Below are 54,906 nucleotides of genomic sequence, written 5' to 3'. Positions count from 1 at the left end.
TTCAAAACCCTCAGGAACATGATGATAAGCATGACTGTTCCTAAGGTTACGTGCATACCGTGGAACCCGGTGAGCATATAAAAGGTGTTGCCGTAAATGCCGGAATCCAGCGTTAAATTTAAGTCCTGATAGGCATGCACATACTCGGCACCTTGCAAATAGAGGAAGATGCAACCCAGAATAATCGTAATGCCAAGCATTGCGGTTAGCTGTTTACGTTTATTTTGTTCCAGACCTGTGTGAGCAAAGTGACAGGTAACTGAACTGGCCAACAAAATAAGCGTGTTGATAGCCGGCAGACCATACCAACCCATAGCCTGGGTTTCAGTGCCACCTGGTGTTTTTACCAACGGCCATTGGGCGACAAACTCTGGCCACAGAACTTCATTGGTCATAGCATTGTTACTGTCTCCCCCCAGCCACTGAACGGCAATAACGCGGGCGTAGAAAAGGGCACCAAAAAAAGCAGCGAAGAACATGACTTCGGAAAAAATAAACCAGCTCATGCCTTGTTTGTAGGAGTCGCCTAGTTGGTTACTGTATTTACCGCTCATGGATTCGTTGATTTGGTCACGAAACCAACCAAAGAGCATGACGGCTATAACGATTAAGCCAATGGTCAATACAGTACTGCCATAACCATCCTGCTCTTTGCTCATATCGATAACAGTGTGTCCTGCACCCCAGGCAATTAAGCCTAACCCAACTGCACCAACAATTGGCCAGGGACTGGAAGCAGGAACATAATAACTTTGTTGTTCTGCCATAACGTCGTTTCCTTATTCTGTTTTTAACAGCTGAGCAATTGCTTCAGCCGACGTATTGGCTGTCATATCGTACAGCGTGTATGACAGGGTAAATGTCGTAATATGATCGGGAATGTCCGGGTCCAGATAAAATTGCATTGGCATTTCTGTTTCAGCGCCGGCGGCCAGCGGTTGCTGGTTGAAGCAAAAGCACTCTACTTTGTTCAGGTAAAGAGAAGCTTCAGCGGGCGCTACAGACGGAATAGCCTGAGCGATCATGTTCGAGGAAGTGGGGTTTCCTGCTAAAAAATTGACCACTTTAACTTCACCCGGATGAATCTTGACTTGCTTGATCGATGGTTCAAACTTCCACGGAATACCTTTGGCATTGCGTGTCAGGAATTGCACCGTGACCGTGCGTGATTCATCTACTTCAACCTGTTGATAAACCGCCGCTTCGTTACTGGTACGACCGTTAAAGCCCGTCACTTCACAAAATACGTCGTAAAGTGGCACCAGCGCGAAGCCGAATGCGAACATTCCGGCGACTGTCAGTAACAGTCGCTTAACCAGAATGCTGTTGTCGGGACGCTGTTCAGACATGATTTATCACTCCACTTTGGGCGGTTTTTCAAAGGTGTGATAAGGCGCTGGTGACGGAACTGTCCACTCCAGTCCTTCCGCGCCTTCCCATGGCTTAGCCGCTGCTTTTTCGCCGCCTTTAACGCACTTAATAGCCACCCAAAGGAAAATAAGCTGTGATAACCCAAAGGCAAAACCGCCGATACTTGCTATCTGGTTAATATCAGCAAACTGCGTGGCGTAATCTGGAATACGTCTTGGCATACCGGCAAGGCCTGCAAAGTGCATAGGGAAGAACAGCACGTTTACGGAAATAAGCGATGTCCAGAAGTGAGTTTTCGCCAGCGTACTGTCGTACATATGCCCGGTCCACTTGGGTAGCCAGTAATAAGCCGCTGCCATAATTGAGAAAATGGCACCTGTGACCAAAACATAGTGGAAGTGGGCGACGACGAAGTACGTGTCGTGATACTGGAAGTCTGCGGGAGTTATAGCCAGCATTAAGCCGGAGAAACCACCTATGGTAAACAGGATCACAAACGCCAGGGCGAAAAGCATCGGCGTTTCAAACGTCATAGAACCACGCCACATAGTGGCCACCCAGTTAAATATTTTAACCCCGGTGGGAACGGCTATGAGCATAGTGCAATACATAAAGAACAATTCAGCAAACACCGGCATACCGGTGGTAAACATGTGGTGCGCCCAGACCAGGAACGACAATAATGCTATGGCCGCTGTTGCGTAAACCATTGAGGAGTAACCAAACAGTCGCTTACGGGCAAAGGCTGGAATAATTGCTGAAATGATACCGAAGGACGGTAAAATCATGATGTAAACTTCCGGATGCCCGAAGAACCAGAATATATGCTGGTACATAACTGGGTCACCACCGCCAGCCGCATCAAAGAAACTGGTACCGAAGTATTTGTCGGTCAGCAACATGGTAACCGCGCCCGCCAGTACCGGCATTACGGCAATAAGCAGAAAAGCCGTAATAAACCAGGTCCAGACGAACAATGGCATTTTCATGTAATTCATGCCCGGTGCGCGCATGTTCATAATAGTCACGATGACGTTGATAGCGCCCATAATGGATGAAATACCCATAATGTGTACTGAAAATACGAACAATGCCGTTGAATCGGAGCTGTAAGTTGTGGAAAGCGGTGCGTAAGCTGTCCAGCCAAATGCCGGGCCGCCACCTTCCATAAACAAAGAGCCCAACAAAATCATGAAAGCAAAAGGTAAAATCCAGAAGCTCCAGTTATTCATCCGGGGCAGCGCCATATCTGGTGCGCCAATCATCATGGGGATCATCCAGTTAGCCAAGCCCGTAAAAGCAGGCATAACGGCACCAAAAATCATAACCAGACCATGCACCGTGGTCATTTGGTTAAAAAACTGGGGTTCAACAAGTTGTAATCCGGGTTGGAACAGTTCCGCGCGAATGATCATTGCCATAGCGCCGCCCACCAGGAACATGGTGAAGCTAAACCATAAATACATCGAACCAATATCTTTATGGTTCGTTGTAAATAGCCAGCGACCAATACCAGACGGCTTATGATCGTGGTGTGTATCGTGATGTGTCTCTTCCACTACAGTGCTCATCACCGTCTCCTTATTGATTCATGACTTCGTTAATATCGGCGGCCTGAATCAGGTCTCCGGTATCGTTACCCCAGGCATTACGCTCGTAGGTGATAACTGCGGCTAACTCGCGCATTGAAAGCTGACTTCCGAACGCTTGCATAGCCGTGCCGGTAACGCCGTTAACGACAATGTCTATGTGTTTGCTTTTGGCTTCAGGGTCTGCCGCAACGCCGGAACCAGCAAGTGCCGGGAACACGCCGTTTACGCCTTGACCGTTTGCCTGGTGACAAGCTGCACAAGTACTGTTGTATACTTTCTCACCGAGATCCATGAGTTCGTCTTCTGACATTTCCATAGCGAGCAGTTCTTGTTCACGCTCCCGTGCTTTGCGTTGCTCTTCTTCTTTCTCGGTAATCCATTTTTCGTATTCAGCGGGCTCTTTAGCTATAACAACAATGGGCATGAAACCATGGTCTTTGCCACACAACTCGGCACATTGACCACGATAAATTCCGGGCTCTTCTACCCTAGTCCAGGTTTCATTAATAAAACCGGGGTTCGCGTCTTTTTTAATGGCGAAGTCAGGAACCCACCAGCTGTGAATAACGTCATCTGAGGTAACCAGAAAACGCACTTTCTTATTGGTTGGAATAACTAACGGACGGTCCACTTCCAATAGATAGTTTTCGCCTTTCTCAAACTCATTATCAATTTGTTCTTGCTGAGTGGCTAAACGGCTGAAGTATTCGACCTCATTTTCAAAGTATTTGTAGTGCCATTTCCATTGCGATCCGGTGACTTGCACCGTTACATCTGCATCTGAAGTGTCTTCCATGGCTATTAGTGTCGTGGTCGCCGGCACTGCCATACCTGCAAGTATCAGCAGCGGCACTATAGTCCAGGCTATTTCTACTTTGACGTTTTCATGGAAATTGGAGGGGGTTGGGTTCTTCGACTTCCGGTGTCGGATCATCGAAATAAACATGAGACCAAATACAATCACGCCAATCACACAGCAGATGTAGAAAATCGTCATGTGGAGATCGTAAACCCGGTTACTCACTTCAGTGACACCTTGGGTCATATTGAGACGCGACTGAGCAGCAGCCGGTAGACTCGTTAGCGCCAATAGTGCCCACAAAGGCTTCATTTTCACGTGGCTTCTCCTCTTATTCTTCAATGAGACAGCAAAGCAAGTTTTGCTAGCCTGAATTAGAAGAACAAAGAGGTAAGCAGAAAAAGGTACAGCTTCTCCCCAGAAATCGCTTTCTCTACTGACTCTTTGTTGTAGTTATCGTTGTTATATTATTTTTATATTCGGGTACTGCATTTATTAACGAATTTACAACGAAAGATCCAGATCAAATCACACGAACGAACAAAAAATAAGCGGATCTGTTAAAAAAAGGCTGCAAAAGCAGCCTTGGGGAAGAAAACACACTAACAAAGGTGGGGTTAGTGCAGGTGGGATGTCAGTGTGTTTTTATCAAACAGAAAATATTGTGTTTCACTTAATTTACTGGCCATTTTTGCACGCTGCCAGGTACGGCTGGAAACAGAGTCGAGATAACCAATAACCATACTACTGGTACCAGCCAGTAAAGCCTGCTCCAGCGCCCACTCACAGCGTTCGGTGGAGTGACTGCGTAACCAGCGAATTTGAGATTCAGCTACGCCACAGGCTATCAGTTGCTGAATAACGTTTTTATCGCCACCAATAACCGTTATCCACTGGCTAGGTTTTTGCTGCAACGCGCGCTGCACAACGGGGGACAGACTATCGACGTCAAATGAATCCTGACTGCTTTTCGCATCCACTGGGAAAGGTGACACCGCAGTTTCGGCAGTCCACAGACCCGGGTGGTGTAATTTTTGCTGATATTGAGTTTTCATAAGGTCGCTCCGTTTCTGATCACACCTACCGCAAGCCCTTCAATGGCAAAAACTTGCTCGGCAAGGTTGACAGTAATGGTAGAGAAATCTTCATTTTCTGGATGAAGCAAAATAGTTTTTCCGCGCTGTTCAAAACGCTTTACAGTGACTTCGTCTTCTACTCGCGCAACGACTATTTGGCCGTTACGAGCTTGTTCGGTTTTATGTACAGCTAGCAAGTCACCGTCTAAAATTCCAATGTCTCTCATGCTCATACCGTTTACTTTAAGTAAGAAACTGGCGGCAGGATGAAACAGTGATTCGTCAATTTTGTAATGACCTTCAACATGTTGTTCAGCCAATAAAGGTTCGCCTGCTGCAACCTGGCCTATTAACGGCAGGCCATCGGCGATATCGTAGTCATCGCCGACAAGGCGAATGCCGCGGGACATGCCGGGCAGTATTTCGATAACGCCTTTACGGGCCAGCGCTTTCAGGTGCTCCTCTGCGGAGTTAGCAGAGCGAAAACCCAGCTTATGGGCAATTTCGGCACGAGTCGGCGGCATACCGGTTGCGTGCAGATTATCCTTAATAAGCTCAAGAATTTCAGATTGTCTTGGTGTTAACGGGCGCATAATGTACCTGTTTATTTGTACAGTGATACTGTGAGTATATACAGGTAAATTGATTTCGCAAGTAATTTCTTGAACGACATTTTTACACGAAGTTGGTATCCTGTATTTCTGTTTAAAACAGAGGTCTCTATATGAAAGGAATAAGCCGCTTTTTCCCAATTTTTAAATACCCGTTACGCTGGTTAACGCGCTTTCAGGAAATTTGGGATGGCACTGAAGAAGAGCATTCAGCAACTGTTGGCAAGCCAATTGTCTATGTAATGCGTTCAACCTCTAAAGCGGATCTATCCATTTTACAGCGGGCGGCGCAGAAGCGCGGCTTGCCAGACCCTGTCGACCCTCTTGTGGTTAATGGTAAAACCTACAACCGAATCATGTACCTGGAAGAACTGGCGAATGATGTATCGGATCAAACGGTATCTGAGTTTCATCAGCTATTAACCCTGCATAAAGACCAGCCGGAGCTGGATGTGCAGCTGATACCCGCGGGCGTATTCTGGGGCCGCCAGGCCGGAGAAGAGGCACATGCCGGTAACACCATGACCGGTGACTTAGATAATCCTGGGCATTGGCGTAAATTCTGGCTGGTAATTTTTTCCGGTCGACAAGTGTTGCTGCGTTTTTCGCGCTCAGTCAGTCTGGGCACGATGGCGCGTGACCATGGCACAGATATGCGTATCGCGCACAAATTGGCGCGAGTAGCGCGAGTTCACTTCGTGCGTATGCGCCATGCGGTTGCCGGCCCTAAACTGAGTCAGCGTAAAGAGTTGATGTCAGCACTCATTAACACTCCGGCGTTAAAAAAGGCGGTATCGGATGAAGCCCGAGGCAAAAAGATTAGTGAAGAAGCAGCCCGCAAGCGCGCTTTATCCTATATCGATGAAATCGCCGCCAACTATAACTCGACGCTTATCCGGGTGTTAGACCGTTTTATGACCTGGATGTGGAACCGGATTTACAACGGCATTCATGTAAAAGGCGGGGATACGATTCGCCGATTAGCGCAACAAGGACATGAAGTTATCTATGTGCCTTGTCACCGCAGTCACATGGATTATCTGTTGCTCAGCTATGTTATTTATAAAGAGGGCCTTGTACCGCCGCATATAGCGGCTGGCGTGAACCTTAACTTTTTCCCAGTCGGCGGCATTTTCCGCCGTGGTGGGGCGTTCTTTATTCGCCGCAGTTTCCGGGGTAATAAACTGTATTCAGCGGTTTTTCGTGAATACTTGTGCTGGTTGTTCCAAAAAGGCTACCCGGTGGAATACTTCAGTGAAGGCGGCCGCTCCAGAACCGGCCGCTTATTACCGCCTAAAACCGGTATGCTGGCAATGACTGTACAAGGCATGCTTCGCGACCAGCAACGACCGGTATCGCTGGTGCCTGTGTACCTTGGTTACGAGCATATTATGGAAGTGGCTACTTACCTGAAAGAGCTTAAAGGTAAGGACAAAGAAAAAGAGTCGGTTTTTCAAATTCTGAAAACCGTTGCCAAGCTGCGAAACTTTGGTCAGGGTTTTGTCACTTTCGGTCAGCCTATTAATTTAAAGCACCATTTGGACAAAGTGGCACCTAACTGGCATGAGTCGGTCACCCGTGGGGCACAGGAACCTGAACGTCCGGGCTGGTTGAATCCGGTGGTAGGTGGCTTAGCCGAGCAAGTTATGCAGGGCATTAACGATTCGGCCGCGGCAAACAGTGTTAACCTTACCGCATTGGCGTTACTGAGTTCAGAGCATCACGCACTGATGAAAGAGGAATTGTTGGCTCAGTTGGAGGTTTATCTGGGCGTGCTTCGCGAAGTACCATACAGCAATATGATGAGCGTGCCAGACGAGACACCGGAAGAGCTTTGGCAGCAGGCATTGCGTACTGACAAATTTACTGTCAATAGCGATACCATGGGTGAAGTCGTCTCGCTGGAGCACATGACAGCCATAGCCATGACTTACTATCGGAATAATATTCTTCACTTGATGGTGGTTCCCGGCATTGTTGCGTCAATTATCATGGCGAAGAAAACAGTCAGCGTGGCTGAAATTGCTGCGCGGACACAGGCAATTTATCCGTCGTTAAAAGCTGAACTTTATTTGAGTCATAATGTTGAAGACCTACCGCTCTGGACAGAAGCTCTTGCCGAAGAGTTGGCACGCCAGCAGTTAATTACTCTGGAAGACGGTGTTTGCACCATTGCACAACGGGAAAGTGCGCAGTGGTATCGGTTACGGCTATTGGCCAACAGTGCCAGTGAAACCTTGCAGCGTTACTGTATAGTACTTGAGTTGCTGCAACAGGCGCAGCCCATCATGCGCGCGGATCTCGAAAAGCAGTCTATTACCCTGGCCGAACGTTTAAGTTCTATTCACGGCATTGATGCGCCGGAATTTTACGATAAGAAAGTCATGTCGACGCTGATAGCCAGTTTAAAACAGCAAGGTCTGGTAGAAATTAATGACGAAGGCCAGCAAATTGCTGCAGAGCCAGTGGGCGAGCTCAGCGACCAGGTCGATGAGCTCATTGACGGACCCGTGCTGCAAACCATTCGTCAGTCGGTGGAGCAGTTCGTTCAGCAGCTAAAAGAGCCGGCCGAACGTGAACCGAGGGAAGAGCAAAAACCGACTGAGAGTGATCAGAACCAGTAATGCACGGCTAAGCCAATAGCGAATACCATACCAATATAATGGTTATGCAGAAAAGCCTGGAAGCACTTTCCGGGCTCTCTGTGCCGTATTAGCCAGTGCTGGTAAGCAAACAACAGAAAGACAGCCGCTAATGCCAGCCACACCCAAAGTTCGACGGTAATTAAGTGCAATACCCAGCCCAATAAGGCCAGAGTAGCCAACTGCATCAGGCCAATAGCCAGACGATCGAAGCGACCAAACAAAATTGCCGTGCTCTGCAGGCCTATTTTTAAGTCGTCCTCGCGGTCTGCCATGGCGTATTCAGTATCGTAGGCAACCGTCCAGAGAATATTGGCAAGGAACAACAAGCCAGCAATAAACCATTGGTCAGATTCTAGTGCGGTAAAGGCCATGAGAATGCCGAAACTAAAGGCAATACCCAATACAATTTGTGGCAAATGCGTCCAGCGTTTACAAAACGGGTAAAGCGCAGCTACGCCGGCCGCGAAAAAGCTGAGCATGACAGTTTCTGTGTTCAGTTGCATAACCAACCCGAAGGCAATGGCTAACAGAGCGATAAAACCTATCATTGCCTCAGTTGCCGATATTCTTCCCGCCGGAATAGGACGTTGGCGGGTTCGGCGCACGTGACCGTCATAATTACGGTCGGCAAAGTCGTTAATAACACAACCGGCAGAGCGCATGACAAAAGTACCGAGCAGAAATATAACAACGATACGCAGGGGCGGCTCGCCGGCTCCGGCTATCATGAGTGCCCAGATGGTCGGCCAGGCAAGTAGATAGGTACCAATGGGTCTGTCTGCACGCATTAACTGCCAAAAAGCGATTAACTTTTGCATACTAACTCCTTTTATTCGGCGACGAGTAAAGTGACGACGGCTGCAGAAAAATTTCACTGACTAACAGTTGCTCACCACTCGTTGAAAACATTCTGCGTCTGCCCAGCAGCCTCTGGTTTTGCCCAAACCACTGCTGATTAAGCTGAGCTACCGGGTGCGTTAAAACAACCTCTGCCACTTCTATATGCCCGCAGTGTAAGTCGCTACGGGCAAATAAAGACTCACCCAGTGACTGATTTCCCAGTTTTTGTAAATTCAGTGTATTGGCGTTTTCGGCGCTGGGTGAAAATAGACTGCGCGCAAAAACCCAAGGCTTTTCATCACAGTATAGTAGAACTTCGCGGATAACGGCCTGGTCTTTACCTTTTAACCTTCGTTTTTCTTCAGTGTTAGGGGCAAGCAACTGCTGGCCGAGTAACTTAACGGAGAAATGCTGACCTACCTGCTTCAGACGTTCTGTAAGCGAACCTTCGTATAGCAGCCAGTCGGCCTGTGTTGGGGTTAATTCAAGTTGTTCGGGCGGTGTCCATTGCAGCGCTTTGCTAACTGGAAAAGCCGGGGTAGCATAAAACTCTGTTGTCATTTGTGTTGGCGTTATTAAGCTCTGTCGCTATGATAGCAGAGAGAACTTAATTGAACAGCAATCGGGCCGGGTAGGGCTATGAAACTTCTGATAACAGTATTCGCCAGTATTTTTCTTTGGTTCAGCAGTGTAACAGTGGCGTCGGCAGACGACGTTTCGTACTACGGCTTTGAGCCTGATATCACCACCAATTACCTGAAAGAGGGTAATGATTACCGGTTGGGCTTTATTCGGGTTGCTATTGAAGTGATGGTGCCGGACCCCAGTTACGTTAGTGTGGTAGAACACCATGCGCCTTTATTGCGTAATGCCTTCGTGTCAATTTTAAGTACCGCGACTGAACGCCAGGTTCGCACCATGACGGGACGCGATCAACTTCGCTTAAAATGTATAGAAAGAGCAAAAGAACTGATGCTGCAGGAAACCGGTAATCCGGTTATCCGCGACGTGCTTTTTACCAAGTACATTTATCAGTGAAGCTGCCGCATTTTAGGGTTTAACCAACGCACTACAAAACCTGCGAAACAGCCGGAAAGCAACCCGGCCAGATGAGCCTCGTTAGCAACATTTATCCAAAGCATGTCGGTGTAGCCAATTACTAACCACAGCAGCATGAAGATAATGAGCCCTGGTGGCAGGTACAAAGGCGTTGGGCGATTGAAGCTGTATATCCAGCAGAAACCAAGCAAGCCATAGACCACACCGGACAACCCGCCAAAGTTAGGGCCATTGAACAGGTACTGAATAACGTTTGCAGCAATACCGCAGAATAACAGCAGAGCCAGTAACCAGGATATACCCAGAGAACGTTCAATACGGCCGCCCAAATACCACCACCAGAAAATATTAAATATCAGGTGAAGGAGCGTAAAGTGCATCAGTACCGGGGTAATAAAGCGCCAGGGTTGATCATAGGGAAGCGCCGAAAAATATTGGCTGATCCTCAGTGTCTCCAGTACGGTTTCGGGGTACATTTGTACCATTCCGAATACCAGCAACGCCAGAACTGCGACAATTCGGGTTAGCCAGCCGCTTTGCTGCAGCAAACTAAAAGACAAGGACGATGAGCCTCTTTCCGAAGTCCGCTTTGCTTGAACGGGCGCAGCGGCAAGCTCTGGGTTATCTTTAAACTGTTGAATCAGTGTTTTAGCGGCAGCTTCATAACTGCTCTGATGTAACCATAATTCCAATTGCTCACCGCGTTCGGTAACGCTGACTGGCATGCCTTGCTGACGTAAATACTGATACAGCTTGTGCATCCAGTCTGAGTCGCGGCTGCTGAGCAATCGTCGCATGGTTTACTCCCTTTCGGTATGTTCAGGAAAAGACATGGACCAGGCCGTGTAACCGCCATCCATGCTGTGTACATCAGTGAAGCCGTTGCCTGCTATGTAATCAGCAGCACCCTGACTGCTAATGCCATGGTAGCAAACCACAATCACTTTTTGGTTTTTATCAACCGAACTCAGGAACTGCGGCAGGTTGCTGTTATCCAGGTGTTGAGAGCCCGGAATGTGACCCGCAGCAAATGACTGCGGGTCACGGATATCAACAAAAACCGCATCGCCATTTTGCCAATGCTCAACGGCGATGGGTAATTCCATTAGCTGATGATTGCTCATTTACGCGTTAATCCCAGTTCAGTATGACTTTGCCGGACTGGCCTGAAATCATGGTTTCAAAGCCTTTCTCAAAATCATCAATAGGCATTTCGTGCGTTAAAATAGGCGAAATATCCAGCCCCGACTGCAGCAAGCTGGCCATTTTGTACCAGGTTTCGAACATCTCACGACCGTAAATGCCCTTAATGACTAAGCCTTTGAAAATAACCTGGTTCCAGTCTATAGCGATGTTTTCTGGCGGAATGCCCAGCATGGCAATTTTGCCGCCATGGTTCATAGTTTCCAGCATTTGTGAAAACGCAGATGGAACACCGGACATTTCCAGGCCCACGTCGAAGCCTTCTTTCATGCCGAGCTCAGTCATTACGTCGGACAGTTTCTCTTTGCTAACGTCAACCGCGCGGGTCACCCCCATTTTACGAGCTAAGTCGAGGCGGTATTCGTTTACGTCGGTAATCACCACGTGGCGTGCGCCAACATGACGGGCAACGGCTGCAGCCATAATACCAATAGGGCCCGCACCGGTAATCAGCACGTCTTCGCCTACCAGGTCAAAAGCCAGCGCGGTGTGAACCGCATTACCAAACGGGTCAAATACGGCTGCCATTTCGTCTGTGACATCGTCTGGCAGTTTAAAGGCGTTTTCAGCTGGCAGTGCTAAGTATTCTGCAAAAGCACCCGGACGATTCACACCCACACCGTAGGTATTGCGGCACAAGTGGCGACGGCCGGCGCGGCAGTTACGACAGTGACCACAAGTAATGTGGCCTTCGCCAGATACGCGGTCACCAATTTCAAAGCCGCGAACACCGTCGCCCATAGCGGCAACTTCACCCACGTATTCGTGTCCTACCACCATAGGCACAGGAATGGTTTTCTGCGACCAGTCGTCCCATTTATAAATGTGAACATCGGTACCGCAAATGGCGGTTTTCTTAATTTTAATCAGCAAATCGTTGTAGCCGCACTCCGGCTTTTCAACGTCCGTCATCCAAATGCCGGGTTTTGCGTGCAGTTTTGATAAAGCTTTCATTTTTTACTCCTTAAATCACACCCAGCTCTTTACCAATGCGGGTAAAAGCTTCAATGGTGCGATCCAGTTGTTCACGTGTGTGTGCCGCAGACATCTGCGTGCGGATACGAGCTTTGCCTTTAGGAACGACAGGGAAGGAAAAGCCGATCACATAAATATCTTCTTCTAACAGGCGGTCTGACATTTCAGAGGCCAGTTTGGCGTCGCCGACCATCACCGGAATAATGGCGTGGTCTGCGCCACTTAAGGTGAAGCCTGCTTTAGTCATTTGCTCACGGAAGTAGCTGGCGTTTTCCCACAGTTGACTGCGCAACTTGCCGCCTTCTGCCAGCATATCCAGTACACGAATAGACGCCTGCACAATGGCCGGTGCTACTGAGTTAGAGAACAGGTAAGGGCGTGAACGCTGGCGTAACCAATCAATGACTTCTTTTTTTCCTGAAGTATAGCCACCAGAAGCACCACCCAGCGCTTTACCTAAGGTTCCGGTGATAATATCAACACGGCCAATAACATCGCAGTATTCATGTGTACCTTTACCATTTTCACCTAAGAAACCGGTGGCATGGCAGTCGTCCATCATGACTAACGCGTCGTATTTGTCGGCCAGGTCGCAAATGCCTTTTAAGTTGGCAATAACGCCGTCCATTGAGAACACACCGTCGGTTGCTATTAACTTGTGGCGTGCGCCGTCTGCGTCAGCTTGTTTCAGCTGTGCTTCTAAGTCTTCCAGATTGTTGTTTTTGTAGCGGTAGCGTTTCGCTTTACTTAAGCGAATACCGTCAATAATGCTGGCGTGGTTGAGTTCGTCACTAATAATGGCGTCTTCCGGGCCCATTAGGGTTTCGAACAAACCGCCGTTGGCGTCAAAGCATGATGAATATAAAATGGTGTCTTCAGTACCTAAAAACTCGCTCAGTTTTTGCTCCAGCGTTTTGTGAATGTCCTGAGTGCCACAAATAAAACGCACTGAAGCCGTACCAAAACCGTGTTCGTCCAGGCCTTGTTTAGCGGCTTTAATTAGGTCCGGGTGGTTGGCCAGACCCAGATAGTTGTTCGCGCAGAAGTTGAGTACCTTGCGGTTATTCACCGTAATTTCAGAGCTTTGGTCGGAACTGATAATACGTTCTTTCTTGTACAGGCCTTCGGCTTTGGTTTCGGCCAGTTGGTCGGCCAGTTGCTGATAAAAGGCTGAGCTCATTTTTTACTCCACTATTTGAAAACGTAAGTTACCCTCTAGTTTACTGATGTTAGTCGCAACTCGCATCCTTAATTTGAATATCGGGCTTTTGTTTAGTGTGCACTTGCGTGTACTCTTTAGGCCAAATGAAAAGCGTGCAAATAAAGTGCTTGCACAAATAACGGTTTAGGAGACTCTATGCACCGTCGAGCAATTTATCCGGGAACCTTTGATCCTATTACAAATGGCCACGCCGACTTAATTGAACGAGCCGCCAACTTGTTCAGTGAAATTGTTGTAGGTATTGCAGAAAGCCCCAGTAAAAAGCCGCTGTTTAGTCTGGAAGAGCGGGTTTTGCTGGCACAGCAAGTGACTGAAAACCTCGATAATGTCACTGTTGTTGGCTTTTCCGGGCTGTTGGTGAACTTTGCCAAAGAGTACGAAGCAACAGTGCTTATTCGCGGGTTACGTGCGGTGTCTGATTTTGAATACGAATTTCAGCTAGCCAATATGAACCGACGTTTGGCGCCCAATCTGGAAAGCGTGTTTCTGACGCCGGCCGAGGAAAACTCGTTTATTTCTTCTTCTTTGGTAAAAGAGGTGGCGCTGCATGGCGGCGATGTATCCGGTTTTACTGACGCCCGGGTGGCGTCAGCACTGGAACAGAAGTTTTCTGGTAAGCGTCCGGGCAAAAGTTAACCCGGCTTAACCAAAGGCTACGTGATAAAACACGATGCTCATCAGTACCGGACATAAATAACGGATATGCCAGCGTAATAAGGTTAAGCCGACACTGCCCGCAGCAATAGCTTTCAGGTGATTGCTGCGGTGCCATAACCAGCCCACCACCAGCAAGTAGAATAGGCCTGACAGCGGCAACTGGAACTGTGTGACCGCAGTAACAACCCAGCCAAACAGCGGTTCAAAGAACAGTATTAACAAAAGCGAAAACACCGCAATAACGCTCAGTGACAGAGCTGTTGCCACTGGCCGTTTCAGTTTGCGCTCTTCTATGCAGTAAGACACCGGTACTTCGGCCTGAGCAATGGTCGAGGTTAGAGCGGCAATACTCAGCAACATAAAAAATGCAAAAGCCACAAAAGGTCCGGCAATGCCCATACTGTTAAATAGCTCTGGCAGTACCGCAAAAATGAGCTGGCCTTCGCCAACCAGTTTAGAGCCTTCGCCGACATTAACGCCGAGATGAATACCCGCGTACAGAGCAGGAATAATGAGCAACCCGGCTAAAAACGCAATAAAGGTGTCCAGTGCCGCTACGGACAAGCTTAAACGACCTAAGTTAGCACCGGGCTTCAGGTAGGAGCCGTATATCATCATGCCGCCCAAACCAATAGAGAGCGAGAAGAACGCCTGACCCATAGCCGCCACTAAAATGCTGGTGTCGGTCATGAGGCTAAAGTCCGGGACAAGATATTTCTTCAGACCTTCGTCAGCGCCGGGTAAGGTCAGCATGTAGGCAATTAGCGCCACCAGTAAAACGACTAAGGTAGGCATCAGACGTTTTGACCAGCGCTCTATACCCTTTTCAACGCCCTGAAATACCACGTAAGCGGTGGCTAATAAAAATACAGCGGTGAAAATTAAGTCGCGGGTTAGTGAGCTGTTCAGCAAAAATTCGGCAGCAACTTCAATACCAAAGCCACGAGCCAGAAAGCCTAAAGCGTGAACTAGCATCCAGCCGGCAACAACATGATAAAAGCTGAGCATTAAGCAGGAGCCCAGCACATTAAGGTAACCCATTAAGCGGCCAATAGGGCGTGCGCGACCTTCAGACAGCTGCGTTAAGGAGCGAACGGGGTTCGCCTGCGCACTATGGCCTATCAGCATTTCGCTGTACAAAGCGGGTATGGCAAGTATAAAGATTACGCAAAGATACACCAACAGAAACGCGCCGCCGCCGTGGTTGGCAACCTGAGTCGGAAAGCCCCAAATATTTCCCAGGCCAACGGCAGAGCCCGCCGCTGCTAATATAAAGCCAATTCGGCTGTGAAAGGAGTCACGCATAAATGATCAGAAACCCGCTGCTGCTTACAAAAGTCAGGCGGGCATTCTAACGAACTGGCAAAATTTTGCCCTATCTTTTTTTACACAATCAGGTTAATATTCGCGCCCTGAAAATTAGCCAGTAACCAAACTGTAAAACAGGATTTTTTACGCTGTGTTGCTGCTGTTAACGTTAACGAACGACCGTAATCTCAGGAGCCTTACGTCATGCCTAATCTGGATCTGAGCCGCTACGGCATCACAGATGTCGAAGAAATTGTCCATAATCCGTCCTACGACCTGCTATTCGAAGAGGAAACTCGCGACGACCTGCAAGGTTATGAAAAAGGAACGGTAACGGACCTGGGTGCGGTTGCTGTCGATACCGGAATTTTCACCGGACGTTCCCCTAAAGACAAATACATTGTCCGCGATGACACAACTCGCGATACCGTCTGGTGGGCTGATCAAGGCAAAAACGACAACAAACCACTGTCGACCGAAACCTGGAATGAACTGAAAGGTTTGGTTACTGAGCAGTTGTCGCACAAACGTTTGTTTGTGGTTGATACCTACTGCGGTGCTAATGAAGACACTCGTCTTGCAGTTCGCTTCATTACCGAAGTGGCATGGCAGGCGCACTTCGTGAAAAACATGTTTATTCGCCCAAGCGAAGCAGAGCTGGAAAACTTTGAGCCAGACTTCGTTGTTATGAATGGTGCCAAGTGCATTAATCCTAAGTGGCAGGAACAGGACCTGAATTCAGAAAACTTTGTGGCCTTTAACTTAACTGAAAAAATTCAGTTAATTGGCGGCACCTGGTACGGCGGCGAAATGAAAAAAGGTATGTTCTCAATGATGAACTACTTCCTGCCGCTTAAAGGCATTGCTTCTATGCATTGCTCTGCCAACGTTGGCAAAGAAGGCGACGTGGCTATTTTCTTCGGTTTGTCAGGTACAGGTAAAACGACCCTGTCAACTGACCCGAAACGCGCACTCATTGGTGACGACGAACACGGTTGGGATGACGACGGCGTATTCAACTTTGAAGGTGGTTGCTACGCAAAAACCATCAACTTGTCGAAAGAAGCGGAACCCGATATTTACAACGCTATCCGCCGTGACGCGCTCTTAGAAAACGTTGCTGTCGATGACAACGGAGTCGTTGATTTTGACGACAACTCAAAAACTGAAAACACTCGCGTGTCTTACCCTATTTATCACATTGAGAACATTGTTAAGCCGGTGTCTAAAGCGGGTCATGCGAAGAAAGTGATTTTCTTAACAGCCGATGCCTTTGGCGTATTGCCTCCAGTTTCTAAGCTGACTAAAGAACAGGCGCAGTATCATTTCTTGTCCGGCTTTACTGCTAAATTAGCCGGTACTGAGCGTGGTGTAACCGAACCAACACCTACTTTTTCGAGCTGTTTTGGCGCGGCGTTCTTAAGTCTGCATCCAACGCAGTATGCGGAAGTTTTAGTTAAGCGTATGGAAGCGGCTGGCGCAGAAGCTTACCTGGTTAACACCGGTTGGAACGGCACTGGCAAGCGCATTTCTATTAAAGCGACGCGCGCTATTATTGACGCCATTTTAGATGGTTCAATTGAAGACGCTGAATTTGTGCAGTTGCCTCACTTTAACCTGGCTATGCCAACTGAGCTGGCCGGCGTTGAAGACAGCAGTATTCTTGACCCGCGTAAAACATACGAAGATGACGGTGAGTGGGACGTTCGGGCGAAAGACTTAGCCGAACGTTTTGTCGCAAACTTTGAGAAATTTACTGACACCGATAACGGTAAAGCACTGGTTGCCGCAGGCCCTCAGCTGTAAATTCATAGTTTGAAACAAATTAAAGGGCTCGTAACACTTGTTACGGGCCCTTTGTCTTTCTAAGATAGGCGCTTCTCAAGCAAATAACAGAAAAATAACATGCGCCTTTCAGTTAATAATGTCACTAAGCGTTACCGCACCGTAACGGCGGTAGACGCTATCTCCCTCGATATTCAGCCCGGCAAGATACAGGCTCTGCTCGGCCCCAACGGTGCCGGTAAATCGTCGCTGGTTCGTATGTTGGTTGGCCTGACCCAGCCCGACGAAGGAGAAATCCTCGTTGAGAACAACGGCGAGAGTATTGAGCTGACCTATCACGACTTTGCTTACCTGCCTGAAGACCGCGGTTTGTATCAGGATCGAACCATACTGGATAATCTGAGTTATATTGCCAGTTTGCGCGGGTTGAAGCTGAGCGATATACGCAGCGATATTGATAATTGGCTGGAGCGGTTCGAGCTGACTGATCGCAAAGATGAGCCCTTGCGTCAGATGTCTAAGGGAAACCAGCAAAAAGTACAACTTATTGCCACGCTGCTGCACGACCCTCAACTGGTGATTCTGGATGAACCCTTTTCGGGTTTAGATCCGGTAAACCAGGAGCACGTGCTGACGGTTTTAAACGAGTTGCGCGAGCGAGGCAAAACTGTGGTGTTAAGTGCGCATCAAATGGAGCTGGTTGAACGCTTAGCCGATACTATGCTGCTCATGAATAAAGGACGCGCGGTAGCTCAGGGGAGCTTGCAGGAGATACGCGATACTTTGCTGCCCAAGCCGGTTTACCGGGTAACAACCAACGCTCAACTTGCTTTGGACAGCTGGCAGGGCGTGGAGCAAATAGAGTCCATGCGCAAGGTGAGTGAAGAACAAGTGGAGATAACTTTTGATGCTGATGCCGGTATAGAGCAGTTGTGGCCTACACTTGCGCAGCGGGTATCGATTAAAGCTTTTGCGCCAATTCAGCCCGGATTACACGATTTATATCTGGATACGATTCGTCGGCAGGCGAGTGGTGAGAGAAACAGCAAGGAGGCGCAGTCATGAAACAGACGAATCCGGGTTATTTTAAGCAGTTGAAAGCCATTTCATGGTGGGAGTTTAAGCGCTTCTTTAAGTGGAAGCAGGAGCTTTTATCACTTGTGATTTTGGTCGGGATTTTTGCCGTGAGCACTGGCTGGGGCGCAATAGCCCAGCTTTTGTCAGATGAATATCACGGAGCTATTTTCTATGAAGAAGGCAAGCCACAGTCTTGGGAGTTTGAGGCACCAAAAGACTTAAACCTTCGTAGTGCTGGCACTATGGAAGTGGAAAGATGGAAAGCGCAGCTACCGGAAGACTTAGACACACTAATTGTCATAACACCTGAGTTAACCGCAAAAGTCTGGGTTAAGAAGTCTCAGACCTGGCAACAGGAGCTGCGCAGTGAACTTCAGCAACAATTGCAGGACTTGCGTATTCAGCAGTTGCCTCTGGCGCCTGAACAAAAAGCAGTAATTAACGAGAAGCCGGACATTACTTTTGCTATTGAAGAAAGTGAAGAGGCTTCCATTGATGATGCTAACGACGGCTCAGCCAGTATGTTACTGGTGATCATAATGGTCGGGGTTTTTACTGGCTTCGGTTTGATGATGATGTCCATAACCGCCGAGAAGCAACAACGGGTTACCGAGCAATTGCTGACCATTGTGACTCCCACACAGTGGATGGACGGTAAAATTATCGGTATTACTTTGCACAGTATTAAGTCAATGCTCTTTATTGGTTTAATGATTTTGGGCGTGAGCCTTGTCATTGCCGCGTTTTCCGATAAGAGCGGCTCCGGTCTGGACTGGGGAATTGGTACCGGTCTGTTGAGCATTATCTTTGTTTTATTGGGCACGGTCTTAATTAATGCGTTATTAGCGGGTTTTTCCGCAACCATTGATGACCCTAACCACTCGTCACGCAGTACTGTGATGCTGGTACCGATGTTGCCAATATTTCTAAGCTTTAGTGTTGTAAGTGCGCCAGACTCGACCTTAGCTACCGTAATGAGCATTCTGCCTATTAGCTCCTTTGCCATGATGCCGGCGCGTTTGTTGCAAACGGATGTCGCGGTGTGGGAATGGATGCTGAGTCTGGTCTTACTGGCGGCTTTTGTATACTGGATGCGTAACGTGGCGGGCAGATTATTCGCCATGGGTATTCAGTATTACGGAAAAGAACCTGGCTGGAAGGAAATTTGGCAGGCCGTTTCGGGTAAATAACAAAGTTGCAGAGACAAAAAAACCGGGAGCTTCGAATGAAGTATCCCGGCTTTTTATTAGAGTCTGCTTTACTTCAGCTGCTCAGCGTGCGGCAGTTCAAACGAGGGTTTTTCCTCGGCTTTTTCAACCAGGAAAGTATCCATCCAACGCATTAAGCGCATGCTGTAATCCAGCTGTGCCGCCACTTTGCGGTTACCATGGCCTTCGTCGGGGTATAACACCAGACGAACCGGTACCTTGCCGTGAGTTTTCAGGTAACGGTAAAGCTCCATGGATTGTGAAGGGTGTACACGAGTGTCTTCTTTACCATGCATAATAAGAATTGGCGTACGTGCCTTTTCTGCGTGGTAAATTGGGCTGCGCTCTAAGTACCATTCCCACTTGTCCCACGGATAGCTGCGGGCATGCACGGCGTGCATTTCTTTGGCAATGTCGGTGGTACCAAACTTAGATAAGTTGTTGCTGATACCCACAAACATAACACTGGCAGCAAAGTGCTCGGTCTGTGCCGTTGCGCCCCAGGCCGATGCGTAACCACCGTATGAACCGCCGGTAATACCCACGCTTGATTCATCGGCTAAACCAATTTCGACCAGATGTTTTTTCGCATCAACAATGTCGTCGAACTCTTTACCAGCGTAGTCATTCTGACCCAGCTTAGAGAACTCGACACCACGACCGGTACTGCCACGGTAGTTCGGGAAGAACAGAGCATAGCCCTTAGCTGCAGCATGTTTAACCGGCGATGCGTAGCGATCTAACCAGCCGTTGCTGTAGTGCGATTCAGGACCACCGTGAATCACCATCATTAGAGGGTAGGTTTTACCTTCCTCGTAGTTGGTTGGGTAAACCACAATGCCTTCCAGTTTAAGCCCGTCGCGCGCTTCGTATGTCATGGTTTCCTGGCGTGGCATGTCAATATCGGCCAGCCAGGGGTTTGAATCGGTTAAACGCTCCAGTCGACCGTTACTGTATTTAAAGGCTTCGCTCGGGTGGCTTGGGCGGTGACCTGTCAGTACAAATTCTGACTTACCGGCTTCGCCGTCCAGGCTGGTGAAAATGGCTTCACCCAACTCTAACAGGCTGCGGCTTTCTAAAAACTTAAGCGTTAATGCCTGAACTTCGGTTTCGGTGCCACGATGACCCAGCCAGATAATTTCTTCATCGGTACGCCAGCTAAAGTCTTTGACTGCGCCTTTGTAGTCAGGCAACACGTTGCGGTGCTCTTGCTCGTGAGTGTCGTAAACAAATAAAGAACCAGCAGAAGGGTCGTTGTAGTCAGCAGCGCGGGTCATGGCCAAATAACGACCGTCCGGTGAAAATTCTGCACGACCAAGCTTACCCTCACTTTCAAAAGAAGTGACTACTTCACCATCCAGACTAATAAGTTGATACTGGCTGCTCATGTAATTGTCATCAATAAGCGAAGTTGGTGCGGTACGAACCAGTAGCTGCTCGTTATTCGGGTGGAAGCTAACCGAAAGCGCGTGTTGGTCCTCGGCGGTAACCGCTTTGGCTTCTGCGTCTTCCTCACCCAATGAAACATGGTAAACCTGAGTATAGGTTAAGTCTTCTTCGTAAACTTCGGCTTTAAAGCCTTTCTTCTCGAGCTTTTCTTCATCGCTGTCTTTCGCGCCTGAAGATAAAAACACCAGCTGCTGGCCGTCATCGCTCAGAGCGTAGCCGCCAATATTGCCGTCAAATTCAAACACCGACTGAACGCCGCCGCCGTTCACAGGCATGCGATACAGCTCCTGATACTCATCGCCTTCTTCTTTTGCGGTAAAGTACAGGTATTCGCTTTGCGGACCAAAGCTGACTCGGCCGAACTTTTTGTCTTTGCTCAGGTAAGACGTTTCTTCGCCTTCAGTGTTAATAAGCACTAACTCACTGTAGCTGGAGCCGTCGTCATCTTCGTACGGAGTTCGGGGTGTTGAGCGGATAACCGCTGTAAATTGACCATCCGGCGACAATTGAGCCGAACGAATGGCTTTGGTGGTTACGGTTTCCATTAGCGTCATCTCACGGGCATCAATATCTGCCGCCAAGACTGCTAATGCCATACCGCCTACAGCACGTAAAAGCATAATGTTCTCCAGTTTCTTGTTCTGATTAAAATTGTTTTTTTATGACTCTCGTTTTAGTAACCGGCGAGTCGCCTCGGCGCCTCGGGCAACTAAGCGAACTTGCAGAATCGTTTTCTCGGTAATAATTTCGCGCTCTTCTTCATCTACGTCGAAACAGTCGGCTCCGGCGCTAAATACAATTTTGGCAATGGTGTCCGACTGTAACTCAGCCAGCTCACGGGTAAACGACTGTTCGTTGACTAAATAGTCTTCCAGTTCGGCCTTAAAATGGTCTATTTCGCGCACTACCGCCAAACGAAAACTGCGTGAACGGCCTGAACGCTCCTGCAACAACAGCCTGAAGGTAGCGGTATTGTCTGCGACAAACTGCATAAAAGTTTCAATGGATACCCGAATAATTGAGCCGCCGGATTCAATGCGCTGACGCGCCTGGCGTAATAGTTGGCGTAAAGCCAGACCGCATTCGTCCACCAAAGTGAGTCCTAACTCATCCATGTCGCGAAAATGTCGATAAAAAGAAGTAGGAGCAATACCGGCTTCACGGGCAACCTCGCGCAGGCTTAAACTGGAGAAACCGTTTTCGGCGCTTAATTGGTTCATTGCCGCGTTAATTAACGCCTGTCGGGTTTTCTCTTTTTGCTTTGCGCGAATTCCGGCCATAGTCGTATAGTCATCTTTGCGTGTATATTAAGAATGATAACACAGCTTTTTACACTTTTACCGCTTGTAATTTGAACACGAAACACGTACATTCAGCGTACAGGTGTACGCTATTAGACGCCTGCCTTTATTTGAATGTTTTAGGTTATATGCATGCAAAAGATTTCTGAAAAGCCCCCCATCATCTGGTTAAACACCCTGGTGTTCTCTATTACCTTTATTGTCGCCATTGTTGGTGTACCTTTATACGCTTACAGCGTTGGCATTGGTGCCGCGTTTTGGTGGGTTATGTTGGGCACGGCGTGTTTCGCCGGCTTATCTATTACTGCGGGCTATCATCGCCTGTGGGCGCATCGTACATACGATGCAAACCCGGTAATTCGTTTTATTTTTGCCATTGGCGGTGCGGTTGCGCTGCAGAACAGTGCGCTTCACTGGTCTTCTGACCACCGTGAGCACCACAAGCACGTTGATGACAACGACAAAGACCCGTATTCCGCTAAGCGCGGGTTCTGGTACTCGCATATTGGCTGGATGATCCGTGAATATCAGGCGAGCCGTTATACTGACTACGATAACGTTAAAGACCTGCAGAAAGACCCAATTGTTATGTGGCAGCACAAGCATTACCTGCCGCTAACCCTGTTTGTGAACTTTGGCTGGCCAATTGCCGCCGGTTTCATGCTGGGCGACGTGTGGGCAGGATTGTTGGTTATTGGCGTGTTGCGCCTGGTGCTAAACCACCACACCACGTTCTTTATTAACTCGCTGGCGCATATTTGGGGTAAACAGCCTTATACCGACAAAAACACTGCGCGTGACAATGGCGTGCTGGCGTTTCTGACGTTTGGCGAGGGTTACCATAATTACCACCACATTTTTGCTGCGGATTATCGTAACGGTATTCGCTGGTGGCAGTTCGACCCAACCAAATGGCTTATCGTAGCCAGTAAGTGGCTGGGTCTGGCGAAAAACTTGAAGCGTAGCTCGCCGTATCAGGTAGAACGGGCAAAACTGCAAATGCAGTTAAAACGAGCTCAGCTGAAAGCTCAGGCGGCGCCGGAATCTTTGTTCGAAAGAGCTCAGGAGCACTACGACAAGCTTGGTCAGCAGCTGAAAGCTTATTATCAGGCGCGCAAGAAGTTGCTGGATACCAGAACAAAAGCACTGAAAGAGCATGTGAACCTTGATATTGATGCTTTGAAGCGTCAGGTTGATGAAATGAAAGCTTCGCTGGAAATGCAAAAGCGCTCCTGGAAAGCACTGTTAAACCAAATTCAGCAGCATGCGTAGTTGTTACTAAGAAGCTAAATTTGCGACGAATGGTATTTGTCGGTACTTGATAATGTTTAAAATATGACCGATACTGGCAAATACATTCGTAGTAACACGCCCTAGTGTGTGGGAGGAAACGATGGAAATTGGTGCAGCAATGAACTCAGGCCTGCAGGGTATGCAACGTGCAAACCAGCAGGTATCACAAGCGAGTCAGGAAATTGCGTCTGCTTCAACATCGGGTCGTAATGATGTTCAGCAGCAAAGTAATGCCGTTGCAAATGGTGCCCAGGCCGCAACTGAAACCGCGTCAGAAACCAGCCAAAGCGTTACGGCTGCCAACACAACTGATTCTTTAGTTTCATTAAACCAAGGGCAGACCAACTTTGAGTCAAACACCCGTACGGTAGAAACTGCCGACGAGATGTTGGGCACAATGATTGATACCAGCGCTTAATGTTCTAGTATGAATATCTCACCAGCGTTACCGCCTATTCCTGTAACGTCGGCACCACCTGCGGAGTCGATGAACAGGGATAATTTGCAGCGGCCGCTGGTGAATGAACCTGCCAAATCTGATCAATCTAGTAATAAAGCTGATACCCAGGCCAACAGAAAACCTGACGCGAAAGCAGACGGTAAGCCTGACAACAAAAAAGCCACCGACAAAGCTAGTAAAGAAGTTACTGATAATGCTGAAAAGAATCAGCAGAAGCTCAGTGAAGAAGAAGTTTTAAAAGTCGATGAACTAAAAAGCCGCGATCAGGAAGTGCGTGTACATGAACAAGCCCACGCGGCGGTTGGCGGTCAGTATGCTGGTTCTCCTTCCTATGAATATGAACGTGGACCTGACGGTAAGTCTTATGCTGTGGGCGGCGAAGTTCAAATAGATGTCAGCCCGGTTAATGGCGACCCTCAAGCGACCATTCAAAAAATGCAGGTAGTGCGTCGTGCGGCATTAGCGCCAGCACAACCTTCTGCTGCCGACCGTTCAATTGCTGCCGAAGCGGCTAATAAAGCTACTCAGGCGCGCGCAGAGCTGGCGCAGCAACAGATAAAGTCGGGTGAAGAAGATGGCGAAAATCGCAGTCCTGATATTAGTATTAATGCGCCATTTAATAAAAGCTTAGAGGGTGAAGGCGAGAGCCAGTCAGCGTCGTCGGATGTAGCGCCTGAAGAGCAGGGTAAAAAAACATTGTCGTCGCCTGAACGAGGCGAGATGATAGCTTCTTTCTACGATAAGCGCGTTCGTCCTTCCGTGGACTCATTTAGCGCTACCGCTTAACTCCCTTTTTTATTCCTGTTTAATCTTTTTTCGCTTTTGCGAAGGCATCTGCCAGTGCACTGCCCATAGCGGAATTTTGTGGCTGTGGCGCACGACCACCGTTACCTGAAGGCTTTTTCTTAGGCCCGCTTCCGGTTTTCGTTTTAGGCTTGTCGCTGCCTGCATTATTGGTTGGGGCTTCATCGCTTAAACGCATAGTTAAGCCAATACGCTTACGTTCAATGTCTACTTCCAGCACTTTTACCTTTACAATGTCGCCGGCTTTAACCACTTCGCGCGGGTCGCTGACAAACTTGTCCGCCAGTGCTGAAATGTGCACCAGACCATCCTGATGTACGCCAACATCAATAAAGGCACCAAAGTTCGCCACGTTAGTTACCACACCTTCCAGTAACATGCCGGGCTTTAAGTCGCTGACTTTCTCGACCCCTTCTTTAAATTCTGCCATTTTGAATTCAGGACGCGGGTCGCGGCCGGGTTTTTCCAGCTCGGACAAAATATCGGTAACCGTTGGTAAGCCAAAGCGCTCGTCGGTGTAGTCTTTAGCGTTTAGGTTTTTAATCAGTTGCTGATTACCAATAAGTTCCTGTACCGGTAGCGAGTTCTCTTTAGCAATGCGCTCAACCACAGTATAGGCCTCGGGGTGAACCGAAGAGGCGTCCAGTGGCTGCTCGCCGTTACTAATGCGTAAGAAACCCGCCGCCTGTTCAAAGGCTTTTGGTCCCATGCGCGCAACATCTAGCAATTGCTTGCGGTTACGGAACGCACCATGCGCATCGCGGTGTTCAACCAGATTCTTCGCCAGAGTTTTCGATAAACCGGATACGCGCTGAAGCAACGCGGCAGAAGCCATGTTGGCATCCACACCCACGGCGTTTACGCAGTCTTCAACCACCGCATCAAGACTTTGCGCCAGTTGCGACTGACTAACATCGTGCTGGTACTGACCTACACCAATAGATTTTGGTTCAATTTTAACCAGTTCCGCCAATGGATCCTGCAAGCGACGGGCAATGGATACCGCGCCACGTAGCGACACGTCCATATTCGGGAACTCTTGCGCAGCCAGTTCAGACGCTGAGTAAACCGAAGCACCGGCTTCGTTCACAATGACTTTAGTGGCTTTAATGTCGCTGTGCTGTTTGAGCATGTCACCGACCATTTTGTCGGTTTCACGTGAGTGGGTGCCGTTACCAATGCTGATAAGCTCAACTTTGTACTGCTTGCACAAGGTAGCAAGCGTACGCATGGCTTTATCCATTTGGTTCTGTGGCTGGAACGGGAATACGGTGTTAGTGGCAACCGCTTTACCGGTTTCGTCGACCACCGCAACCTTAACACCGGTACGCACGCCCGGGTCTAAGCCCATAGTGGTTTTAGCACCGGCAGGCGCTGCCATCAGCAAGTCTTTTAAGTTGCTGGCAAATACCTGAATCGCTGCTTCCTCAGCGCGTTCGCGTACGCGAGCCATTAGCTCGGTTTCCATGTGCAGCGACAGCTTCACCCGCCAGGTCCATTGAATAACCTGACGTAGCCAGTCATCGGCTGCGCGGCCTTTATGCTCAAAGTTCAGGAAGTCGGCGATAATCACTTCGCAATGTGAGCCAGCGGTCTTGTCTTCACTGCCCGGGTCGGCATCCATTGAAAGCTGCAAAAAGCCCTCGTTACGACCACGTAACAATGCCAGCGTGCGGTGCGAGGGGATGGTTTTAAACAACTCAGAAAATTCAAAGTAGTCGCGGAATTTCGCGCCTTCTTTTTCTTTACCGGCAGCCACGGTGCTGGTTAAGTGCGCGTTCTGCCATAAGTGTGAGCGTAAGCGTTTTAGTAACTCTGCCTGCTCGGCAAAGCGCTCCATTAAAATAGCGCGGGCACCGTCGAGTACCGCTTTCGCATCAACAAAACCTTTGTCAGCGTCAATGTATTCGGCTGCAGCCTGTTCCGGGTTTTGTGTTGGGTCTTTCCACAGCAAGTCTGCCAGCGGCTCAAGCCCTGCTTCAATGGCAATTTGTCCTTTAGTGCGGCGCTTCGGTTTGTAGGGCAGGTATAAATCTTCCAGCTCGGTTTTAGAGTCAGCAGTTTTTATGCTCTGAGCCAGTTCGTCGGTTAACTTGCCTTGCTCGTCAATGGACTTGAGTATCACCTGGCGGCGGTCATCCAGCTCGCGCAGGTAGTTCAGGCGCTGATGCAGCTGACGCAATTGCGTGTCGTCTAAGCCGCCGGTCACTTCCTTACGGTAGCGCGCAATAAAGGGCACCGTTGAGCCTTCATCCAGCAACTGGATAACATACGAAATCTGGCGTTCATCAACCTTCAGTTCATTAGCAAGTATTTGCGGTATCTGGCTCATAGTACATCTCTTAGTTTTGAAACTTTACGACAAATAATGGGGACGAATACTATCACGAATTGGCTACGCGGGCTGTTGGTAACTTATCTTATTAATGAACCAGGTCTTAGTACCCTGTGGTGTGTTAACTTCCGCTTCGTCGTCTACCTGCTTTTTCAGCAGGGCTCGCGCCATGGGTGAGTCAATAGACACTGCGTCTTTGCGATCATAAATTTCATCTGGCCCGACAATTTGAAAGGCGCGAACATTCTTGTCCTCGTCCTCAATTTCCACCCAGGCACCAAAAAACACCTTACCGTCCTGCTGAGGCGAATAATACACCACCTTCACCTGCTCCAGACGCTTGGTTAAGTAGCGAATACGGCCGTCAATTTTGCGTAGCTTTTGTTTGTTGTATTTGTAGTCTGCGTTCTCAGACCGGTCACCGAGGCTCGCCGCCCAGGAAACCTTCTCCACCGTTTCGCGACGTTCTACACGCCAAAGGTGTTCAAGCTCCTGCTGCAACTTTTCATAACCGCCACGGGTAATTAAATTGGTTTTCATACGCTGATTCGTTATTGCCTGCGTTGAATTATAGATGGGGATTTTACTGGGTTATTGCAGCGAGGGGAATGGTAGATTGGTAAGGGTATGTAAGTTTTGATAGTAAATGCGTAGGCGAATTTAATCAGCACTTTTAAGTTAACTTGAAACGCTCTGTTGTCAGTAATATTGCATAGTTTATTGTTGTATTGGGTATTTAACTCGTTTAATGTCAACTACATAATAAAAACAAAAAGTTAGATATTGCGCACTCGTGAGATCAAAAATGAGCATGCTCGAATTAGTTTGTCTGTTTTTGGTGGTTTTTTTGAAAAATAGAACGGGTTATTAAAGGGTTGCAAAGAAAAAAACAGCAATTCAATGAACGCACAATATACAAATGTTATAACTCAAGGAGAGTTTAGGTGTCAGAATACAAACCAACAAAAATGGCATGGTTTTTCGGTGTTATTTTTGCGGCAGGTGTTGGAACCGCAGTTGTAGATGGATTTAAATATGCGTGGAATAAAATGTTTGAAAAAGATTTTAAATTAGAGTTAGTCGATATTTGGTGCCGTGACAAATCATGTACATTTACAGTTACTAATAGCGGTGATGTAGGGGGGGTTATGACTGCGTTCTCTGTTGATTCAGATAAAGACTTGAATGACCAGTTTAGAACAACACACCCTGTTGGTTATGAAAATTTAAAACCTACAGAAACACTTAAAACAACTTCTGTAGCATACTTGCCAGCGAAATCGTTTATTGATATTGAATTTGGTAATCCAAGTGATTACTTTCCTAAAAAACAAATATGTCTTTTTGGACGGACTCAAAAATGGTGTTCTGATTCAAAAGAATTGAATAAATTAGTGTTTAAAGAGTTATAACAAAACGCTCAAGCAAGGACGCGCTGAAGCGCGCCGCTTAGCTTAGCGTTAGCAGTACGGGCAAAATCGCAGTATGAATATCATCGATAAAATCAAAGATCTTGATGAGCATTGGAAAATACCAATCAAAGCTATTTTTATAGTAGTTTTCTTTGGTGTATTACCTAGTGTTTTTACCTGTGACTGGTCTTGGTTTTCAAGAAGCGGGTCAATTATTGTTGTCTATGGTGTTTACATTGTGTGGCTAGACTACAAAGGTAAAATTGATAGTGACCTGACTCTTTTAAAGTCAGCAGTAAATAAAAAATTTGGTGAAAAAGCTGAAGAGTTACACGATATAATGGACACCATGCGCAGCAATAATAGGCTCCTTTACGATAGAGTCGAGTTCATATTGTTAGCTTCAGGTACTGTTATTTGGGGCTATGGCGATCTTGTTGGCAAAATGTACTGCTAATGAGTCGTTTAAAAGGACAAAAACAGTTGGCTTTTGCTCTTTCGTCGCTAATTTAGCCAACTACTTTATTGCCTCTTAACGAGGCGTTAAATTTCGAGGAAGTATCGATTTGGACGATAGAGATAGAAAAGTATTAAGTGATATCGAAGAGTACGGATGCCATGTACTCAACGTCGCAGAAGCTGAAGGAGAGCCTTCATTTACCTACTCTATCGGTATCAATAAGAAGCAAAACAAACCTGATGTAGTGATTATGGGCCTTAAAACAGAGCTAGCTCATTCCATGGCAAATAATTACAAAGACCGTCTTCTTTCTGGCGAGGTCTTTGAACCAGGTAAGTTCTACCCTGACTTTCTAGGAAATTTCGACGTATGCTTTGTTCAAGTAGCAAAGAAGTACTACAAAGAGTATTTCGGTTGGGGGTTTTGGCTGCACGACGGAGGTGAGTTTGAGGTGCTACAAATGGTTTGGCCTACAACTGATGGCGTGTGGACGTGGAGCGAGGATAAATCAGAATTCTATCAATGGGCAGCACAACCAATCCTTACTGAGAGTGGTGTGCTAAATGAAATTTAACAAAGCTATCAAAAAACGTTCCGGCCAAAAACGACCTTCACTGGACGCGCTAACACGCGCCTTTTATAGCTACGTTAGAAATCAGAGGAGCTCGGAAATAAATGCGTGACACCGCGAATCAAGACTGCCCACTTTGTTCATCCGCCGCTGAGTTCTACTGTGTCGATGCTGGGAATGTTAAATACTTTAAGTGCTCCAATTGCAGCTATTTTCAGGTCTCAAGGCGGGCCGAGAATTACCTCAAGACAGCACCGGAGAGAATACGAAATAGTTTTTCAGAGCGAGCCAAACAAACGCCCGACGATCACCTTTTGGTAATTTCTGTAGAGTCTTCCGCTAAGGGCACACAATACGTATCCGAGGCTATGTCCGGGAAGTTCGTTCCGAAGTCAGAATTAGAGCTTTGAGGCAGGGATTTCTAACCATGCCAGTCACGGCGACGGCTACTGCATTGCGGCTGCGCCTCCATTCCGTAACCGCGCGTGCTGAGCGGCGTTTTGACCTAGACTGAACCCTTTGGTGTCTTCATAAGAAATGCTAGTAATTACTAGTAGGTGCTGATATGCTCCACACCCATTTCAATCTAGTGGAGCTTTACCAATGTCAGATAAGCCTCAGAATGAACTAATGGTTCAATCAAAAACCAATGTGGCGAACACCCTACGGACCCTTGCCAGTGCAATTGAGGCCGGAACTGTAAGCCGGTACGAGATCAACCAAACTAGCGATGGTTCTATCACAGTGAAGGCAGATTCCTCAGACGGAGCAGCAAGGGTCATACAAACACAAAAAGCAATTGACGGCTATACAAAAACCGCTACTGAGCATATCCAGAAATTACCTGCCCAACAGAGGCGTACCACAGTAAAAAGTCTGGTGCAAGAAGGTCTTAATCAAACGCAAATAGCTGAAAAAACAATGTATTCTCAAAAAACAATATCGAACGATATCAGGAAGCTCCGAAATGATGGAGAGCTGTAAATGTAATAACCAGAGGCTTCAGCAAGTTTTTGAAACAGAGCCAGATTGGGCAGGAGTTCGATGATGAAGGTGTGTGCCGCTCAATTTCGACCAATAGCAGGTGATTTCCAGGCTAACTGTGATAAGCATCTTGAGCTGATTGAACTGGCGGTTACCGAACGAGCAGATGTGTTATTCTTCCCTGAACTTTCGCTCACAGGGTTTGAACCACGACTCGCTGACTCTCATGCTATCGAAGTAGGCGACCAGCGACTTGATCTTTTTCAAGAGTGCAGCAATAACTACAATCTGATTATAGGTGTCGGTATGCCGATCATTGCTGGTTCTGATGTGTATATCGGAATGGTTTGGTTTACGCCTGGTGAAGTTCGGCGCCTATACGCAAAACAACAACTTCACCCGGATGAGAATCCCTACTTCGTGCCGGGTCATGGGCAGCTTTTGCTTGAGAGGCAGGGCTTCAAGTTAACGCCGGCCATTTGTTACGAATCACTTCAAATGGATCATGCTAACGATGCAGCCGCCTTATCTTCTGATATATATCTGGCCAGTGTCGCAAAACCTGCTGGGGGAGTAGCCAAAGCAATGAAGCATTATCCCATTGTTGCTCGAAGCCACAATATGTTTGTAATCATGGCTAACTGTGTCGGGCCGAGCGACGATTTTCTTAGCGTCGGTCAGTCGGCAGTCTGGAACATTCGAGGGGAATTCCTTGCTCAGATAGATGAAGAGTCTGAGGGAATAGTTGTTCTGGATACCCAGAGTGGAAGTGCTAGCGTGAAAAAAACTTGCTAACGCCGCAATACACGGGACAGACGCCTGATTGCGACGTTAAATATCGATAGAAACAGGAGTATAAAATGTCAGGTATAGAAATTCGTCAAGCCACAATTGAAGACTCGGCTCTGATTCATCGTTTTATTACGGAGCTTGCGGCTTATGAGAAAGCAGAGAATGAAGTATTGGCTACAGTCGCTGATATAGAAAATTCTTTATTTGGCGACAAAACGACCACTAATGCCATTGTTTGTCACTTCAATAACGAACCCATTGGTTTTGCGGTTTATTTTTTCAATTTCTCAACATGGCTCGGTAAGCATGGGTTATATCTTGAGGATTTGTATGTTTCTCCTGAGCACAGGGGCGTCGGTGCTGGGAAAGCTCTTCTGAAGCACCTTGCAAGAATTGCATTGTCGAAAAACTGTGGTCGCTTCGAGTGGAGCGTACTTGATTGGAATGAACCCGCGATACAGTTCTATAATTCAATAGGTGCGGAACCTCAAAATGAATGGATAGGCTATCGTTTGGCTGGAAAAGCACTTGAAGAATTCGCCTGTATTTAACAGCTCTATACTATGGGAGCCATTTTATGAAAAACGTTGACCTCGATTTTGCGGGTTCTTATGCCACACGACCAATCCGGTTTCTCGAACTCGCGACTATCGATGGATGGCGCGTCAAGATCTATGGCATTTCAGCACAAGGCGAGACTCCGAATTCGACGCTCGTGCAGAGCGCAATCGATCTTGCTAGCAAGGCTTTACCAACACCTCCTGTACAACTCGACGGAAGCGCCGTCAGTGATGACGGTGACGTGCTGTTCGACTCTCTTGACCGTTATGGTGTGGGTATCATGATCGTACACGAAGCACGCGAAGGATGTTTTGTGCTTCTTGATTGGTGGACGGGCGAAAATATGCTGCAACACCATGTGTACTTCTCCCGTGATACCGAAAACCCGGAATTTGCGGACGTGGCCCACACAGGAATCGGTGCGTGCGTGTGGGAACTGAAGGTGCTGTCTTTCGAGCGGGAGGCATGGATTGACTGTGTTCTGGCAAGAGAGGGAGGAGCTGACCTAAATGGATACTGCAGTCGTCACTTTTCCGAAGACGTTTGATTATATCGCATAACCGAGCATTGCAGATGGCGTTAGGGGGGAGATGAACAATCGATTCGTAATTACCGGCGGCCCCGGTGCTGGCAAAACAACAATCCTTACTGCTCTTGCCGAGTGTGGATACAATTTCGCACCAGAGTCTGGCCGGAAGATAATCAAAGAGCGGTTAGCGGCGGGGTTGTCGGCTCGTCCGGAACCGGTCTTGTTTGCTCAGGAAATACTAAGTGCAGATATCGATAAATATCGAAAGGCAGATAGCGGCTGCCACACATTCTTTGATAGAGGTGTGCTGGACGCGTTGTATATGCTTAATGCGGAAAACGCACTGACCCAAAAGCAAGCTGAACAGTATATTCATGACTTTCCTTACAATAGAACTATTTTTCTTCTGCCTCCGTGGAAGGATATTTACGTCACTGATGCAGAGCGCGATCAAACGTTTGAACAAGCTGTTGCAGTGTACGAAGGTATGAAGAGGTGGTATCTGGAATGGGGTTACGAAACCTTGGAAGTGCCGCGTAGTTCTGTTGAAAAGCGCGTTTCATTTATTCTGGAAGCCGTAGGTAATACTTTAACAACTGCCAGGTAAGGGTCGCTTCTAATCTTGAGTATCGTGAACTTGTAGCAAGTGTTAGCAATTGCCAACGAAATTGAGTTAGCTAAGTGGCTTGTAAAGAGTTAGCAAAGGCAGGCTTGGCAATGGCTTTTCCGTTGCGGCTTCGCTACTATTCCAAAGCTGCGCGAGCCGCGGACGTCAAGTTTCCCGGAGAGATAGTACGAATATGGTAAACGGATTTAATAACCACGATGACATGGTCCATTCGGTCTGTGATGGGTTTATCAACAGAGTCAATGATGCCGTACCCAATAATATAGAGCTTCTTTGCAACCAAGATGGTTATGAAATACTTACCGATGCATTTGGCAACGAATTTCAAAAGCATGACATAGAAAACGCAAGCATTGAGCAAATCAACTCTATAGCAAAAGAATTGAGCGAGTTTCTGGAAAAAGAGGTAAGTCTAGAGGAAGTCTGCGACTTTATTAATGGGGCTCTTAAACAATCATTTGGTGATTACCGTTCTGCGCAATACAAAACTTAGCAAGTTCGAGTGGTTGAGACCTGAGCTGAAAGGAGAGTGTCTGTGCAGTTAGAAAACCTTGCTGAGTGGCTTGAGGGACTTCGAAAGGAAGACGACCTGCTAGTTGGTGAGTTGCACGTGCCCTTCTTGCGACAAAAAGAATCTATAGAAGTCTGCTTTGTGGGGCAGAAGAGAGCTGTGACGGAGAGTCAGCAGAAGACGCTGCTGGGTTATCTTGAACAAATTGATACCATTCATCGGCAAGCCGTCGAGCGAATCTCTATCGACTACCAGGCAAATGTCGACATATATCGGAGAGCTTTTCAAGAGTGGGGTGAAGACCCCGATGTGCATGCTCCTCTCGTCAATTCTGCTGAAGACTTAGCCCCAGTTATGCTTTATCAGAGCTTATTTATTCCCTCCTGGAAGGATCTAGGAACTTTCGGCATGGGGTTTTGGGCTAAGTGGGAAGTTGAGCATGGCGTCGGGATCAAATTTGAAAGCTGGCGCCTACTTGAAGCAGGCGAAAACTCTGTGCACTTTCGTTTCGAATAAACGAGCAGCTAACAATCTCAGGCATAGCGGGCGTTAGGAGAATTTAGAAAATGATAGAGCTGTACTTCTTAGTTAGCGTCTTTGTAGGAATAGCGGTAATTGTTGATGGTGTTGTTTTATATAAAGCCAAAGGCGTTTGCTGGACAAACAAAATACAGTCGTTCACAACCACTATTGAGTTTTTATGGGTTATTGTTTCTATCATTGCCTTTTTTACGCTAGAGTTCTCACACTTCCAGATATTAATTCCTTCTCTCTACGTAGCATATAATATTCTTGGCTGGGCGTACGGCTCTTATCTTGTGTCAAAGTCACCTGAAGTGAAGAATGGGGCAGAAGCATTGGTTATACCGTACTGGTATCTTATTTTTGGCTTAACCGTTGGTATCGTATTCAGTATAAGCAGTTTATGTGCACTTATACTCTTATAACCAATGGCTTAAATGGTTAATACGAACACGAAAACACTTAGGTACCCAAATGGCATTACAGGCAACTCCTTATAAAATCTCACTGGATATATCAGATACTGATCGCGATGTTTACGAGAGTGTGAAATTTACTGTTGCACGCCATCCATCTGAGACAGAGCTGCGTCTAGCCTCACGAGTACTGGCTTATGCGATGTTCTATCATCCGCAACTCTCCTTTGGCAGGGGGCTATCCGATACCGATGAAGCGGCACTCTGGGAAATAGATCTCACCGGTGAAATTCAGCATTGGATTGATGTTGGCCTACCGGATGCTGCGCGGGTTATTAAAGCCAGTCGACGTGCACCGAAGATGTCCGTAGTTGTGTATGGCAATGCGCGTTTGTGGCGAGAAAAAGTGCTACCGAAGTTTGCCCATTTAAACAACGTGAATGTGTTTGTTTTACCGCAAAATGAGCTAGCGGAAATTGCTGAAAAATTACATCGTTCAACACACTGGGGCGTAATGATAAGCGATGGTCAGCTGTATATCAGTGATGGTGATGAACAGATGATTGTTGCGCTTGAGTGTTGGCATGGTGAAATGCCCGAGGCGTCGCTGTAGGTTGATGTGCAATACAAATAAGTGGCGGAGTGGTTCTTCGTTGCGGCTTTGAATGCACTGCAAAGCCGCGCAGCGTCATTTCGTTAACTTTTAGTCAAGTAGCCAAGTTCAATCAGTGTTTCGCGGACTCGCTTTTTGATGTCTTTGGAGTTCCGTATAAAGTACCGCTGAACAGAGGTGTTTTCTGCGTCGACTTTATCCAGCATCTCGTCTTTAAGCTTACGTGCTACGTGAGCTGGCGCTAAAGGGTCTGTGACTATGCCGATAGTGTGACTGCTAAGTCTGCTTTGTATCGCCATTGTGTCCGCGTACCGGTCTGATTCAGCTACCTTGGTATAAACTTCGTTAGCTGGCAAATCATAGATGTCCGCATAAATTTCACGTAACTCGTCGAGGCCTTCCTGCAGTTCCTGATCGGTGTAATCTCGCATACTCATCGCGTGCTCTACTGAAAGTTCCGCTGTGGTCAGCGGGTTGATAACACCGTCGTAGATGTCGCGGGCTCCAACGGCTACGGTTTCCCAATACGGAGCCAGCGTTTCTGTAATTTTAGGTAAAGGGTCTTTTCTAGGCCAGGATGCGATTAAGTTGTAACCTAGGTGAGGAGCTTCGGATTCCCAACTGAGCTCGTAACTGCCGTCGGGGTTGGTTGTAGTTTTAGGATCTTTTGAGCTGCATGCGAGGGTTCTTTTTAAATCGGCGCAGACTTCCACATTGCCGACTCTCTCCTCAAATACAACCGTGCCGGATACTTGAATAGTACGGGTTTCTGGTTCGTTATTAACTTCTTCAATAGTACTTTCATTACTCTGAACTTGAGTCTCTTTAACTTCCGTTTCTGAATCAGAGTCGTTGCAACCGATTAAAACCGTACTCATTAAAATAAGACCAAAAAGCTTTGTTGGCATTTCAAAATCCTTTCGAAACAAAATTTAAGTATGTATATTCACATAGCGTAGTTGAAAGTAAAAGTTAAGAAAGCGTTAAGGTTCGTATCACTCTCTCCGACAGTTGAGTATTTACAATTCCCTTGCACTTTAGCACCTTGCGCGGCCAACCCTGTTTTTATAGAGTCAAAACACACGCAACGTACACCACGGATAGCAGGCATAGCCTTAAGGCAAGATGCCAGATGAAATTGGAGTTCAAAATCAAACATGCAAAATTCAAATAATGTTGTCGGGAAGCAGAGTAGTTACGACGAGCCAATGAATTCACCTGAAGAGAGGGTTAAGTCGTTTATTTCCCATTGGTATGAACAATGGTTGAAAGCCGAGACAAAAAGCAAGGCTGAAGAGGATAACGGTCAGGGGTTTGATTTTGGCTACTGGCGTGATCTTATGTCCGCTGTCGATAAAGCTCACTTCCTTGCCGGTAGTGGTTCAGGGTCTGACAACTCGTTTGGGCCCGCTGACTATGACCCGAATAACGAAAAAATCATTGAGTGTGATATTCAAGGCGACTTTGCTCAAGTGCTTACCGAGCTGCGCCAAGATGAGGGTAGGCCTTCAAATTATCATGCCTACGAGCTCAAGTTTGATGCAGAGAAAGACTGGAAAATAACGCGGATACATACTCTTTTTCATCCCCCAAAAAGCCCGGTTATTGCCCCTGAACAACATGCTGATATTCTTGCTATGTCGAGCTCCGCTGCTCCGTTTATGAATAAACAAGAGAATTTAGACCTTAATGAACAGACTCTTTTTCAGCAAAATCGGCGTGTCACAATCCCGCATTTAGATGAAGGAGAGGCAAAACTGGAAGAGGTTGGAAGGCTGCGAATTAGCTCAGGAATTCTCGGGATTTTAGATTTTGGCTATGATATTTATCGGTTTGAACCGCTACAGCGCAAGGTAAAGCCCGGCGACTATCTCGTTGAAACAGTTACAGCCTATAACCGGGTTGCCGGTATTCGGGTAAAGCTAAGCGAAAGCGAACAGGCAGTAAAATGGTATGCAGCGAATACACCGAGCGGTAACGGAGTTTATGGTGTCGACGCTGGGAACCTGGCTATATTCGATGTTGGGAACCTTGTGGAACTAAGCCATTTGAGAAAAGAAAAGCTCTTTAACGAATGGATCCTGGAGGGGAAAACGGAACTGTTATCAATGACCGGGCAAGATGACTGCGTTATTTGCACCAGCGGTTTTGGCGATGGCGCTTACCCCGCTTTTTGGGGAGTCAATGAGCAAGATGAAGTGGTCTCGCTGTACATTGATTTCATGATCCTTGTACAAGAAACTGAAAACGGCTCATATGAGTCGATTTAAAATAGGCTTTATAAGCGCTGAAACTGACGCGAATAGGTAGTATTTATGACCAATGACATTGAGGTGATAAGTCAGTTTCCGGCGTTAACCGCCGAAGAAATTATCGATATTGAGAAAAACCTCAGAAATAAATTTGGATACCCGGCAATACCCGAAGATTACAAAGCGTTTCTTGGGAAAACGAATGGCTGTTTATTCGAGGTCCATGCTGAAGATGACTTTGTTGCGTTGGCGCTAAACTTACCCTTTATGCAACTCGCGAGTGTGGCTGGCATTTTCGGTGTCTGGCAACCCAAATATGAAAATCTGACAGGGGTTCATCCAGAATGGCCTGAGTTATTTGCATCTAATCAGAACTCTAAAGAGAATTTCAATGTGTTGCCAGACCAAATGATGTCGTTTGCATACGAAGATGAGTCGTCTGGTAGCTTCTTCGCAATGTCCGTTGCCGAAGAGGACTTTGGCAAAATCTACTATTATCACGATGACTATTTGTATACGCTTTTTGGCCGAAAACGCATACTCGAATCTCATGGGTATTGTTATTATGACCGAAAAATTGAAGGCATACTAAAAAAGCAAGGGGTCAACGTAGCTGAAATTGAGTACCTGAGAGCTAAAGGTCATTTTGATTCTGAGGAAGTTATCAGCAATGTTGAGGGGCTTTCCGCAGAGTGTCTCTTTGAGTTGAAGAGGACTAAATTTATTCCTATTGCTGAGTCGCTAGATGACTTTATTAGCAAGCTATACTTGGAAAGCTGTTAGTATCATCAACAACTTACGCTAAGGAGCATCGGTTCTTTATAGCTTCAACTAAAGCTAAAGCCCCTGTTGTCTTTAAAGCGATTCCTTGTCGAAAACTTCATTCAAGCAAGAAACTATGATCAAATTTAAGTGTGATGAAAAGCTTTTAAAGTCTAGAGTAAATTACTTCAGATGGTTTTCGTATCTTTTCATCTTAACTTGTATAGCACTTTTTTATTTCGATTACTCTTTGTTTATTATTGATAATAAACCATTCGGACTGCTAGTTTTTTTAGTTGTATTAAAGCTATCTAGTATGTTTAAAGATCATTATGAGGAAGCATTGGATCTACATAAAGGCGAAGTACTGTCGGTTGGCGACGAGAAAATGATGTTTCACCAACATTCAACAGACTACAAATTTGAGAAGATTTGGAATGAGATTGAGTCAGTAGAAATCAGTTCTTTTCTTGGCTCATCTTCGGTGAAGGTAAGTTTTCGGAATAATGAATTTTATAAGTTCAAATGGTTTAAAGATACTCAAATGCTGTATCGGGAATTGGAGAATAAAAGGCTTTTGCATAGGCGAGCCCGGAAACGCGTTTAAAAATTATTCAGCAATTAAGTCTATCTGGTGATAATGAAACCCGCTTCTCCGTCCCGAAACAACTGCCCGATTGGTATCTGTTATTGCTTAGTTGATAGCCATCATGAAATCTCCAGAGACTGAATTTTGTCATTGTTTAGTAAAAAAGAATAAGTGAGTACGGCCGGGCTGCCCGGGAAGTTACCACTGACTTCTGCTTCGACGATCTCGTGCTGATCCTTGGTCGTTATGTTGATTGGTTTGGCACTAAATTCATACTTTTCTCGTGTTTCTTTAATCCACGAACTAATGGCGGTATGACCTTTATAAGTGCCGCCTTCATCTAATACCGCAGCATCTTGAGAAAAGCATTCACTTGCTTGGGCAGGAACTGAGCCGTTGCTCATTTCAAAATAGTTTTTTATGGCATCAGGTAACCGAATAGTCATGTTTATTTTCCTTATTGAAAAGTTGCTGAAAAGGTAGTTTCTGCTTAGGCTTACGAATAATCAAGAACGCACAAAAAAGTAAGTTACTTACCTATGAGAAAGATTTATACGCCCTCTACCGCTGCGGCTGATACGCTTAAAGCCATTAAATTGTTAGAAGGACGCTGGAAGCTGATTATCTTGTTTCATTTGTTCGACGGCAAAGTGCAACGCTATTCTGACCTAGAGAAGCTGATTCCTGACATATCTCAAAAAATGCTGGCGCAACAGCTGAGAAGGCTTGAGGCTGACGGGATTGTGCATCGTACGGTATATCCAGAGGTGCCACCTAAGGTCGAATACAGACTGACAAGATGGGGACAGGCCTTGTGCCCTGCTCTGGATGAGCTTCTGAGCTGGGCAGATCGGAAAGATAGTTTTGATGAATCAGCGTAAAGAAAACAATGTGGAGGCTGAAAATTTACGACTAGAACTTCATGAGAATCCCATGCAAGCTCCTACCTGCAAAGTTATTGAAGGCTGCGCAACGGCGTCTAAAAAGGAAGGCTCGTGAACTATTTAAAAATTTATAATTTAATTCGGACTTTATCCATAATATGTTTTGTGGCAATAACTTTTGAATATTGGGGAATAGGTTTTATAGGCACGGCCATTATGTTATTCCCATATGGAATAGTTTTTGTTTTAGCGAATAAGAATTTGTATAAAACTAAATTAAGAACTTTCTTCCGAGCTGTTGCTGGTTTATTAGTTTCAGTTCTGACAATAGGCTTATTGTTTGGTGTTGATTCTGATCCTCAAGCAGCGATAGGTCTAGGATTTGTGGTTGTAATTCAGTACGGCATTCTTTTCATATCTGAAGCTATCATTGGTTTAGCAACTTATGCAGAAAGCCATACATAATACCTGTTCGTCAGATGGTTACAGGAATGGCGTCTTTTGTTGTTAATTTGTGCATCACCAGGCTTCTAACGTAAATATTCTGTCAGTACTTTGCAGCCTTTGAACAAACCGCTTATATTTGAAGCAGCGTTTAATAGGAAGAGGTAAGGCATTGCAACATGCATTGTTAGTGGTTAATCCGAAGAGTCGGAATGGTCACTCTGAGGTGCTAACAGAAGCTATCGATTTGCTCAGAAACTCAGGCACTGAGGTAGAGGTTTGCCTCACTGAAAGTGCGTCTCACATGGCTTCCTGCATTGAAAATTACCGTGAGAAAGAAGGTGTAGTTATTGTTGCCGGTGGCGATGGAACTATCAGTGCTGCGTTGGAACCGGTTTATAAAAGCAAACAAACCTTAGCCATTTTACCTATGGGTACGGCGAATGATTTCGCGCGTTCGTTAGGGCTTCCACAGGACGTTGTCGCTGCTGCTCAGGCTATTATTGACGACAAGCGGGAACGCATAAACTTGGCGAAGGTGAACGATAGTTACTTTGTGAATGTTGCTCATGTTGGCTTAGGCGTAGAGGTAACCCGCGAGCTGACATCAGAAATGAAGAAGTATTTCGGTGTGTTTGCTTATCTGGGAGCTTTTACCAGCGTAATTAAACGCAATAAAAGTTTTAAAGTCGCTATAAAATCCGATGACTGGGAAGGTTCAGTAAGAGCTATTCACCTGGCGGTGGGTAATGGCCGCTTTTATGGTGGCGGAAATATTGTTGATGATGACTCCACGTTGCTGGATGAACAACTGAATTTATTTTGTTTGAAGCCAATACGGTGGTGGCGGTTGCTATTGCTGGGGGTAAATTTCCGTCACGGTAATTTAGGAAAGGCAGAGCGCGTGGTCTGTAAAAAAGCCCGGAAAATTAGTATTAAAACTTCCAGACCCAAACGGATTCAGGCCGACGGCGAGTTTAAAACCGATACTCCGGCTGAGTTTGAAGTGATCCCAAAGGCGATTGAAGTTATTGTTGGCGATATGCCAGTGCCAAATAAAAACAAGGAATAATATGTCGATATTACGCACAGATAATCAGGCCGATAGCATGGAAATTCTGAAGTTAGTCATTGAGACAAAAGATTACTACCGTGAAATAGCGAAGGTGGTTGAGGACGATAACCTTGCTAACGAGCTTGATAGTATTGCCAGTGAAAGAGCTTCCTTTATAGAACCGTTTGAAAATATCGTTAAGGACCTCGGCGAGCTGCCGGCTAAACCTGACCCCGATAAAGAACTGATGCAAATAATTGAAGGGGAACTCACTCAATTTTTCTCTGCGGATTCTAAAACCGCTATTTTGGATAAGTGTCTGCAGGAAGATGAAGAACTGGCAAGTGTGGTAAAACGCACGGGGCTGGGAGAAAAGTCGTCGGAGTATCAGAAGCTACTCGACGCGTTGGCTGAGAACCTTCGTGACACCAAAAAATCAATTCAGGCGTTAAAAAGTTAGTATGTAATGCGGCAAGCGGATAAATAACCTAACCTGCGATCCAGAACCACTCACACCTAAATTCCTACCGCTCACGTATTCCTTGTTTGTATCTGCCGGGCGGCTGGGCTAGCTTAGCAGTCAGTTTCCTAACGGTACTGACGTATGACTTTCAATAAAAAAGAAAAACTGTCGATATCGGCACTGCTGATTATTCTCTACTTAATACCTGCAGGGCTAGAGTGGTTAGAGTTTGATAGTGAAAACTTACACGTTATTGCGATAAGCCTGCCAATTTGGCTGGCCTTCTTTTACCTCGGTCCGTTTTGGCTGTTCTACTGGGCTCAACAGAACAAGCATGTTGCCCGCTTACACGTGGTGGCGCAGGGCGTGTTGTACGTTCTGATGATGTTTGCTGGCGCCAACATTGTAAGCAGGCTGCATTCGCTGGCGTTTCCGCAGTACCAGTTTCCGATAAAGGAGCAGGGGTTATCGGCATTTCTGTGGGGTGTCTTCATCTTCTCGATGACGCACATGTACCTTTTATACCAGCGCTTTGTTCAGGAGCAACGGTTGCGTAAAGAAGCCCAGCTGGCTGATTTGACCAGCCGTTTAAATCCACATTTTCTGTTCAACTCGTTGAACACCATTTCCGCGCTTATCCACTCATCACCTGACAAAGCCGATAATGTGTTGCATAAACTCTCCGACATGCTGCGTTACTCGGTTGATCAGCAAAATAAGTGGGTGCCACTGGAGCAGGAGCTTGCTGTTTGTGAAACCTATTTAACGGTTGAGAAAGCGAGGTTCACCGACAACTTGAACATTAGCTGGCAAGTTGCGCCTTCGGTCGATACGCGGCAATTGAAGGTGCCGCCGCTGTTACTGCAACCGCTGATTGAAAACGTTATGAAGCACGTGAAGCGCCGACCTATTGAGTTGCTCATTAGCGTGCAAGCGGGGCAGGGCAAGTTGGTATTCAAGGTAAAAGACAACGGTAAAGGTTTTGCAGAGCCCTCGTTGAATGAGCAATCGAGAGCGGGACAGGGGCTCAATATTGTAAAACAACGTGTTGATATTGCAGGTGGTGAGCTGTCGCTTTATAACGAGACGTCAGAGCAAGGAGGTGCTGTGTGCGAAATCACCTTACCCATTCACGCCTGCGCGTAATTATTGTCGAAGACGAAGCGCCAGCGCGCTCGAAGTTAGGCGCACAGCTTGCGCAAGTGGAAGGCGTCGAGGTTGTTGCTGAATGCGCTGATGCCCCTCAGGCAATACTCGACATTGACTCATTCAAGCCAGATTTGGTTCTGTTAGACATTGAGCTGGGTGAGTTGTCAGGCTTTGATGTTCTGGAAGCAATAAAGCACCCGTGCCATGTGATATTTACCACGGCTTATAGCCAATATGCAGTGAAAGCATTCGAGAAACAGGCGTTAGATTATCTACTGAAACCCTTTGATTTGCCGCGATTGCGTCATGCTTTAGAGCGCGTGGTATTAGCGCAGCCCCAGGTTGCAGAACCCGCCACAGTGCAATTCACCGCTAAAGTCGGCGATAAAATACGCATACTGCAATCATACGATATTCGATTTGTGAAAGCCTCACAGGGACTGGTGGTAGCGCAATGCCTTGAGCGCGAACATCATTTGGATGACAGTCTGGAATCCCTGTTGAACCAGTTGCCTGATTCCTTTTTGCGGGTGCACCGCAACAGCATCGTAAATACCCAACATATTCATCAAATAGAAAAGTGGCAAAACGGTGCACTTTTACTTCGTTTCGAGGGTGTAAACGACACCATTACGACCAGCAGACGTGGCGCCGCAGTGCTAAGAAAATATCTCAACCTATAACCGGAGAGCAACATGAAAAGATTATGGTTATTCGCCGCGTTGTTTATAACCACGCAGGCTTCGGCAAGTGACTTTGTGATAAACAATGTGTTGTTGCCAGACTTTCAGACACGCGAATTAACGCCCGTTAACATTGAAGTTGCGGACGGTAAATTCAAACAAATTGTGGATAGCTCAGTGTCCTTGTCGCATTCCGATGTGCGGGACGGGAAAGGGCAAGTGATAATGCCAGCCTTTATCGATATGCACTCCCATAGCATGGGCAATTCATCGCTGGACCGTAGCGACTATCAATACATTGGTATACGCGGCACCGCGAACGCCATGTTGTACGCAGGCGTGCATGGCTGGCTCGATTTATATAGCGATGAGAATGATATTTTTGAGTATCGCGATCAGCAATTTACAGAGGAGCGCAACGAAGCCTATGTATTTGCCGCAGGGCCTTGCTTTACCGTCCCAACCGGACACTGTGACTTTGGTGAAACTCGGTTGATCAGAACGCCAGAAGAGGCGGTTTTGGAATTGCGTGACTTAAGCGACTCAAAGCCCAATGTTGTGAAAATTGTATTTGATAACGCGGGCAGTAAACCTACTCTTGATAAGTCTACGCTTAAGGCATTTTTGAACGAAGCAAGGCGTCTAAATATTAAGTCGGTGGTGCATATCGGTTCCTGGAATGATATTCGTACGGCGTCAGAATTAGGCGCTGATGCTGTTACCCACTTGCCCTGGCACGCTATGCCCGATGATATTCCCGAGTTACTGGTGAAACAGGAAACCGTAATTATTCCTACGGTGAGTGTTATAAACGAGCTGCTGTATTTGCACGACTCAGGCTCCGTTGAGCTCGCTGCCTCGGTACTTTCCGTTCCAATGACGGACGCATTAGTCGAGGAAGATCTGTTGAGCGACTACCCGATAACAGCAGAAAATAAACTGTATTTCGACTGGGTTGCAGGGTTAAAGGCAGATGGCGCTCTCGAAAACCGGAACGATGCAATTAAGCGTTTAGATGCCGCTGGAGTTAATATACTGGTGGGCTCAGACGGCGGGAATTTCGCTGTATTTCAAGGTGTAGGCTTTCACCGAGAAATTTACTTTTTGCAGCAAATGGGCATGTCGCCGTGGGATATTGTGTTGGGCTCCACTCTTAAGGCCTACGAGTTTCTTGGCGTAGATTGGGGGATTGAAAAAGGGCGCCCCGCGCATTTTACTTTGCACGACAAGCACATTTTTGAAGACTTAAGCCTTTCAACTGAGGTGGAGGACATTTACCTACACGGCAGAAAAGTGAGCAGAGAACCTTTGCTGGATTACGCCAACCCTGGGTTCTTTCAGTACATGAAGTTGTTTTTTGGGTTTGAGGTGTAGGAGAGCGTAAAAAAGTACTGCAAAACGATGAATAAAAGGTCAGAATTAGAAGATACCGGATGTACAAAAATTATCGTTTAGACAGGAATAAACGTTGTCACAACAACAAAGACAATATGCCATACATTGGCTGACGGGACAGTTTCTAAATTCCAACCAAGAGTCGCTGTATCGCGACGCCATTAAAACGCGGGTACGTTTCGAGTCTCGTCTTGTATTGCTTTTGGTGTCGTTGGTTTTTGCTATGTTTGGCATTACTGATTATAACTTGCTGGGTTTAACTCGCGAATACTATCTGTTGCTTACTCTGCGCCTAATCGTGGTGATTTCTTGTCTAGCACTGGCTTTTGCTGTTGGGCGTTGGGGAGGCTATTCACGTAATGTTTGGCTGCATGCTCTGCCGTTGTGTATTTTGGCAACAGGAATTATGCTAATTGTCCCATTACGCCCTGACAGCCTTCTAACACAAATAACCGCAGTAGTGGTCACAATAATGGGCTTCTACTTTTTAATTCCGGCTCCGCTTGCGATGGCGGCTATAACTAGCTTGTACTTAAGCATCGGTTTCGTAACTTCTGTTGAGTTGTTTGCGGAAGTTTCGTTAGCCGACACAGTACGCTTATCTTTATTATTGTTTATGGCAAATATCGTGGGCTATTTTGGTTTGTTGCGCATAGAATTTCTGCAGCGCAAGCAATTTGCGCTGCTTCAGCACGAACGTGAACAAAATAACGATTTGCTCGAAGAAATAAAGCGTAGAAAGTCTCTGGAAGCCCAGTTAAGAATGGTGGCTGAAAAGGACGGATTAACTGGGGTTGATAGCCGGAATCATTTTATGAAGCGGTCTGAGGCGCTATTGGAACGAGCTCAAGTGGAAAATACGCCATTTTGCCTCTTCATGATCGACGTAGATCATTTTAAGCGCATTAATGATACCTGGGGCCATACACGCGGAGATTTCATTCTGACTAAAATTGCTGAAGTTTGTGCTCAATCGCTACGCCCCACGGATGTTATTGGACGCTTTGGCGGTGAAGAGTTCGTTGTAGCCTTGCCGCATACCGGTCCCAGCGACGCTCAAGCCGCAGCCGAGCGTTTGAAGAAGAATGTTGAAGCACTGGTATTAGCCGATGAGTTAAGTGAGTTGCGACTGAGCGTTACCATAGGCATTGCAGCTGCGCATGGCGAAGATGATAACCTAGACTCCATCATCACTCGCGCAGATAATATGTTGTACGAAGGTAAGCGCGATGGCAGAAACAGGGTCGTGATGTGTGGTGAGGGAATGACTTCTTAAATAGGTGTAATCAGCATTGATATCTAAATTACCTAAATGGATCGAGTATGGAGCGTTTGTGCTGGCGTTTGTCGCCGGCTGTATAAACGCTATTGGCTTGCTTGGTTTTGAGCACCAGGCGGTTTCTCATGTTTCAGGTACCGCCACCTTGTTTGGTACCAGTATGTTGTCTGGCTCTTTCGATGACATGCTGCATTTGGCCGGTGTGTTATTCTCGTTTTTTCTTGGTGCTGGCCTGTCTGGCTATTTATTGCATGGCACACAGCTAAAGTTAAGGCGTCGCTATGACATTGCTCTTGCGGCTGAGTCGCTGTTGATATTTGCTTCTTTTTACTTACTGTCTGAAGGATCATTTTACGGTCATTTCACCGCATCATTAGCCTGCGGAATGCAGAATGCCCTGGCAACGACGTACAGCGGTGCCATTGTACGGACCACGCACCTCACTGGTATTTTTACTGACTTAGGCATTATGTTTGGGTCGGTTATGCGCGGCAAAGCCTTCGATAAAAGAAAAGCGATATTGTTTGGATTAATCATTGCAGGCTTTGTTACCGGCGGGGCATCCGGCGCCTATCTATTCACGTTATTACAGTTCCAGGCGTTATTAGTGCCAGCCGTTATTTGTCTGGCGCTCGCGGTCTTGTATCGTGTGTATTATAGAAGGTCAGGCCAGCATAAATAAACTCGCCTAAAAGGTGGCTATGTGCCGCTAGAGTTTGGACGGGTTAGTATTCTGAGATGAACCAATTGGGGGAAGTCATGCACGGAGAATATAAAGTACCAGGCGGTAAGTTAGTCGTTGCTGATGTTAATTTAGAAGAGGGCTGTCTGAGTGAGGTCAGTATTTCAGGCGACTTTTTCTTAGAACCTGACTCTGCGCTAAACATAATCAATGAGGCTTTAACTGGACTCCCCGAAACCTCAAGCCATAAAACGCTGGCTGCCGCAATTGATGAAGCGCTCGATGACGATGTAATGATGTTTGGTTTTTCCGCCGAAGCTATTGCTACAGCTATACGACGAGCCTTAGGTAAGGCGAGCAGTTGGTTAGATCATCAATTTACTCTTATTCCACCAGTAACACTGCCCGCAGCAGAACATGCCGCTTTAGACGAAGTGATAGCCGATTCAGTTGCCAAAGGTTTACGAGGCCCAACATTAAGATTTTGGGACTGGGACGACTCTGTGGTGGTGATTGGCTCTTTCCAGTCAGAAAAAAATGAAGTGGATATGGCCGCCGCGAAAGAGGCCAATATACAAGTTGTGCGCCGGGCGACAGGTGGTGGCGCTATGTTCATGGAACCCGGTAATTGCATTACTTATTCATTAACGGTACCCACCTCATTAGTCGATGGCATGAGCATTGAAAAATCTTATGAGTTTTTAGATGCCTGGGTTCTGGCTGCACTAGCTGAGGTTGGTATCAAAGCCTACTATAAACCACTAAATGATATAGCTTCTGCGCAAGGTAAAATAGGCGGGGCTGCACAAAAGCGCTTTGCCAATGGTGTTGTCGTGCATCATGCGACTCTCGCCTATGATATCGACGCCAATAAAATGCTACAGGTATTACGTACTGGGCGTGAGAAGCTCTCGGATAAAGGCATTACCAGTGCAAATAAACGAGTTGACCCTATGCGTAGCCAGACAGGCTTAACCCGAACCGCTATTATTGATGCGTTTATGAATCAGTTTTCTCAGGCTTATCAAACCCAAGTTGATGATTATTTACCCAAAGAGTTATCCGCGGCAAGGGCTCTGGTAGAAACAAAATATTTAACGGAAGAATGGTTATACAAGGTAACTTAAACATGGGGAATCATCATGATTACCTTCAGACCTGCTAAGAACTTAGCTAGCGCTGCAGAGCTGACCCTTGCCAATATGCGTTCATACTACGAACAGTATTCGGTTGAGTGGGACAGTGTGCAAATCGAGAAAATGACGCGTGAGCTGGTTAATTTCGACATTCTATTTGAGGGCGAACCCGTAGGCGTTATCAGACTGTCTTTCGATGATGATGGTTGTCAACTGCAAGACTTGCAGGTGGATGAGCGGTATCAGGGGCGGGGAATTGGTTCTCAGGCACTCGCGCAGGCAGAAAAGCTTGCGAGGGAAGAGAAGGTCAATACACTCCGGTTGAAAGTATTTAAAAATAGCCCCGCGGTTCGGTTATATCAGCGTACCGGTTTTAGCGTGAGTAGCGAAGATGAGCGCTTTTACTATATGGTTTGCTCTATTTGTTGGTAATACGACTTAGCTCACGTTTCCCCTGTTTAGAATAGAATGCCATTACGTACACAGAAAAACTCTCTTCACAGACAGAAAACTCCGCGCCCCATGCTGTCTAGATCGCTATGTTTAGTTTAGAGTATTTGCATGCCTTGAAAACATACCCTATTGGAGTATACTTTGATTTATAAGACAAAGGAATTTGTTTCTTTAATGAAAAAAGAAGCGATGTCTGATGAAGATTTGATTGATGCTTGCAAGGAAATGAGTAAAGGCCTTATTGATGCAGACTTAGGCGGTAATGTTTATAAAAAGCGTATTGCCTATAGCAATAAAGGAAAACGCGGCGGATATAGAACAATTGTTGGTGCTGTTATAGGTAACAAGTACTTTTTTCTCTATGTGTTTGCGAAAAATAAAAAGACCAATATCAGTTCTAAAGAGAAGGTTGCTTTAAAAGAGCTAGCTAGAATGTTTATCAGCTTTGATAAAAAGCGGTTAGGTAAGCTTGTCAAAGAGGGCGAGCTTATTGAGGTAGGTGATTTATGAGTGATATTTTAAAGTCTGTTCATAAAACGGCTAAGGGCCTGAAAAATTCGGGTGTGATAGATAAGACAACGATGCGCAAGTTTGATGCGTTATGCTTGACCACTGTCCATGAATTTTCCGCTGAGCAGGTTAGAGCTCTTAGGCTGAAATATAAGTTATCACAGCCCGTATTCGCACAATATCTGAATGTCAGCGATAAACTGGTTAAGAAGTGGGAGCAGGGCGACAGTAAGCCACGCGGAGCGGCACTTAAAATGCTTTCTATTGCCGAAAAAAGAGGTTTAGAAGTTATTGCTTAAACTAATTTGGAACCCTAAGAATGTACGTACCGAAGCACTTCAATGAAGATGATAACGCAAAGTTGCACCAGTATATTCGCGATTATGGCTTTGGGGTGTTAATTATTGCCGATGAAGATGGCATTGAGGCAAACCACCTTCCTTTTCATTTAAGTTGTGAAGAAGGCGAACCTCTTGGAACGCTTCAGTGTCACGTGGCACGTAATAATTCGGTATGGCAGCGTCTTAAAAATGGTGGTCGCGTGTTAGCTGTTTTTCAGGGGCCGGACGCTTATGTTTCTCCCTCGTGGTATCCCTCTAAAGCAGAAACAGGGCGAGTTGTACCAACCTGGAATTATCTGGCTGTGCATGCGGCAGGTAAAGCTAGGGTTGTTGAAGATGCAACTTGGCTAAAGCAGCATTTAACGAAACTAACAGACCAGCATGAGTCAGGAATGAACGAGCCCTGGCAGGTAGATGATGCTCCTGAGGACTTCACCGGCCGCTTAGTTAAGGCTATTGTTGGTATAGAGATAGAAATTGAAACGCTGACGGGTAAATTGAAAGCGAGCCAGAACTTGCCAGAACGAAATAGAGCAGGAGTTAAAGCGGGTCTTGAAGGCAGTGAGCAACCGCAGAGCTGCGCGATGTCTAAATTCGTTAGTTAGCAAAAGCGGGCTCGTTTGGGTTACTGAAAATAAACCTAAGGAGAAACTCCTGTGCTACAAAACAGTTATGTTTGTCTCATGGCCGAATACAACCAATGGATGAATCTCAAACTCTACGATGCATGCTCTCAGTTATCTGACGAGGAACTCAGCGAGGACCGGGGAGCATTCTTTGGTTCTATAATAGGCACACTGAATCATCTGGCAGTTGCTGATACCATTTGGTTAAAGCGTATGTCTATCGACTTAAGCCACCACCAGGAACTGGACGCACTTTCCCGGCTATCTATGCCGCAGGCATTGAATACCATTCTCCACCCCAAACTAAAAGATCTGGCTGAATACAGGCAGCATCTCGATAGCCTATTTCTGTCCTTATCAAAAGTTGTAACGGACAGCGAATTGCAACAAACAATCACCTACAAAAATACCAAAGGCATTGAGTTTAAGAAGGTACTCTTCAGTTTACTGGTTCATGTTTTTAACCATCAGACACACCACCGAGGGCAAATCACTACGTTACTCTCACAAGCCGGTGTCGATGTTGGCGTCACCGATTTGCTGGCTATCATTCCAAGTGAGTAATCAGTTTTGTTGCCCGCTAAATACTCGGAGGGTTCTATGTCCGAAATTGCAAACACACCGAAACCGCCTTATTACGCTGTTATATTCAGTAGCCACCGTACGGAAGGCGATAATGGCTATGGTGAAATGGCTGACCGAATGGTGGAGTTGGCGGAACAACAGCCCGGGTTCTTGGGCATAGAGTCTGTTAAAGACGAGCTGGGCATTACGGTTTCATATTGGGAAAGTCTGGAAGCCATAAAAAATTGGAAGGATAACGCAGAGCACCGAGAAGCTCAGCGACTTGGTCATCAACAGTGGTATTCAAACTTCCGTGTGCGCATTGCAAAGGTTGAGCGTGAATACGGTATTTAAACAAAGTTAGGGGGCTATGCCCCCCCTTCAATGCTTTAAAGCCAGCGACGAACTCTGCTTTGATAGCCTTGATAACTTGTGCCGAACTTCTTAAGCATTGTCCGCTCTTCAACAGGAATGTACCAATAGTTTGTCAGTAGAAAGAATCCCAGTAGTGCAAGGAAAGGCGTCGCTGAACCCAGCGCTACCCATAGTCCGAACAGACTAACAACAAAGCCTAAATACATCGGATTGCGGGTGAACCGGAACATCCCATCGGTTACCAGAATGTCGGGATCTTTAAAGGTGTTGATATTAGTCCCCCGTTTTTTGAAAAGACGTGCGTGCCATTGAGCAATAACCAGCCCCAGAATAATTATCGGTATTCCGACCCAGCACGCATGGGTCTCCCAGAAACGAGCGAGTGGTATATACTGATTGAGAAGCAGCATAATTATGATAGTGAACAACATGACAATAGGTGGCAGCAGTAACGTGTGCATAAGTATCTCTTAATGGGTAAGTGATGTTGCACCAATATGTCCACTGTCTTGGGTGTTGTCGTTAACCTGGGTTAATTTATTGTGATAAAAAATCCGACTGCATTAATGGCGAAACGTGTACTAGGCGAGTTGTGCTCTGAGGCCCTGCCCGACGAGCATAGACTTGATACGGCCGTTCACATTAAACATTTACAGGCGGGCGACTGTCTGTTTTCGGCGGAAGAGCAGCACCCCAATGTTTACTTTATAAGAAACGGAATGATTAAAATGGTTTATGAAACCATGGATGGAAATGCCTGGATCAAAGCCTTTTCAGAGGAAGGGAAGTTTTTTGCGAGCCTGATGGCTCTGGAGCCAGGCGGGAAAACCAGCTTTTCAACATATGCTGTTTGCGATACCACCGTTGAACAACTGCCCTATAAAGTCCTCATTGAATTGGCAAACTCCCACCCTGTGTGGCAAAAAGTCCTTAGACGCGCATTCGAAATCTACGGGTTTAAAAAGGAAACTCGTGAGAAAGAGCTACTGACGCTTTCCCCGGAAGAACGCTATGTGCGATTTATTAAAGACCGGGAGGAGCTTGCCGGGCGCTTAACCGACAGAGACATAGCGAGCTACATTAGGGTCACTCCCGTTGCTCTCTGTAGAATAAAACGACGGGTTCGGGATATGGGCACCTTAATTTACTGCATAGATGATCGAGGAGAGAATCATGAAAACTGAAGAAAAATACCATGGTAGCTGTCTTTGTGGATCAGTCAGTGTATCCGCACATATTAAAAGCAAAAGCGTAGATGCGTGTCACTGCGGAACGTGTCAGAAGTGGGGCGGCGGGCCATTTTTCGCAGTGGAATGTGGTGACGAAGTAAACTTTGAAGGTGAGCAGAACATATCAATTTTCGATTCTTCAGAATGGGCGGAGCGTGGTTTTTGCAAAAACTGTGGTACTCATTTGTTTTACCGCTTAAAGGGTGAAGAATATTACGCAGTACCTTTTGCATTGTTTGAAGGTCATGACGATTGGGAGTTCTCTGGACAAATATTCATTGAGCAGAAACCTAAGTTTTATTCTTTTTCGGAGCAAACGAAGAACCTGACCGGCGAAGAAGTTTTTGCTCAGCATGCCGCTTCAAAGTAGCGAAGCGGCTTTTGTTGTCATTAAATCGTAATGCCACTGACACATTCATTCGATAGCATCCGCTCCCGTGATTCAACACCAACAAAGAGCGTCGCTATATGTCCGTGATCCGAGTCTTATCTGTTATTTCCCTGCTAGTATGCCTGAGCTTAACGAGCGCTTTTGCTAATGGCGCTGAGGCTTCTCATTCTGACGACATCCTGGTATTGAAGTTTGCTGTATTGGGTGATGCTGAGCCTAAGCCTAAAGCGGAATTCCCGGGTGTATCTGCTGCCGTTGACGATGTAAACAAATTGGCGGAAGACGGCACTATGGATTTTGTAGTTGGTGTGGGTGACATTGCGCATAAAGGCACGGTAATTCAATACGAAAATGTGACGCCAGTTCTGCAGCGCCTGAGCCTGCCGTTTTATCCTATTATGGGCAACGAAGAGCACGGCGATACGGTAGAGCGTTACCTGAAATATGCGAACTTGTGGAATGACGGTAAAATTTCCATAGAGAAACCAAGCTATGTTCTGGAGCGCGACTCTGTTGCTTTGGTGTTCGCTTCTCCGGATTTCGGTCGGGATTTTGGCGACGAGGGCATTGCCTGGATGCGGAAGCAGGTGAAGCGTCTCGCTCCTAAACCGGTACTGCTTATTGTTCACGGTGCACAAACGGGTGTGTACCCTGAAAATGCAGATAAAGGTGTGACGCATGAAGGGTTTAAAGACATTGTTGCGCAACCGAATTTAGCAGCAGTGATATCGGGCGATTTGCATATGGATATGGAACGGGTTAACCACTCTAAGCAGATTGATGGTGTTCATTATTTACATATACCGGCACTGGAACGCACAAAAATACCGGACGAAACTCGTCACACGCCAATGTTTCGTGTATTCAGTATTTTTGATGACGGACAGGTGCTGGTAGAAACTTACCAGGTAGACGTTGAAAAGCCGCTGGCGCGTCATGAATATCGGTTTGAACTCCCCAGTAAATAATGTTTTCAAAAGCCTGTCGGAATCACTACCGGCAGGTTTTCCTCCTTGTTTCAGTATTGCCTCTGCCCATCAAATTGTGTTTCTGATAAGTTGTAAAGATAAAGCAAACCTTCTCAAAAAGTGTTTGAAGTATCGATAATATAAACAGCTTCAACTATCTACTTAGGCGCACAAGGGAATGTAATGACAGACTTCAAAATGGATGAAAATCTACCCAACTCTCTGCGATGGTTTTTGAGCCAAAACCTGCATAACTTTGCTCCCTGGACTCTGTTGGGCCGGAATTCCCAATACGAATTTATTACCGAAGGTGTTGGGCGAGGAGGCGCCGGCACTGGCAAAGTTTATGTTTTCGCTCGCCGAGAAGATAACGGCAATTTTGCGGGTTTAGAAATAGTCGGGAATAAAATTACTGATAGAGTGGTTTGTTTTCATCCATATGCTTTGGCCGGTGAATCGGAATTAAGTTGGAACGTTGTTAACGCAGTATACGAGGATGTATTCGTATTTGTTGGGAAGCAAGTTATGCCGGACATGCAGGCGATGGCCAGAGAGAAAGATGCTGCTGATTTATTCTGGAAAGAATAAAGATGAACTAACGCATTAACCACAAGGAGGTTTTATTTATGTCTTTACCGCAGGTTGGAGTGGGTGTTCTTATCATTCGAAATGGTCGTGTACTTCTGGGTAAAAGGAAAGGTGCTCACGGTGCTGGTACCTGGTCTGCGCCAGGCGGACATCTTGAATTTGGCGAGTCGATTGAAGACTGTGCACGACGCGAAGTTTTGGAAGAAACAGGGCTTGAACTCACAAATGTTCGGAACGGGCCTTTCACCAATAACGTGTTCCAGGCAGATAATAAGCACTACGTAACCATTTTTGCGCTGGCGGAGCCTTTGAGCGGCGAAGCTAAAACTCTGGAGCCGAATAAGTGTGAGGGTTGGGACTGGTTTGACTGGAATAAACTTCCGGATCCGCTGTTTCCGCCATTACAAACGCTTATTCGTCAGGGTTACACTATTACCAACTGGCTTTGAACCTATAAGCTGTATACCGCTGAGGTTGAGTTTATGAAAATAGTAAAATATGAAAAAGTCCCCGCCGGTTTTAAACCATGGACGTGTATCTATTTATTAGTGGCTCGCGAGCTTATTCAGTTGATTCAAACCGAAGATATCGACGTTATGCACTTTGGCTCAACGTCTGCGAAGGTTGGCGGAAAAGGTATTATCGATTTGTCGGTGCTTTACGAAAAAGGCAAAATTGATTTAGCGATAAACCGACTGAAGTCTTTAGGCTTTCAGGATCAAATTGCAGCAAAGCCTTTTCCTCCTGAACGCCCCCGTAAAGACGGAGCAGTAATTTTTGAGGGCGAAAAGTACCTTGTTCATGCCCATGTTATTGAAAAAGGCTCTGAGGAACACGCTAGACAAAAAGATTATAGAGATTATTTGCTCTCCAACCCTTCGGCTCGAAAAGAGTATGAGCTATCAAAAAAAGCGATTTTAGAGCAGGGCGTCAAAGAACAAGACGCATACGGCAAGCTCAAATCACCCTTTGTTAAATCCGTTCTTAAAAAGTTAAAAGCCTGAGCACTTGAGCAAAAAA

66 protein-coding genes (1 of these 66 cut by a window edge) are annotated in these 54,906 nt (G+C 46.6%); 46 read left to right on the top strand and 20 right to left on the bottom strand.

Annotated features, from left to right (window positions below):
• From NJR55_RS00605 to lexA, 6 genes are all read right to left on the bottom strand, one after another.
• Positions 1-767, bottom strand: the 5' portion of a protein-coding gene (locus tag NJR55_RS00605) for a cytochrome c oxidase subunit 3 (protein WP_253616900.1). The gene continues 109 nt to the left of window position 1, outside the view; 767 of the gene's 876 nt are visible here — the first part of the coding sequence; its start codon is at positions 765-767; its stop codon lies beyond the left edge, outside the window.
• 12 nt (positions 768-779) lie between these two features.
• Positions 780-1,349, bottom strand: a complete 570-nt coding sequence (locus NJR55_RS00600; RefSeq protein WP_011233520.1) for a cytochrome c oxidase assembly protein — start codon at positions 1,347-1,349, stop codon at positions 780-782.
• Positions 1,350-1,355: 6 nt separating this feature from the next.
• On the bottom strand, positions 1,356-2,942 hold the full coding sequence (gene ctaD, locus NJR55_RS00595) for a cytochrome c oxidase subunit I (RefSeq protein WP_110013040.1): 1,587 nt from the start codon (positions 2,940-2,942) through the stop codon (positions 1,356-1,358).
• A gap of 10 nt (positions 2,943-2,952) precedes the next feature.
• Entirely contained in the window at positions 2,953-4,074 is a 1,122-nt protein-coding gene (coxB, locus tag NJR55_RS00590; protein WP_253617519.1) for a cytochrome c oxidase subunit II, read from the bottom strand.
• A 305-nt stretch (positions 4,075-4,379) separates the two neighbouring features.
• On the bottom strand, positions 4,380-4,817 hold the full coding sequence (locus NJR55_RS00585; RefSeq protein WP_253616897.1) for an SOS-response cell division inhibitor: 438 nt from the start codon (positions 4,815-4,817) through the stop codon (positions 4,380-4,382).
• Positions 4,814-5,431 carry a transcriptional repressor LexA gene (gene lexA, locus NJR55_RS00580; RefSeq protein WP_011233524.1) on the bottom strand — a complete coding sequence of 206 codons (618 nt, stop codon included), beginning with the start codon at positions 5,429-5,431 and terminating at the stop codon, positions 4,814-4,816. Before lexA ends, NJR55_RS00585 begins: the two co-directional genes overlap by 4 nt.
• Positions 5,432-5,562: 131 nt before the next feature.
• Between lexA and plsB the strand changes: the two genes are divergently transcribed.
• Positions 5,563-8,073: a glycerol-3-phosphate 1-O-acyltransferase PlsB gene (gene plsB, locus NJR55_RS00575; protein ID WP_253616894.1), complete on the top strand. Its 2,511-nt coding sequence runs from the start codon at positions 5,563-5,565 to the stop codon at positions 8,071-8,073.
• Here the strand turns inward: plsB and ubiA are convergent.
• Both ubiA and NJR55_RS00565 read right to left on the bottom strand, forming a co-directional pair.
• Positions 8,061-8,912, bottom strand: coding sequence for a 4-hydroxybenzoate octaprenyltransferase (gene ubiA / locus NJR55_RS00570; RefSeq protein WP_253616892.1), 852 nt, complete (start codon positions 8,910-8,912; stop codon positions 8,061-8,063). The two genes, plsB and ubiA, sit on opposite strands and share 13 nt — an antisense overlap.
• 1 nt (position 8,913) lies before the next feature.
• Positions 8,914-9,495: a chorismate--pyruvate lyase family protein gene (locus NJR55_RS00565; RefSeq protein WP_253616890.1), complete on the bottom strand. Its 582-nt coding sequence runs from the start codon at positions 9,493-9,495 to the stop codon at positions 8,914-8,916.
• A gap of 78 nt (positions 9,496-9,573) precedes the next feature.
• Here NJR55_RS00565 and NJR55_RS00560 point away from each other — a divergent pair, with 78 nt between their 5' ends.
• Positions 9,574-9,972 carry a flagellar basal body-associated protein FliL gene (locus NJR55_RS00560; RefSeq protein WP_253616886.1) on the top strand — a complete coding sequence of 133 codons (399 nt, stop codon included), beginning with the start codon at positions 9,574-9,576 and terminating at the stop codon, positions 9,970-9,972.
• On the opposite strand, the gene NJR55_RS00555 is transcribed toward NJR55_RS00560, so the two are convergent.
• The 4 genes from NJR55_RS00555 to NJR55_RS00540 are packed head-to-tail and all read right to left on the bottom strand — an operon-like array spanning position 9,966 to position 13,351.
• On the bottom strand, positions 9,966-10,790 hold the full coding sequence (locus NJR55_RS00555) for a rhomboid family intramembrane serine protease (protein ID WP_253616868.1): 825 nt from the start codon (positions 10,788-10,790) through the stop codon (positions 9,966-9,968). The genes NJR55_RS00560 and NJR55_RS00555 overlap by 7 nt on opposite strands.
• 3 nt (positions 10,791-10,793) lie before the next feature.
• A complete protein-coding gene (gene glpE, locus NJR55_RS00550) occupies positions 10,794-11,117 on the bottom strand; it encodes a thiosulfate sulfurtransferase GlpE (protein WP_253616866.1) in 324 nt (107 codons plus the stop codon).
• Between the two features lie 7 nt (positions 11,118-11,124).
• On the bottom strand, positions 11,125-12,150 hold the full coding sequence (gene tdh / locus NJR55_RS00545) for an L-threonine 3-dehydrogenase (protein WP_011233531.1): 1,026 nt from the start codon (positions 12,148-12,150) through the stop codon (positions 11,125-11,127).
• Positions 12,151-12,160: 10 nt separating this feature from the next.
• On the bottom strand, positions 12,161-13,351 hold the full coding sequence (locus NJR55_RS00540; RefSeq protein ID WP_253616865.1) for a glycine C-acetyltransferase: 1,191 nt from the start codon (positions 13,349-13,351) through the stop codon (positions 12,161-12,163).
• A gap of 177 nt (positions 13,352-13,528) precedes the next feature.
• Between NJR55_RS00540 and coaD the strand changes: the two genes are divergently transcribed.
• Positions 13,529-14,029 carry a pantetheine-phosphate adenylyltransferase gene (gene coaD / locus NJR55_RS00535; RefSeq protein WP_011233533.1) on the top strand — a complete coding sequence of 167 codons (501 nt, stop codon included), beginning with the start codon at positions 13,529-13,531 and terminating at the stop codon, positions 14,027-14,029.
• Between the two features lie 6 nt (positions 14,030-14,035).
• On the opposite strand, the gene NJR55_RS00530 is transcribed toward coaD, so the two are convergent.
• The gene (locus NJR55_RS00530) at positions 14,036-15,355 is read right to left on the bottom strand and encodes a sodium-dependent transporter (RefSeq protein WP_253616864.1); all 1,320 of its coding nucleotides are present in this window, start codon (positions 15,353-15,355) and stop codon (positions 14,036-14,038) included.
• A gap of 207 nt (positions 15,356-15,562) precedes the next feature.
• Here NJR55_RS00530 and pckA point away from each other — a divergent pair, with 207 nt between their 5' ends.
• The 3 genes from pckA to NJR55_RS00515 all read left to right on the top strand — a co-directional run bounded on the left by pckA (position 15,563) and on the right by NJR55_RS00515 (position 19,410).
• Positions 15,563-17,164 carry a phosphoenolpyruvate carboxykinase (ATP) gene (gene pckA / locus NJR55_RS00525; protein ID WP_253616863.1) on the top strand — a complete coding sequence of 534 codons (1,602 nt, stop codon included), beginning with the start codon at positions 15,563-15,565 and terminating at the stop codon, positions 17,162-17,164.
• A gap of 99 nt (positions 17,165-17,263) precedes the next feature.
• Positions 17,264-18,208 carry an ABC transporter ATP-binding protein gene (locus NJR55_RS00520; RefSeq protein WP_253616862.1) on the top strand — a complete coding sequence of 315 codons (945 nt, stop codon included), beginning with the start codon at positions 17,264-17,266 and terminating at the stop codon, positions 18,206-18,208.
• A complete protein-coding gene (locus NJR55_RS00515; protein ID WP_253616859.1) occupies positions 18,205-19,410 on the top strand; it encodes an ABC transporter permease in 1,206 nt (401 codons plus the stop codon). Before NJR55_RS00520 ends, NJR55_RS00515 begins: the two co-directional genes overlap by 4 nt.
• Positions 19,411-19,478: 68 nt before the next feature.
• On the opposite strand, the gene NJR55_RS00510 is transcribed toward NJR55_RS00515, so the two are convergent.
• Both NJR55_RS00510 and fabR read right to left on the bottom strand, forming a co-directional pair.
• A complete protein-coding gene (locus NJR55_RS00510) occupies positions 19,479-21,497 on the bottom strand; it encodes a S9 family peptidase (protein WP_253616856.1) in 2,019 nt (672 codons plus the stop codon).
• Positions 21,498-21,536: 39 nt separating this feature from the next.
• On the bottom strand, positions 21,537-22,157 hold the full coding sequence (gene fabR, locus NJR55_RS00505; protein ID WP_253616854.1) for an HTH-type transcriptional repressor FabR: 621 nt from the start codon (positions 22,155-22,157) through the stop codon (positions 21,537-21,539).
• Between the two features lie 153 nt (positions 22,158-22,310).
• On the opposite strand from fabR, the gene NJR55_RS00500 reads away from it, so the two are divergent.
• The 3 genes from NJR55_RS00500 to NJR55_RS00490 all read left to right on the top strand — a co-directional run bounded on the left by NJR55_RS00500 (position 22,311) and on the right by NJR55_RS00490 (position 24,717).
• Positions 22,311-23,450: an acyl-CoA desaturase gene (locus NJR55_RS00500; RefSeq protein WP_253616852.1), complete on the top strand. Its 1,140-nt coding sequence runs from the start codon at positions 22,311-22,313 to the stop codon at positions 23,448-23,450.
• Between the two features lie 121 nt (positions 23,451-23,571).
• Entirely contained in the window at positions 23,572-23,889 is a 318-nt protein-coding gene (locus NJR55_RS00495) for a flagellar basal body rod C-terminal domain-containing protein (RefSeq protein WP_011233541.1), read from the top strand.
• A gap of 69 nt (positions 23,890-23,958) precedes the next feature.
• A complete protein-coding gene (locus NJR55_RS00490) occupies positions 23,959-24,717 on the top strand; it encodes a putative metalloprotease CJM1_0395 family protein (RefSeq protein ID WP_420844448.1) in 759 nt (252 codons plus the stop codon).
• Positions 24,718-24,736: 19 nt separating this feature from the next.
• Here NJR55_RS00490 and NJR55_RS00485 read toward each other — a convergent pair whose 3' ends face one another.
• Together NJR55_RS00485 and greB are read right to left on the bottom strand one after the other, a co-directional pair.
• The gene (locus NJR55_RS00485) at positions 24,737-27,067 is read right to left on the bottom strand and encodes a Tex family protein (protein WP_253616847.1); all 2,331 of its coding nucleotides are present in this window, start codon (positions 27,065-27,067) and stop codon (positions 24,737-24,739) included.
• A 63-nt stretch (positions 27,068-27,130) separates the two neighbouring features.
• Complete coding sequence (gene greB / locus NJR55_RS00480; protein WP_253616845.1) at positions 27,131-27,610, bottom strand: transcription elongation factor GreB; 480 nt, start codon at positions 27,608-27,610, stop codon at positions 27,131-27,133.
• Between the two features lie 404 nt (positions 27,611-28,014).
• On the opposite strand from greB, the gene NJR55_RS00475 reads away from it, so the two are divergent.
• The 12 genes from NJR55_RS00475 to NJR55_RS00420 all read left to right on the top strand — a co-directional run bounded on the left by NJR55_RS00475 (position 28,015) and on the right by NJR55_RS00420 (position 35,069).
• A complete protein-coding gene (locus NJR55_RS00475) occupies positions 28,015-28,482 on the top strand; it encodes a hypothetical protein (protein WP_253616843.1) in 468 nt (155 codons plus the stop codon).
• A gap of 73 nt (positions 28,483-28,555) precedes the next feature.
• Positions 28,556-28,939, top strand: a complete 384-nt coding sequence (locus NJR55_RS00470; protein WP_253616841.1) for a hypothetical protein — start codon at positions 28,556-28,558, stop codon at positions 28,937-28,939.
• 109 nt (positions 28,940-29,048) lie between these two features.
• Positions 29,049-29,516, top strand: a complete 468-nt coding sequence (locus NJR55_RS00465; protein WP_253616839.1) for a DUF4262 domain-containing protein — start codon at positions 29,049-29,051, stop codon at positions 29,514-29,516.
• A gap of 600 nt (positions 29,517-30,116) precedes the next feature.
• Entirely contained in the window at positions 30,117-30,497 is a 381-nt protein-coding gene (locus tag NJR55_RS00460; RefSeq protein WP_253616837.1) for a helix-turn-helix domain-containing protein, read from the top strand.
• Between the two features lie 60 nt (positions 30,498-30,557).
• The gene (locus tag NJR55_RS00455) at positions 30,558-31,292 is read left to right on the top strand and encodes a carbon-nitrogen hydrolase family protein (protein ID WP_253616835.1); all 735 of its coding nucleotides are present in this window, start codon (positions 30,558-30,560) and stop codon (positions 31,290-31,292) included.
• A 65-nt stretch (positions 31,293-31,357) separates the two neighbouring features.
• Complete coding sequence (locus NJR55_RS00450; protein ID WP_253616834.1) at positions 31,358-31,840, top strand: GNAT family N-acetyltransferase; 483 nt, start codon at positions 31,358-31,360, stop codon at positions 31,838-31,840.
• A gap of 26 nt (positions 31,841-31,866) precedes the next feature.
• Entirely contained in the window at positions 31,867-32,397 is a 531-nt protein-coding gene (locus NJR55_RS00445) for a hypothetical protein (protein WP_253616832.1), read from the top strand.
• 43 nt (positions 32,398-32,440) lie between these two features.
• Positions 32,441-32,986, top strand: coding sequence for an AAA family ATPase (locus tag NJR55_RS00440; RefSeq protein ID WP_253616830.1), 546 nt, complete (start codon positions 32,441-32,443; stop codon positions 32,984-32,986).
• Positions 32,987-33,179: 193 nt separating this feature from the next.
• Entirely contained in the window at positions 33,180-33,500 is a 321-nt protein-coding gene (locus NJR55_RS00435) for a hypothetical protein (protein ID WP_253616828.1), read from the top strand.
• Positions 33,501-33,542: 42 nt separating this feature from the next.
• The gene (locus tag NJR55_RS00430) at positions 33,543-34,034 is read left to right on the top strand and encodes a DUF6985 domain-containing protein (protein ID WP_253616826.1); all 492 of its coding nucleotides are present in this window, start codon (positions 33,543-33,545) and stop codon (positions 34,032-34,034) included.
• 50 nt (positions 34,035-34,084) lie between these two features.
• Complete coding sequence (locus NJR55_RS00425; RefSeq protein WP_253616824.1) at positions 34,085-34,465, top strand: hypothetical protein; 381 nt, start codon at positions 34,085-34,087, stop codon at positions 34,463-34,465.
• Between the two features lie 49 nt (positions 34,466-34,514).
• Positions 34,515-35,069 (top strand): YaeQ family protein, encoded by a 555-nt coding sequence (locus NJR55_RS00420; protein WP_253616822.1) that lies wholly within the window; start codon positions 34,515-34,517, stop codon positions 35,067-35,069.
• Positions 35,070-35,152: 83 nt separating this feature from the next.
• Here the strand turns inward: NJR55_RS00420 and NJR55_RS00415 are convergent, their stop codons facing one another.
• Positions 35,153-35,977, bottom strand: coding sequence for a hypothetical protein (locus NJR55_RS00415; RefSeq protein ID WP_253616820.1), 825 nt, complete (start codon positions 35,975-35,977; stop codon positions 35,153-35,155).
• 249 nt (positions 35,978-36,226) lie between these two features.
• Between NJR55_RS00415 and NJR55_RS00410 the strand changes: the two genes are divergently transcribed.
• The 3 genes from NJR55_RS00410 (at position 36,227) to NJR55_RS00400 (ending at position 38,690) form a co-directional block, all read left to right on the top strand.
• A complete protein-coding gene (locus NJR55_RS00410) occupies positions 36,227-37,339 on the top strand; it encodes a DUF4241 domain-containing protein (RefSeq protein WP_253616818.1) in 1,113 nt (370 codons plus the stop codon).
• Between the two features lie 45 nt (positions 37,340-37,384).
• Positions 37,385-38,104 (top strand): SMI1/KNR4 family protein, encoded by a 720-nt coding sequence (locus NJR55_RS00405; protein ID WP_253616816.1) that lies wholly within the window; start codon positions 37,385-37,387, stop codon positions 38,102-38,104.
• A 295-nt stretch (positions 38,105-38,399) separates the two neighbouring features.
• Positions 38,400-38,690 carry a hypothetical protein gene (locus NJR55_RS00400; protein WP_253616814.1) on the top strand — a complete coding sequence of 97 codons (291 nt, stop codon included), beginning with the start codon at positions 38,400-38,402 and terminating at the stop codon, positions 38,688-38,690.
• 101 nt (positions 38,691-38,791) lie between these two features.
• Here the strand turns inward: NJR55_RS00400 and NJR55_RS00395 are convergent, their stop codons facing one another.
• Positions 38,792-39,118 (bottom strand): nuclear transport factor 2-like protein, encoded by a 327-nt coding sequence (locus tag NJR55_RS00395; protein ID WP_253616812.1) that lies wholly within the window; start codon positions 39,116-39,118, stop codon positions 38,792-38,794.
• 93 nt (positions 39,119-39,211) lie between these two features.
• Here NJR55_RS00395 and NJR55_RS00390 point away from each other — a divergent pair, with 93 nt between their 5' ends.
• From NJR55_RS00390 to NJR55_RS00315, 16 genes are all read left to right on the top strand, one after another.
• Positions 39,212-39,553 carry a winged helix-turn-helix transcriptional regulator gene (locus NJR55_RS00390; protein WP_253616810.1) on the top strand — a complete coding sequence of 114 codons (342 nt, stop codon included), beginning with the start codon at positions 39,212-39,214 and terminating at the stop codon, positions 39,551-39,553.
• Positions 39,554-39,667: 114 nt separating this feature from the next.
• A complete protein-coding gene (locus tag NJR55_RS00385; protein WP_253616808.1) occupies positions 39,668-40,021 on the top strand; it encodes a hypothetical protein in 354 nt (117 codons plus the stop codon).
• Between the two features lie 151 nt (positions 40,022-40,172).
• Entirely contained in the window at positions 40,173-41,072 is a 900-nt protein-coding gene (locus tag NJR55_RS00380) for a lipid kinase (RefSeq protein WP_253616806.1), read from the top strand.
• 1 nt (position 41,073) lies between these two features.
• Positions 41,074-41,514 carry a hypothetical protein gene (locus NJR55_RS00375; protein ID WP_253616805.1) on the top strand — a complete coding sequence of 147 codons (441 nt, stop codon included), beginning with the start codon at positions 41,074-41,076 and terminating at the stop codon, positions 41,512-41,514.
• A 144-nt stretch (positions 41,515-41,658) separates the two neighbouring features.
• Positions 41,659-42,663 carry a sensor histidine kinase gene (locus NJR55_RS00370; RefSeq protein ID WP_253616804.1) on the top strand — a complete coding sequence of 335 codons (1,005 nt, stop codon included), beginning with the start codon at positions 41,659-41,661 and terminating at the stop codon, positions 42,661-42,663.
• Positions 42,627-43,349 carry a LytR/AlgR family response regulator transcription factor gene (locus NJR55_RS00365; RefSeq protein ID WP_253616803.1) on the top strand — a complete coding sequence of 241 codons (723 nt, stop codon included), beginning with the start codon at positions 42,627-42,629 and terminating at the stop codon, positions 43,347-43,349. Before NJR55_RS00370 ends, NJR55_RS00365 begins: the two co-directional genes overlap by 37 nt.
• Before the next feature lie 12 nt (positions 43,350-43,361).
• Positions 43,362-44,723: an amidohydrolase family protein gene (locus NJR55_RS00360; protein ID WP_253616802.1), complete on the top strand. Its 1,362-nt coding sequence runs from the start codon at positions 43,362-43,364 to the stop codon at positions 44,721-44,723.
• 94 nt (positions 44,724-44,817) lie between these two features.
• On the top strand, positions 44,818-46,020 hold the full coding sequence (locus NJR55_RS00355) for a GGDEF domain-containing protein (RefSeq protein ID WP_253616801.1): 1,203 nt from the start codon (positions 44,818-44,820) through the stop codon (positions 46,018-46,020).
• Positions 46,021-46,036: 16 nt separating this feature from the next.
• Positions 46,037-46,705, top strand: coding sequence for a YoaK family protein (locus NJR55_RS00350; protein ID WP_253616800.1), 669 nt, complete (start codon positions 46,037-46,039; stop codon positions 46,703-46,705).
• A 77-nt stretch (positions 46,706-46,782) separates the two neighbouring features.
• Positions 46,783-47,832, top strand: coding sequence for a lipoate-protein ligase LplAB (locus tag NJR55_RS00345; protein WP_253616799.1), 1,050 nt, complete (start codon positions 46,783-46,785; stop codon positions 47,830-47,832).
• Positions 47,833-47,847: 15 nt separating this feature from the next.
• Positions 47,848-48,273, top strand: a complete 426-nt coding sequence (locus NJR55_RS00340) for a GNAT family N-acetyltransferase (RefSeq protein WP_253616798.1) — start codon at positions 47,848-47,850, stop codon at positions 48,271-48,273.
• 150 nt (positions 48,274-48,423) lie between these two features.
• Positions 48,424-48,804 carry a type II toxin-antitoxin system RelE/ParE family toxin gene (locus NJR55_RS00335; protein WP_338034521.1) on the top strand — a complete coding sequence of 127 codons (381 nt, stop codon included), beginning with the start codon at positions 48,424-48,426 and terminating at the stop codon, positions 48,802-48,804.
• On the top strand, positions 48,801-49,103 hold the full coding sequence (locus NJR55_RS00330) for a helix-turn-helix domain-containing protein (RefSeq protein WP_253616795.1): 303 nt from the start codon (positions 48,801-48,803) through the stop codon (positions 49,101-49,103). Before NJR55_RS00335 ends, NJR55_RS00330 begins: the two co-directional genes overlap by 4 nt.
• Positions 49,104-49,123: 20 nt before the next feature.
• The gene (locus NJR55_RS00325; protein WP_253616794.1) at positions 49,124-49,750 is read left to right on the top strand and encodes an FMN-binding negative transcriptional regulator; all 627 of its coding nucleotides are present in this window, start codon (positions 49,124-49,126) and stop codon (positions 49,748-49,750) included.
• Between the two features lie 51 nt (positions 49,751-49,801).
• Positions 49,802-50,335 carry a DinB family protein gene (locus NJR55_RS00320; RefSeq protein WP_253616792.1) on the top strand — a complete coding sequence of 178 codons (534 nt, stop codon included), beginning with the start codon at positions 49,802-49,804 and terminating at the stop codon, positions 50,333-50,335.
• A 36-nt stretch (positions 50,336-50,371) separates the two neighbouring features.
• Positions 50,372-50,689 (top strand): antibiotic biosynthesis monooxygenase family protein, encoded by a 318-nt coding sequence (locus NJR55_RS00315; protein ID WP_253616791.1) that lies wholly within the window; start codon positions 50,372-50,374, stop codon positions 50,687-50,689.
• A 35-nt stretch (positions 50,690-50,724) separates the two neighbouring features.
• Here NJR55_RS00315 and NJR55_RS00310 read toward each other — a convergent pair whose 3' ends face one another.
• The gene (locus tag NJR55_RS00310) at positions 50,725-51,171 is read right to left on the bottom strand and encodes a methyltransferase family protein (RefSeq protein WP_253616789.1); all 447 of its coding nucleotides are present in this window, start codon (positions 51,169-51,171) and stop codon (positions 50,725-50,727) included.
• 105 nt (positions 51,172-51,276) lie between these two features.
• On the opposite strand from NJR55_RS00310, the gene NJR55_RS00305 reads away from it, so the two are divergent.
• The 6 genes from NJR55_RS00305 to NJR55_RS00280 all read left to right on the top strand — a co-directional run bounded on the left by NJR55_RS00305 (position 51,277) and on the right by NJR55_RS00280 (position 54,890).
• The gene (locus NJR55_RS00305) at positions 51,277-51,894 is read left to right on the top strand and encodes a Crp/Fnr family transcriptional regulator (protein ID WP_253616788.1); all 618 of its coding nucleotides are present in this window, start codon (positions 51,277-51,279) and stop codon (positions 51,892-51,894) included.
• Positions 51,884-52,309, top strand: a complete 426-nt coding sequence (locus NJR55_RS00300; protein ID WP_253616786.1) for a GFA family protein — start codon at positions 51,884-51,886, stop codon at positions 52,307-52,309. The genes NJR55_RS00305 and NJR55_RS00300 overlap by 11 nt, the downstream gene beginning before the upstream one ends.
• Before the next feature lie 98 nt (positions 52,310-52,407).
• Entirely contained in the window at positions 52,408-53,298 is an 891-nt protein-coding gene (locus NJR55_RS00295) for a metallophosphoesterase family protein (protein ID WP_253616784.1), read from the top strand.
• A gap of 183 nt (positions 53,299-53,481) precedes the next feature.
• A complete protein-coding gene (locus NJR55_RS00290; RefSeq protein ID WP_253616783.1) occupies positions 53,482-53,886 on the top strand; it encodes a hypothetical protein in 405 nt (134 codons plus the stop codon).
• A 38-nt stretch (positions 53,887-53,924) separates the two neighbouring features.
• Positions 53,925-54,335 (top strand): nucleotide triphosphate diphosphatase NUDT15, encoded by a 411-nt coding sequence (locus tag NJR55_RS00285; RefSeq protein WP_253616781.1) that lies wholly within the window; start codon positions 53,925-53,927, stop codon positions 54,333-54,335.
• A 33-nt stretch (positions 54,336-54,368) separates the two neighbouring features.
• The gene (locus tag NJR55_RS00280; protein WP_253616779.1) at positions 54,369-54,890 is read left to right on the top strand and encodes a GrpB family protein; all 522 of its coding nucleotides are present in this window, start codon (positions 54,369-54,371) and stop codon (positions 54,888-54,890) included.
• The last annotated feature ends 16 nt before the right edge of the window (positions 54,891-54,906 follow it).

The organism is Idiomarina rhizosphaerae, assembly GCF_024159085.1.
GTDB lineage: Bacteria > Pseudomonadota > Gammaproteobacteria > Enterobacterales > Alteromonadaceae > Idiomarina > Idiomarina rhizosphaerae.
The sequence above is the reverse complement of the archived record's forward strand: the minus strand, read 5'-3'. Positions and strand labels throughout refer to the sequence as shown.

Excerpts from the sequence above, each read along its gene's own strand:
- NJR55_RS00600 (WP_011233520.1), bottom strand. The coding sequence starts at position 1,349 with ATGTCTGAACAGCGTCCCGACAACAGCATTCTGGTTAAGCGACTGTTA.
- ctaD (WP_110013040.1), bottom strand. The coding sequence starts at position 2,942 with ATGAGCACTGTAGTGGAAGAGACACATCACGATACACACCACGATCAT.
- coxB (WP_253617519.1), bottom strand. The coding sequence starts at position 4,074 with ATGAAGCCTTTGTGGGCACTATTGGCGCTAACGAGTCTACCGGCTGCT.
- NJR55_RS00585 (WP_253616897.1), bottom strand. The coding sequence starts at position 4,817 with ATGAAAACTCAATATCAGCAAAAATTACACCACCCGGGTCTGTGGACT.
- lexA (WP_011233524.1), bottom strand. The coding sequence starts at position 5,431 with ATGCGCCCGTTAACACCAAGACAATCTGAAATTCTTGAGCTTATTAAG.
- plsB (WP_253616894.1), top strand. The coding sequence starts at position 5,563 with ATGAAAGGAATAAGCCGCTTTTTCCCAATTTTTAAATACCCGTTACGC.
- ubiA (WP_253616892.1), bottom strand. The coding sequence starts at position 8,912 with ATGCAAAAGTTAATCGCTTTTTGGCAGTTAATGCGTGCAGACAGACCC.
- NJR55_RS00565 (WP_253616890.1), bottom strand. The coding sequence starts at position 9,495 with ATGACAACAGAGTTTTATGCTACCCCGGCTTTTCCAGTTAGCAAAGCG.
- NJR55_RS00560 (WP_253616886.1), top strand. The coding sequence starts at position 9,574 with ATGAAACTTCTGATAACAGTATTCGCCAGTATTTTTCTTTGGTTCAGC.
- NJR55_RS00555 (WP_253616868.1), bottom strand. The coding sequence starts at position 10,790 with ATGCGACGATTGCTCAGCAGCCGCGACTCAGACTGGATGCACAAGCTG.
- glpE (WP_253616866.1), bottom strand. The coding sequence starts at position 11,117 with ATGAGCAATCATCAGCTAATGGAATTACCCATCGCCGTTGAGCATTGG.
- tdh (WP_011233531.1), bottom strand. The coding sequence starts at position 12,150 with ATGAAAGCTTTATCAAAACTGCACGCAAAACCCGGCATTTGGATGACG.
- NJR55_RS00540 (WP_253616865.1), bottom strand. The coding sequence starts at position 13,351 with ATGAGCTCAGCCTTTTATCAGCAACTGGCCGACCAACTGGCCGAAACC.
- coaD (WP_011233533.1), top strand. The coding sequence starts at position 13,529 with ATGCACCGTCGAGCAATTTATCCGGGAACCTTTGATCCTATTACAAAT.
- NJR55_RS00530 (WP_253616864.1), bottom strand. The coding sequence starts at position 15,355 with ATGCGTGACTCCTTTCACAGCCGAATTGGCTTTATATTAGCAGCGGCG.
- pckA (WP_253616863.1), top strand. The coding sequence starts at position 15,563 with ATGCCTAATCTGGATCTGAGCCGCTACGGCATCACAGATGTCGAAGAA.
- NJR55_RS00520 (WP_253616862.1), top strand. The coding sequence starts at position 17,264 with ATGCGCCTTTCAGTTAATAATGTCACTAAGCGTTACCGCACCGTAACG.
- NJR55_RS00515 (WP_253616859.1), top strand. The coding sequence starts at position 18,205 with ATGAAACAGACGAATCCGGGTTATTTTAAGCAGTTGAAAGCCATTTCA.
- NJR55_RS00510 (WP_253616856.1), bottom strand. The coding sequence starts at position 21,497 with ATGCTTTTACGTGCTGTAGGCGGTATGGCATTAGCAGTCTTGGCGGCA.
- fabR (WP_253616854.1), bottom strand. The coding sequence starts at position 22,157 with ATGGCCGGAATTCGCGCAAAGCAAAAAGAGAAAACCCGACAGGCGTTA.
- NJR55_RS00500 (WP_253616852.1), top strand. The coding sequence starts at position 22,311 with ATGCAAAAGATTTCTGAAAAGCCCCCCATCATCTGGTTAAACACCCTG.
- NJR55_RS00495 (WP_011233541.1), top strand. The coding sequence starts at position 23,572 with ATGGAAATTGGTGCAGCAATGAACTCAGGCCTGCAGGGTATGCAACGT.
- NJR55_RS00490 (WP_420844448.1), top strand. The coding sequence starts at position 23,959 with ATGAACAGGGATAATTTGCAGCGGCCGCTGGTGAATGAACCTGCCAAA.
- NJR55_RS00485 (WP_253616847.1), bottom strand. The coding sequence starts at position 27,067 with ATGAGCCAGATACCGCAAATACTTGCTAATGAACTGAAGGTTGATGAA.
- greB (WP_253616845.1), bottom strand. The coding sequence starts at position 27,610 with ATGAAAACCAATTTAATTACCCGTGGCGGTTATGAAAAGTTGCAGCAG.
- NJR55_RS00470 (WP_253616841.1), top strand. The coding sequence starts at position 28,556 with ATGAATATCATCGATAAAATCAAAGATCTTGATGAGCATTGGAAAATA.
- NJR55_RS00460 (WP_253616837.1), top strand. The coding sequence starts at position 30,117 with ATGTCAGATAAGCCTCAGAATGAACTAATGGTTCAATCAAAAACCAAT.
- NJR55_RS00455 (WP_253616835.1), top strand. The coding sequence starts at position 30,558 with ATGATGAAGGTGTGTGCCGCTCAATTTCGACCAATAGCAGGTGATTTC.
- NJR55_RS00450 (WP_253616834.1), top strand. The coding sequence starts at position 31,358 with ATGTCAGGTATAGAAATTCGTCAAGCCACAATTGAAGACTCGGCTCTG.
- NJR55_RS00445 (WP_253616832.1), top strand. The coding sequence starts at position 31,867 with ATGAAAAACGTTGACCTCGATTTTGCGGGTTCTTATGCCACACGACCA.
- NJR55_RS00440 (WP_253616830.1), top strand. The coding sequence starts at position 32,441 with ATGAACAATCGATTCGTAATTACCGGCGGCCCCGGTGCTGGCAAAACA.
- NJR55_RS00435 (WP_253616828.1), top strand. The coding sequence starts at position 33,180 with ATGGTAAACGGATTTAATAACCACGATGACATGGTCCATTCGGTCTGT.
- NJR55_RS00425 (WP_253616824.1), top strand. The coding sequence starts at position 34,085 with ATGATAGAGCTGTACTTCTTAGTTAGCGTCTTTGTAGGAATAGCGGTA.
- NJR55_RS00420 (WP_253616822.1), top strand. The coding sequence starts at position 34,515 with ATGGCATTACAGGCAACTCCTTATAAAATCTCACTGGATATATCAGAT.
- NJR55_RS00415 (WP_253616820.1), bottom strand. The coding sequence starts at position 35,977 with ATGCCAACAAAGCTTTTTGGTCTTATTTTAATGAGTACGGTTTTAATC.
- NJR55_RS00410 (WP_253616818.1), top strand. The coding sequence starts at position 36,227 with ATGCAAAATTCAAATAATGTTGTCGGGAAGCAGAGTAGTTACGACGAG.
- NJR55_RS00405 (WP_253616816.1), top strand. The coding sequence starts at position 37,385 with ATGACCAATGACATTGAGGTGATAAGTCAGTTTCCGGCGTTAACCGCC.
- NJR55_RS00400 (WP_253616814.1), top strand. The coding sequence starts at position 38,400 with ATGTTTAAAGATCATTATGAGGAAGCATTGGATCTACATAAAGGCGAA.
- NJR55_RS00395 (WP_253616812.1), bottom strand. The coding sequence starts at position 39,118 with ATGACTATTCGGTTACCTGATGCCATAAAAAACTATTTTGAAATGAGC.
- NJR55_RS00390 (WP_253616810.1), top strand. The coding sequence starts at position 39,212 with ATGAGAAAGATTTATACGCCCTCTACCGCTGCGGCTGATACGCTTAAA.
- NJR55_RS00375 (WP_253616805.1), top strand. The coding sequence starts at position 41,074 with ATGTCGATATTACGCACAGATAATCAGGCCGATAGCATGGAAATTCTG.
- NJR55_RS00370 (WP_253616804.1), top strand. The coding sequence starts at position 41,659 with ATGACTTTCAATAAAAAAGAAAAACTGTCGATATCGGCACTGCTGATT.
- NJR55_RS00360 (WP_253616802.1), top strand. The coding sequence starts at position 43,362 with ATGAAAAGATTATGGTTATTCGCCGCGTTGTTTATAACCACGCAGGCT.
- NJR55_RS00345 (WP_253616799.1), top strand. The coding sequence starts at position 46,783 with ATGCACGGAGAATATAAAGTACCAGGCGGTAAGTTAGTCGTTGCTGAT.
- NJR55_RS00340 (WP_253616798.1), top strand. The coding sequence starts at position 47,848 with ATGATTACCTTCAGACCTGCTAAGAACTTAGCTAGCGCTGCAGAGCTG.
- NJR55_RS00330 (WP_253616795.1), top strand. The coding sequence starts at position 48,801 with ATGAGTGATATTTTAAAGTCTGTTCATAAAACGGCTAAGGGCCTGAAA.
- NJR55_RS00325 (WP_253616794.1), top strand. The coding sequence starts at position 49,124 with ATGTACGTACCGAAGCACTTCAATGAAGATGATAACGCAAAGTTGCAC.
- NJR55_RS00315 (WP_253616791.1), top strand. The coding sequence starts at position 50,372 with ATGTCCGAAATTGCAAACACACCGAAACCGCCTTATTACGCTGTTATA.
- NJR55_RS00310 (WP_253616789.1), bottom strand. The coding sequence starts at position 51,171 with ATGCACACGTTACTGCTGCCACCTATTGTCATGTTGTTCACTATCATA.
- NJR55_RS00305 (WP_253616788.1), top strand. The coding sequence starts at position 51,277 with ATGGCGAAACGTGTACTAGGCGAGTTGTGCTCTGAGGCCCTGCCCGAC.
- NJR55_RS00300 (WP_253616786.1), top strand. The coding sequence starts at position 51,884 with ATGAAAACTGAAGAAAAATACCATGGTAGCTGTCTTTGTGGATCAGTC.
- NJR55_RS00295 (WP_253616784.1), top strand. The coding sequence starts at position 52,408 with ATGTCCGTGATCCGAGTCTTATCTGTTATTTCCCTGCTAGTATGCCTG.
- NJR55_RS00290 (WP_253616783.1), top strand. The coding sequence starts at position 53,482 with ATGACAGACTTCAAAATGGATGAAAATCTACCCAACTCTCTGCGATGG.
- NJR55_RS00285 (WP_253616781.1), top strand. The coding sequence starts at position 53,925 with ATGTCTTTACCGCAGGTTGGAGTGGGTGTTCTTATCATTCGAAATGGT.
- NJR55_RS00280 (WP_253616779.1), top strand. The coding sequence starts at position 54,369 with ATGAAAATAGTAAAATATGAAAAAGTCCCCGCCGGTTTTAAACCATGG.